Raw genomic sequence first — 52295 nt, forward strand, 5'->3', positions numbered from 1 at the left:
CGGGTCTCGACACGCTCCACGACCGTCGTGTCGGTCGTGAGCTCCATCCACGGCAAGCCGGGCGTCTTCACGAAGGACGCACCGCAGATCGAGCCCGACCTCGTGCCCGTCCGAAGCGCGACCACGATGAAGCGGGCCAGATGCCAGGCGGGGCGCCTCGGCATGGTGTAGGTCTCCCCCTTCCGGGGACCCGACGCGATGGTCTGGACCTCCCTCTTCTTCCATGCGCGCCAAAGCAGGCGGGCCGCTTCGCTCCGCGTCAGCCAGCGGTCGCGCTCCTGGCCCTTCGGCGGCAGCGTCACCGACACCGTGTCCCGCGTGAGGCTGTCCTTGATGGCCAGGTTGATGGCGGCCCGGAGATCCTCCAGCTCGCGCCGGGCGCCGCCGCCCTTTACGACACGCTTCTGCGTCGGCTTGGAGTGGCCCCGGCGGGCGGGCTTGCCGTCCTTGCCTGTGCCGAGCCGGGCGTGCGTCTTCCACGGCGTGCCGACGCGCGACGCGACATAGGCGGCGCACGTCACGCTGTCGACGTCGGCGAGCGTACGCTCCCCCCACCACTCCAGGAGGGTGAACACCCGCTGGGCGAGCTCCTCATGGCGCGCGACGCCGCCCTTGTGCTTTTTCGTGTCCGGATCGTACGTGCCCCGCTTCGCGTCGAGATACCGCGACAGCACCTCGGCCACCGAGACCTCGCGTGCAGGCCGGCCCTTCCTGACCTCGACGCTCGCCGTCGCCTGAATGGCGATGGCGTCCTTGTAGTCCTGGAGGACCGCTAGGACCTTCCGCTCGTTCTCTTTGCGTTCCGCGCCTTCGCCAAGGCCGATGCCAGTGCTAGAGACCTGCTTCCGGTTGTGCATGATGACCCAGACGCCACCCCTTTCGAGGCCGTCGGTTCCGATGCGTCCCTCCCGGTACCAGGCGTACGGCTCGCCTCGGTGCCCCACGCCGAGCTTGCGGGGGGTCTTGCGCCGCCTGACTGCTGTCCCTGGTCGTCGTGCCATCCTTCTCCCTGCCTCCACGCGGCTAGCTGGCGACGCGTCACCAGCACCAGACGACCGCGCCTCACGCATCCGAGCTCGCCCCGCCCGATGGCGCCCCGGATCTGGGGCACCGTGTAGCCGGGCCCGCCGAAATACCCCCGGCACTCCGGCGCCCACTGCGCGCTCGCCAGCGGCAACGGCATGTCCATGTCGGCGCCCTCAAGCGCCCAGGACAGCCCTCCGGACAGGTCACGCCAGACGTCTGTGGAGACGGTGATCTCGTAAGTCGCGGTCATCAAAGGATTCTCCCTGAATGTTTGCGACCAAACAACGGGGTTCGAGTGCTGTGGTTAAGGTCGTGGCCCGGGCGGTCCCGGGACGTCAGAAGGGGATGTCGTCATCCTCCGCCCCTGCCACGGCATGCAGACGGCATGGCTCCGCTGGGGGCGGCTCGTCCTGTTCGGCGAGGGCCTCCCCGACGAGGAGGATGCGCATGCTCCACGCCGTACCGTCGCCCGGATGCGCGCAGTACGCCCGGAGCGGTCGCCCAGCGTCGAGCGGGCCGGCGACCCAGCCGGCGACGTCCGCCGGGAGATGACCGAGCATCACGCCGTTGCCCAGCCAGACCTCGACCGCGTAACCGTCGAAGGCGTTGTCGGGCGCGCGGACGAGCCCGAGGCGCTGGCCGAGACGGGGTCGGATTGGCTCACCGTTGAGGCCCCTCTCGCCGTATGCGTAGAATTGCAGCCCCGCGACGGGAGCGTCGTGCCAAAGCTCGCCGGCGCGGATGCGGTCGGCCTCGACGGCGGCGTCCGTGTCGGCGAGGAGGACGGCGCTGGGAAGTTCGAAGGGGGAGTCGCTCATCGGCTTATCTCTCGCACTCCCGAGAGATCTGTGCGGCCATCTTGCGTCCGTGCAGCCTCATCCAGTCGACGTCTTTCTGCGACGGGGCACCCTGGCCCTTGAGCCACCTGCGCACGACCTGATGGTCATGCCCCAGGTCTTCGGCATCGGGTCCGATCCACCAGCGCCCGTACATCGCCTTTCCGATACGGGCGATGATGTCGACATCGCGCTCGTCCAGTGGCGGGGAGCAGTTCCCGCCGGCGGGGGGATGGGGCAAGTCGATGCTGCGCGTCATGGCGTTTCTTCCACAGCGCGGATCACGCGGGCGATGTGGTGCATGGCCGAAAGCTTGACGCACTTCAGGTCGAAGGGAGTGGGACTGCCCGTGCCCGCAAGCCACCGCCTGACCGTCTGGTGCGGTAGACCGATGTCGTAGGCCAGTTTTCCGACCCAGAGATCGCCATATCGCGCGCGGCCGATGCGCTCGATGGAGACGATGTATGGCTCGGCGGGAAGTAAGGCGTCTGACGCCGTCTCGACCGGCGCGAGGCGTGCCTCAGACATCGTAGTCCTCCATGGTGAGTTCCGGCAATTCGCGGTCGTCAGCCAGGGCCTGGAACCAAGCCTCGACCTTGGCGGGCATGCGATACGCCGAGAATCCGGCGGGGCGCGGCTTGGGAACGAAGGGCGCGACCAGGGCCCCGGCCTGATCGACGTCGGCCCTGACGTAGGCGACCGCTTCGTCCGGCGTGATCTGCGCTCGCTGCGCTAGGGCCGCCGCCCGAGCGAGGTCGTCGACGGACAGGCGCCCGGAAGGGTGCGGCGCGACCAGCGGCTCGGGGGCGACCGCTTTCAACTGAGAGGGCGCCATGGCGGCGGTGGCTCTCGCCCTGCGGGCTTCCCCGGCCGGCACGCCCAAGCGGCGCAGCGCCGCGTAGACCGTGACCTTCTCAACCTCCCAGTCGGCTGCGAGACGCGCGACGCTCTTCCCTTGTGCGCGCTCGGCGAGAAGGACGTCGTCAGTGGGCAGGCGACGCTGGCGGGGCATGGCTCGGGTCTCCGGGGTGGGTTGCGGGTCGGTGGCGATGTCGGTGACAGAAGGCTCGGGCTCGGGCTCCGGCTCCAGCGCGGCGAGGTCGGGGAAGACAGCAGCGACGGCGGCCGGGTTCTCGTCCCGGAGCGCCTCCGCCAGGGCCGCGTCGGACAGCGGGAGGACATAGCGGCCAGTGGCGGGCTGCGCCGGGACCAGGGCCAGCGCCCGACGATCACGGCACCGACGGCGCGCTCGAAGTCCAAGCTCGCCTGCCAGGCCGTGGCCGCCTCAACATCACCGCGGCGGGCGGCACCGGCTAGCGACGACGCGATGCCACGCTCGGCCGGGGAGATCATCGCAGGCGTCAGGCCGCGGCTGTACAGACCCTGGTAAGCGACGGTGACGCCGGCTGCGCGGATGCCGCGAGTTGCGCTTCCGAGAATGAAGCCCGCCTCGACGGTGAAGGCCGCGTCGACGTCCGAGCACGCCATGTGGCGACCGCCGGTGCGCCAGGGCACGATGTCGCCGGCTTGAGCGCGGCCGCGCTGGGCGAGCGTCGAGATTGCGCGCTCACTCAGCCAGTACCACCGCTCCGCGGCAGCGTCGCCGCCGTGCGAATCCACGATCCGCGCCACGAGCGCCGGCGGCGGCATATCGTGGATGGCCGCGTCGATGCTGTAGACGCCGTCGGACATCAGAGCAGGCTCTCCTGCGAGGAGCGGCGGGGATCGGCGTCGGGCATGCGGACCGGGCGCCGCGGTGAGGAGCGGGGCGCCGCGGCCGGGACGGTGCAGACCTCGGCGACGGCGCGCGCGTCGACGAGCGCGGCCGGGGGCGCCTCGGGCGGAAGGTTGACGACCGGGGCGCGGACGGCCTTCCGGTTGAAGGACGGGGTGGCGGCCAGGCGCTCGTGGGCGAGGAGCTCGCGGAGAAAATCGGGGAGCCCGACCAAATCGGCGTCGTCGAGGTGGGGGTTACGCGACATGGGCCGCGCCCGTGGTCGGTTCAACGGGGACGATGGCGAGCTCCAGACCAAGAGCCGTCAGCAAGCGCCGGCTGGCCGGGCGGCGGCCGTGGCGGACGTCCAGCATGTACGCCGCCGACAGGCTCAGTGCGGCGGCAGCGGCTCGCGCCGAGCCGGCCTCCTCAATGCGGACGCGGAGGACCTCCTGCAGGTCCTGAGGGGTGAAGACAGGTCGGGTCAAAGTTATCATCCCTTGGTATGGGGTGTTCCGGCTTCCTGCCCTCGAATCCACGACTGGCAGTTGCCTACAGCCCATCACCAGCGGCGACATAAGTCAATGAGACAGTTTTTTTTGTCTCATTGAACGCGGCATACAAGGATTGGCGATCCAATTCTTCGACTTTAGAAGCTTTGAAATACTGGTTGACGCGGGCCGACGCGAGGGAGAGCATGGCAGTTGCCAACCGCCATGCAGGATTTGCCCGTGTTCTCCCTTCTCATCCTCGTCATCGCCGCCGCAGGGGTCGTGCTCCCGGTCCTTGCGGCGGCCGTCGCCGCTTCCTGGGGCGGTCCCGATCCCGCCCCGGCGGTCCCCGATCCCCTCGGCGCAGCCATCTCTCTCGCTGGCACCAGCCTGACCTGGCGCCGCCTGCGCACGGTACGGACGGGCCAGGGCGAGCGCGATTTCTGGGTCGGCGATGGCGACCCAACCCGGTACAGCTGCGCATTCAGGCTGGCGAAGGAGCCCCTCTATGAAGCGGGCTTCTCGTGGGGGACGGCCGAGAGGACCGGCTGCCAAGTGCAGCCCGTCTGCTGGGAGGACCCCGCTCAGGGCGACGCTGTGGCGGTCGAAGCCATCGCCGCGGCCGAGGCCGCCCTCGCCGCCGACGACCGTCGCATCGCCGAGGCGGAGGCCCGCCGCGCCCAGGAAGCCGAGCTCGAAGCCCAGCTAAACGTTGCCGCGCGCCGCGCCGACATGGAGGCTTTGCAGCAGTCCCTCCGCGTGAAGGGGTGGGCCTGGTTCAAGAGGAAGCACGACGTCGCCGCGGCCCTTCTCGCCGAGAAGCCCGGCCCCGGCGGGGTGCCCCGGGCTGCGGCGGCGAAGATCGCCCGTGAGATGACCGCCGAGGTGGACGCCGCCATCGAGGCGGTTCGGGCTCGCGTCGCCAATGACCCGGCGCGCGACTGGCTCGCCCGCGCCGAGGGCCCCGACGTTCGCCGGGCGGTGCACTGCGCCGTCCAGGTCCTGACCGACCTCGACCGCGATATGGCCACGCTAGACAACGCCCAGGGATGGGGGCGCTCGCACACGCACGCCGGGCACGTCCTGGCCTCGCTGCCCCAACTCAGCATCATCGAAGCGACGAACGCGTTGGCCGCGGTATGGCGGCACCGGAAGCAGCTTCAGCCCGCGCTGCGGCAGCGTGTCGTCGGTTCGGAGAAGGCGTGATGGCTCGCAAGCGCACCAACCCCTTCCAAGGCGACCTCTTTGTGGCCGACGCCTCGGTCTACACCGTCGCCCACGACGCCATCGTCGGCGAAGTGATGGAGGCGATCAAGGACATGCTGCCGCCCGGCGTGCCGACGTACGTCAAGGAGGTTCGCTCGGCCGTGCGCGACGCCCTCGGCAGCCTCTCCGCGACGCTCGTCCTGTTCGATGGGCAGATCCAGCACCTCCGCATCAGCGGCCACAAGGGCGCCCGTCGCTATTCCTGGCCGGATCTCCAGGTGCCCTTCGGTTGGGACGATGAGCTCAAAGCCTGGCATCGGTACCCTGAGGGCGACGCAGCCGCGGTCGACGTCGTCGATCAGCCCGAGCCCGACGTCGCCCTGACGCCCGGGGAGCGCCTCGTAGCGGCGGGGATCGGCGACGCGCATTGGGTTCGGCTCGGCGGCGACCTGCGTGACCCTGATGCTCCGGAGAAGCCACGGTCCCTGGCCACGCCCCTGTTCGCCAAAGTTCTCGGGTCGGGCGAAGTGCGCCTCTTCCTGAATTTCCCATCGGCCAGCGGCTTGGCGTTTGTTCAGCGGGTCGAGGCCATAAGTGGCTTGAAGGCGGCTTGGGACACCGAGGAGATTGACAGCCCCTTCCGGTACCGCAGGCACCACGCCGAAGATCTAACGACCGACGCGGGCTGGGAGTCCCTCGCGGCAACCCTGGAGCACACCACCGCAGACTACGTCGCCATGTACGCCGCCCGGGCGGCCATCGAAGGCAGGCTCGCCATCGCGAACGCACGATCCCTCATGGACGCCGCGGGGATTCCGGAACCCAAGTTCCCCGGCCGGGAAGCTGCGATAGCGAGGCTCCAAGTGCAAGCGTCCGGGCAGGTCATGCCGGTCGTCGAGGACGCCTGGGCCGTCATCCACGCGGCGGAGGATGGCTTGATCAAGCCGGGCGGCTGGGCGAACGGGTACCAAATCCCGGCCACGCTGACGGAGGCGGGCCGGGTGCGGTTCGGGCTCGCGCCGAAGCGGCAATTGAAGGCGTTGCAAATCAGCAGCGCGTCACGGGTGCGGCCGAATGCACGTTAATCATGGAGCTAGTGCTTGATTGCCGCTCGTCCGTGCAAGCGGTAGATTCTTACACACGCTTGCCGCACCTGTTGACAAGCAAGTCGAGCCTAGCTGTGTCGCAGCTTGTTTTGAAATCTACGACAAAAATTGAGGCAGATATGAGCGATAAACTAAAGTTTTTCGTGAAAATCAATGGGACTGGCCGCATCGAGACAGTTATTGCCAACAGCCATGAGCATGCGGCCCAGCGCTTCCTTCTCAGAGTTGCTCGACGCGACTTAGGGTCGAGAGCCTATAAACCTCACGTTATTCGCGAAGGGGTTACAGATACTGGCGCGAACTGGTGGAGAGGAGAGTTGTGGCGTCGAGCGCGCGACGGTAACGGTTGGGTAACCGATGATTACCGCGCCATATTCACAACGCGAGAAGTATCTCTTGAATCGTGAGGCGCTAGGCAACCAGTGGTCTCATCATGGCGCTGAAATTGGGGCGAATCCCTCGGAAGTCGTGTACAGGCTGAGATCTCGCTAGCCTGCTTTCTCTGAGCTTCGCCCTATCGACATCCGAGCAGGCTTCGTCGCGCGTGGGAGCACAGCCGTTCCGGCATTTAAGACGCCTTAGACCGGACGCTTCGAGTTCGTCACGTAGTTCCGACCCTGAAGCGGCGAGCGGTAGTAGTCCTCGTCGAGGAACTTCAGGAGCGCCTTCAGCTCGGCCTTCGCGCCGGGCAGCGCCACCGCGTCCCGGCCATTCGCCTGGACCGTCCGGACCTCAATCCCGAATTCGCCGGCCGCCCTCTGGATCTCGGCCGAGCTGACGGCCGCGAGGATTCCGTTCCGGCCGATCAGCGTCACCTTCTTCCGGACCCAGGTATCCGCCATCGCGACGAAGGCTTCCTCGTCGGCGACGTGGATGCCGTCGGTGCGCGCGAAGGCACGCAACTCGGGTACGGTCGCCTCGGCGAAGTAGGCGCTCAGGTCGAGCACCTGTCGGATGGCGTGAAAGCTGAGAAACCTCAGACTGGTCCCGACGAGCATCGCGGCGAGCCGGTCGTCGAGGGTCAGGCCGACCTCGTCGACCCTCCGGTAGGTGTCGGCGGAATGCAGCAGGGTGAAGCCGGTAGGGGAGATGATCCGGCGCCGGTTGAAGCTCTGGATCAGCACGACCCGCTCGCCGTCGTCGGTCCGGTAGCCAGCGAACAGCGCCCTGACGGTGTCAAACGCCGCCGGGTCCGGCGGTATCTCCGGGATGCCCAGGGGGTGCTCGACGGCCGCGTGGAGGTTGTCGACGTCGGCGTAGTCGGCGATGACGAGGCACTCCCCCTCGTCCGGGGTGTAGGCGCCGTCGAACGCATGCTCCTCCCCCGTCGCGGCCGTAAAGTCGGCTTCCTGCCGCCGGAAAAGCGTCCCGACCTCGTCCTGAATGTGCCGGGATAGGGGGATGCGCAGGATGCGCCGGTTCGGCCCCTGGGTGAGCGCGAAGAGGTTCATTGCGTCAGACGACCTCCAACAGCATCGAGCCGGAGATCCGCTTGACGGTCTTCACGTGCTTCGGGTCCAGCAGGTCCCGCTGCGTGATGAGGGTGTACACCACCCCGTTGGCGGTCTCGGCCTTGTAGAAGCGGTATCCCAGCACGCGCAGCACCGGATTGGGGAGGATGGAACTCGACATCCACAAGGCTGCGCCGACGAGCGCCAGGATGGCCAGCACGACCCCGACGGTGATGTCGGCCGCCTTGCCGATGAAGGGGATGAAGTAGAGCACGACCCGCTCGCCGTCGTCGGTCCGGTAGCCAGCGAACAGCGCCCTGACGGTGTCAAACGCCGCCGGGTCCGGCGGTATCTCCGGGATGCCCAGGGGGTGCTCGACGGCCGCGTGGAGGTTGTCGACGTCGGCGTAGTCGGCGATGACGAGGCACTCCCCCTCGTCCGGGGTGTAGGCGCCGTCGAACGCATGCTCCTCCCCCGTCGCGGCCGTAAAGTCGGCTTCCTGCCGCCGGAAAAGCGTCCCGACCTCGTCCTGAATGTGCCGGGATAGGGGGATGCGCAGGATGCGCCGGTTCGGCCCCTGGGTGAGCGCGAAGAGGTTCATTGCGTCAGACGACCTCCAACAGCATCGAGCCGGAGATCCGCTTGACGGTCTTCACGTGCTTCGGGTCCAGCAGGTCCCGCTGCGTGATGAGGGTGTACACCACCCCGTTGGCGGTCTCGGCCTTGTAGAAGCGGTATCCCAGCACGCGCAGCACCGGATTGGGGAGGATGGAACTCGACATCCACAAGGCTGCGCCGACGAGCGCCAGGATGGCCAGCACGACCCCGACGGTGATGTCGGCCGCCTTGCCGATGAAGGGGATGAAGTAGGTCACGATCACGCCGAGCATAAGGGCGTCGTTCGCCTCGACCTTCTTGAGGCTGATCGGGAAGGCCTCGCCGTTCCACCGGAGCGCATCGACGGCGTACCGGATGAGGAGGATGCCGGCGCAGCCCGCCAGCGCGTACCACAACGCGTCCCATGTCGGCCCGCGTTCCCAGAGGCGCGCGAGCGCCACGCTGATCAGCGACGGCGACAGCGCGGACACGAACATGACCGTCTTGAGGGCGTTTCTCATTTCGCGCGCTTCGCCTGCAAGCCCATCGGGACCAACGTCGCGCATTCCGACGCATGAGAACAGAACGTGAATATATGTGGGCCGGCGACGGAGGGCAACACCGCGGGCGAAGCTCCGGCCGGCGGTGGACCCTTGCCGATGGCCGCCGCATCGTAGCACAGAGCAGGGGAGCGACGGCGACGGAAGGACATCGGGACGAGAACGCGGCGCCCATATCGCCGAACCGGCCGGCCGTCCCTTACATCCGCTCCTTGATGCCGGCGGAGACAAGCCACCAGTTCACCGGGTAGCTGGTCAGGAAGCCCGCGACCATGGCGAGTTGCATGGCGGCCCAGAACTCGACCGAGTTCACCGGGGCCCGCTGCCCCGCGAGGTGCGGGAACAGGTGGAACTGCGCGAAGGCCATGAAACCGTACATGCCGACCTGCCAGGCGATCAGCGAGGCGGTGTCCGCCTTCACGGCCGCCACGAGGCCCTCTTTCGGGGAGAGCCCCCGCATCGGCACGATGGCGTAATACTGGAACACGATCCCGAGCGCGTAGGCGAAGACGAAGTCCAGCACCCAGACGGCGTACATCTTCTCCTCGAACAGCGAGTGCCAGCCAAACCAGACCGCCACCGTCGGCACCAGGAAGGCGAGCCACTCGGCGGCGACGTCGCCCAGCATGCAGCCGCTGCCGCAGTGGAGCGCGCCCTTGCCGACCATCACTGGGAACGGCGTGCCGGTCATGTTCGGCGGGTCCTCGCCCCGCTCCTTGGCATGGTGGTGCGCCTCCATCGTGGCGAGGCGCCCGTATCGGAAGTAGGCCCACACCACGGCGACAGTTCCGAACAGTGCGCTGACCGGCCAGACCACGTTCATCACGGTCATGTGCTGTGGATGGCGGATGACCTGCACCGACAGCAGCAGCGAGCAAGCGGCCCCGAGCATCAGGCACGCAACGGAGAGGGCATGGAGCCAGCCCGGGGCGGCGAAGGCGGCGCTCAATGGTGCGCCACCAGCATCCAGACGGCCATGGCGACCATCATCACGTTCTCGGTCAGCGACACGAAGCCGAGCGGCACCTTGCTCGACCCGCCGACGCAGGCACATTTGATCTCGCGCTTGTCCACGTAGACGGCCTTGAACACCGAGACAGCCCCGACCGTGCCGATGAACAGAGCTACCGGGATCGAGATCCAGTTCAGGGCGCCCGCCACCATCAGGACGCCGGCGATGCCCTCCAAGAACGGGTAGGCGTAGGCGTAGCGGACCCAGCGTTGGCCGAGCAGGTCGTAGCCGAGGAACATCGACGAGAAGCTCTCGACGTCCTGCACTTTCAGGAGCGCGAGCACGCACATGCTGAAGGCGATGAACCACTCCGCTGCCCGCATGGTCAGCGGGGTGCCGTAGACGGCGTGGCTCGCCGCCAGCGCCATCAGCGCGGTCATGGCGAAGACCGCGATGACGGGGGTGTATGTGGTCGCGTTCGGATCGTTGGCGGCCTTGCCGAAGTGCCATTGCAGGTCGTCGAAGCCGCCAACGCGCTCGCCGTTGATGAAGGTCTGCGGCGTCGACTTGACCTGGTGCTCGGCCTTGAAGGCGTCGGTCTGCTCGCGGGTGGTGAGCCAATGGTCCTCGACCGAGAATCCCTGGCGTTCCAGGAGGTCCTTGGCCTTCAGGCCGTAGGGGCAGACATGCTGGGGCGTGACCATGCGGTAGAGGATGGCCTTGCGGCCGGCGGTGGCTTGCATCGGAAGCTCCGGATGTGAGGTCTGACCGGTTCGGACCTGCGCGGTCCCGGTTCGGGATGGCGGGCGGACGCCGGTCGTCGAGGGTTGCGGACGGTTGTGAACCTTCCCATCATAGGAAGGTCAACGGGAAAGCATGCCTCCATGAATATCGGCCAGGCTGCCCGGGCCTCCGGGGTTTCGGCCAAGATGATCCGCCACTACGAGAGCATCGGCCTCGTGCCTCCGGCCGGACGGCGGGACAGCGGCTATCGGGACTACGGCGTCGCCGACCTGCACCGGCTCGGCTTCATCCGGCACGCCCGCGACCTCGGCTTCTCCCTGAACCGCATCAGGGTGCTGCTCGGTCTCTGGAGCGACCCCGGCCGGAGCAACGCCGACGTGAAGGCCATTGCCAGGGCGCACGTCCGGGAACTTGAGGAGCGCGCCCGCCAACTCAACGAGATGGCCGACGCCCTGCGCATCCTGGCCGACGCCTGCGACGGGGACGGGCGGCCGGACTGCCCGATCATCGCCAGCCTGGAGACCGGAGCGGACGTCCAGGCTTGCCACCCGAACCCTGCCCCAAAGGCGCCGGAACCCCCGGTGCCGCGCAAGAGGGTCCGCGCCGGGCGTTGAGGAACGGGCGGACCGTCACCCCGACGCCCGGCCGGGAGGGGTGACGGCCTGTTCTGCTGGGTTCCGTGGCGACGCTCAGGCCGCCATCCTCCGGCAACTCTCGGCGCAGGCCCGGCACTGCCGGACGCACTCGTCCATGTCGCCAACCTGCTCGCAGCTCCTTGCGCAAGCCTCGCAGACCTCCGCGCAGGCCCGGCACGTGTGCCTGTGCTCCGGGGTGCCGATCAGCATGAGGTGCGCCGACGCCCGGCAGGTCTCCGCGCAGGCCATCATCAGCCGGAAGTGCCCCGGCTCGACGTGCTTGCCGCCGGCCGGAAGGCAGTGGTTCGAGGCCATGCCCAGGCAGGTCTGGTAGCAGCGCAGGCACTCGTCGATGCAGGATTGCATCTCTGGGCTCATGTGAGACATATTGAACTCCTTGGATTAATAGCTTTCCGCGAGTGCAGAACGCAGATTATCCGAATTGGATCTGCCTACTCACTCATCTGTTTAACTGTCAAAAACTTCCGAGGTTCGATCTTCCCGAAGAACCTCCGCTCCTTTCCTGGGCCCCCTTCCGTTACTCCGCGGCCTGCCTGAACTCGGCCTCCTCGGTTCGCGCGTCCGCCTCCGCCCGTCCCGGACCCGGCGGCAGCCCCCAGCCCTTCACGAGGCCGTAGACGGCAGGGATCACGACCAGGGTCAGGACCGTCGAGGACACCATGCCGCCGATCATGGGCACAGCGATGCGCTGCATCACCTCGGACCCCGAGCCGGTGCTCCAGAGGATGGGCAGGAGCCCCGCCATGATGGCGACCACCGTCATCATCTTCGGGCGAACCCGCTCGACCGCGCCGACCATGATGGCGCGCCGCAGGTCCGCGCGCGTGAGCGGGCGCTCCTCTCGCGCGCAATCGGCCCGGACCTCGTCGAGGGCGTGGTCGAGGTAGACCAGCATGATCACGCCGGTCTCGGCGGCGACGCCGGCGAGCGCGATGAAGCCCACCGCCACCGCGACCGACATGTTGAAGCCCATCCACCAGAGCAGCCACACCCCGCCGACCAGGGCGAAGGGCAGCGACAGCATCACGATGAGCGTCTCGGTCAGCCGCCGGAAGTTCAGGTAGAGGAGCAGGAACACGACGAGCAGCGTGAGCGGCACCACGATCTTGAGGCGCGCCTCGGCCCGCTCCAGGTACTCGTACTGCCCGCTCCACTGCAGCGTCGCGCCCTGGGGCAGCCTGACCTCGTCGGCCACGGCCCGGCGCGCCTCCGCGACGTAGCCGCCGAGGTCCCGGCCCGCGAGGTCGACGAAGACGTAGACCGCGAGCTGACCGTTCTCCGTGCGGATCGAGGTCGGTCCCCGGGCGAGTTCGACCTTGGCCACCTCGCGCAGCGGCACCGTGCCGCCGACCGGCAAGGCCACCTGCACCTCGTCGGCGATGGCCCGCGGGTCCGAGCGGAAGGCGCGGGGGTATCGCACGTTCACGGTATAGCGCTCCCGGCCCTCGACCGTGTTCGTCACGGCCTGGCCGCCGAGCGCCGTGGCGATGACGTCTTGCACGTCGCCGACCATCAGCCCGTAGCGGCCCAGCGCCTCCCGGTCGGGGGTGATGTCGAGGAAGTAGCCGCCGATGACCCGCTCGGCGTAGGCGCTCGACGTTCCGGGCACGGCCCGGACCACCGCCTCGACCTGTCGGGCGACGCCCTCCATCTGCTTCAGGTCGGTGCCCAGCACCTTGATGCCGACCGGCGTCCGGATGCCGGTGGAGAGCATGTCGATGCGGGCGCGGATCGGCTGAGTCCAGGCGTTCGATACGCCCGGGAACTGAAGCGCGGCGTCCATCTCGGCCTTGAGGCTGGCGAGGGTCACGCCCGGCCGCCACTCGGCCTTCGGCTTCAGCGTGATGACCGTCTCGAACATCTCCATGGGCGCCGGGTCGGTGGCGGTGTTGGCGCGGCCGGCCTTGCCGTAGACCGAGGCGACCTCCGGGAAGCCCTTGATGATCCTGTCCTGGGTGGACAGGAGTTCGCCGGCCTTGGTCACCGAGATCCCCGGCAGCGTGGTCGGCATGTAGAGCAGGCTGCCCTCGTCGAGGTCGGGCATGAACTCGGAGCCGAGCTGCCGCGCCGGCCAGACGGTCGCCGCCAGGACGACCACGGCGAGCAGGATGGTGAGCACCCGCGCCCGCAGGACGCCGGCGATGAGCGGCCGGTACAGCCGTATGAGCAGGCGGTTGATCGGGTTGCGATGCTCCGGGACGATCCGCCCGCGCACGAACAGCACCATCAGCGCCGGGACGAGCGTCACCGACAGGAGCGCGGCGGCCGCCATGGCGAAGGTCTTGGTGTAGGCGAGCGGGCCGAACAGCCGGCCCTCCTGGCTCTCCAGGGTGAAGATCGGCAGGAAGCTCACCGTGATGACGAGGAGCGAGAAGAACAGCGACGGCCCGACCTCGCTCGCTGCCTCGACCAGGATCTCGACACGCGGCTTGCCCGGCGGCGCCCGCTCCAGGTGCTTGTGGGCGTTCTCGATCATGACGATGGCAGCGTCGACCATGGCGCCGACCGCGATGGCGATGCCGCCGAGCGACATGATGTTGGCACCGATTCCGAGCGCCTTCATGCCGGCGAGCGCCATCAGGATGCCGACCGGCAGCATCAGGATGGCCACCAACGCGCTGCGGACATGCAGCAGGAACACCACGCAGACGAGGGAGACCACGAGGCTCTCCTCGACCAGCGTATGCCGCAGGGTGTCGATGGCCGCGTCGATGAGCTGCGAACGGTCGTAGACCGGCAGGATCTCCGTTCCGGCCGGCAGGCTCCTGGCGACCTCGGCGAGCTTCGCCTTGACCCCTTCGATGACGCTGAGGGCGTTGGCGCCGAAGCGCTGCAGGACGATGCCGCCCGCGACCTCGCCCTCGCCGTTCATCTCGGTGATGCCGCGCCGCTCGTCGGGCCCGAGCTCGACCCGGGCCACGTCCCGCACCCGCAGCGGCGTGCCGCCGGACGTCTTCAGCACGATGTTCTCGATGTCGGAGACGCCCTTCAGGTAACCCCGGCCGCGCACCATGAACTCGAATTCGGAGAGCTCGACCGTGCGGCCGCCGACGTCGGCGTTGCTCGACCGGATGGCGTCCCGGAGCTTGTTGAGCGAGATGCCCTGGGCGCGCAGGCGGTTCGGGTCGACGACGACGTTGTATTGCTTCACGAAGCCGCCGACGCCCGCGACCTCGGCCACGCCCTCGGCGCGCGAGGCCCCGAAGCGGATCACCCAGTCCTGGATCGAGCGCAGCTCCGCGAGGGTCCGCTCACGCGCCACCACCACGTACTGGTAGACCCAGCCGACCCCGGTCGCGTCGGGTCCCAGGGTCGGGGTCACCCCGGCCGGCAGCCGGCTCGCCGCCGCGTTGAGGTACTCCAGCACCCGCGAGCGGCCCCAGTACGGGTCGGTGCCGTCCTCGAAGATGACGTAGACGAAGGAGACGCCGAAGAACGAGAAGCCCCGCACCACCTTCGCCTTTGGCACCGTCAGCATGGCGGTGGTGAGCGGGTAGGTGACCTGGTCCTCGACCACCTGGGGCGCCTGCCCGGGATACTCGGTGTAGACGATGGCCTGCACGTCCGAGAGGTCGGGGATGGCGTCGAGCGGCAGGGTCCGCAGCGCTAGGACGCCGGTCGCGACCGCGAACACCGTCCCGACCAGCACCAGGACGAGGTTGCGGGCCGACCAGCCGATGAGGCGCGCGATCATCGCGTACCTCCCGCGTTCGCGGCCTGTCGACCGTCCTTCGGTTCGGCCAGGGACTGCAGCGCCGCCTTCAGGTTGCTCTCGGCGTCGATCAGGAAGTTCGCCGCCGTGACCACCCGGTCGCCGGCCGAGACACCGTCCCGGATCTCGGCATAGCCCTCGCCGCGAACGCCGACCTTCACCGGCCTCGGCTCGAAACGGCCCTCGCCGCGGTCGAGCAGCACGACCTGGCGCTCGCCCGTGTCGATGACGGCGTCGTCCGGGACCGACACCACCGGCTTGCCGTCGCCCGTCGCGATCTCGACGTCGGCGTACATGTCGGGCAGGAGCGTGCCGTCCGGGTTCGGCAGCTCGATGCGCACCCGCGTGGCCCGGGTGTCGGGGTTCACCTGCGGGTAGATCACCGACACCTTTCCGGCGAACGGGCGGCCCGGCGCCGAGCGCAGGCGCACGTTCACCGGCTGCCCGACACGCACCGCGGCGAGGTCGCGCTCGGGCACGTCGGCCAGCACCCACATCGTCGAGATGTCGCCGATGCGGAACAGGGTGTCGCCGGCCGCCGCCTTCATGCCCTCGACGGCGGTCCGCTGCAGGACGAGGCCGTCCCGGGGCGAGGACCAGGTGATGGCCATCGGCACCTTCCGGGTGCGCTCCATCTCGTCGATGACGGCCTCGGAGACGTTCAGGTTCTGGAGCCTGCGGCGCGTCCCGTCGAAGCCCGGGTTGGCGATGAGCTGGGCGGCGGCCGCGTTGATGTCGGGCGAGTAGACGTGGACCAGCGGCTGGCCCTTGCGGACCCGGTCGCCGGTCGTGACGTTCTCGACGTGGTCGACGTAGGCGTCCGAGCGGGTCGCCACCACGGTGACGCGCCGCTCGTCGAGGGTGACGGTGCCGGGCACGCGCACCGGCTGGGCCACGACCCGGCGCTCCGCGACCTCGGTCCGCACGCCCGTGCGCTGGACCTTGCCGGGCGACACCTTCACGACGCCGCCCTCGTCCTCGCCCGCGTAGACGGGGATGTAATCCATCCCCATCGAGTCCTTCTTCGGCGCCGGCGAGGTGTCGGCCAGGCCCATCGGGTTCCGGTAGTAGAGGACGCGCCGGGCATCGTCGCCGGGCTTGGCCGCCTCGCCCGGCCCCGCGCCCTGCCCGGCCATGTCCGCGGGCATGGCCTCGCCGTCCCCGTCGTCGAAGCGCACGTCCTCGCTGGCACGGACGGCCCGGAACTCCCGGCCGTCCGCGGTCACCATCGGCGACGCCGAGTAGACGGGCTTCCCGTCCGGGTCCCGGTAGTAGACCACCGGTCCGGTCGCGGGCTTCGACGGGACCGGCGCCGTCGCGCCGGGCACCAGGCTCGCGATGCCATGCCTGGCCCGCTCGACCAGCGCCGGGACGTACTCGGACCTCGCCCGCTCGACGAAGGCCGGAACCGGGCCGTCCTGCCGTCCGGCCCAAAAGCCGAGGCCCCCCGCCGCGAGCGCGGCGAGGGTTCCGGCGAACCATGCCGGGCGGGTCATTTCGCGGCCTGAAGGACCAGCTTGTCCTCGACCGTGCCGGTCTCGCCCTGCACCTTGGCGGCCAGCGACAGGCGCCAGCGGCCCTGCATCGAGAGCTTGGCCTTGAAGCGGTAGATTCCGGGCTCGGTCGAGGGGACCTGCTCGACCTTGGTGGCCATCTCCTCCATGGCGTCGGGGGCCATGTCGAGGCGCTTGGCGAAGACCACGGCGTCGGTCACCGGCTTGCCGCTCCTCCGGTCGAGAAGGCGGACGGCGATGACGGCCTCGCCGACCTTCGCCTCCTGCTGGACGAGCTCGAAGCGGTAGTTCTTGACGTCCGCCTGCGCGGGTACGGTCATCGCCGTCGCCGACAGGGTGGCGCCGAGCAGCGCGGCCGGCACGGCGCGCGCAAAGGGGTTCTTGGTCACGGGGTTCTATCTCCTGAACGCGATGGAAGGCGACGTGCGGGCACGCGTCACCGTGCCGGCGCAGGCGCCGGCGGCATCGGGTTCAGGGTCGGGGAGGCTCGGGCAGCGGTGGCCCATGCACGCTGGCGAAGGGAGCCGCGTTGGGCCAGGCCAAGCTCGCGCGCGTGCCGATGGGAGCCGGCAGTGCGACCGATGTAGGCAGGAGCGACGCGGCGGTGGCGAGGCACAGCGCCATGAGGGGACAGCCCTTGGCGCAGTCGGGCTTCTCCGCCTTCTCGTGCGGGCAGCAGGGCATGTCGTCCATGGCCATGTCCGCCATGTCGGCGTGCCCGGAACCGTCGTCGGCCATGTCCATGTCGGGCATCGCGTGCCCGTGATGGTCGTGGACGGCGGCCGACATCGTGGCGTGCATGCCCGCGGCGACCGCGGGAGCGGTCACCGGCGTCAGGGCGAGGCTGAGGACCGCCAGGAGCGGCAACAGTCGCCGGAGGGCGAGCCAGAGGTTCACAAATCCAGGATGCCAAATTCTGGGCCGGCGCGGAAGCCCGCCCGACGGGTCATGGAACGGCGGACGGGCCAAGTGGTTGCGCGAGCGCCCTAAGCCTCGGCGGGGTAGCCTGCCGCGGCGATGGCCTGGGCGGGCCGGTTGGCCGGGGCGGATGTTCGCGCACGCCGCCCGTTTCAGGTGGCATGATTGACGTGGCAGGGCCTGAGCGCGGCAGGATGGATGGCTCCAAAACCTGCCCCAACGCACTCTTGTATCGTCGCTAACCCATTGCCAGTGAACATTTTGTCATTCATTTCAGCGAATGCCGGACTTTGAATGACAAGATGCCCTCGTGGTGGTGAGGTCGCTTCGACGGCCCCGTCCTAGGTGACGGACGATGACCGGAAGGTCGAGGCGACGGACGCACCCGACGCCGCCCCTCTCGCGACCTGACATGGTCGCGGATGCGTGATCCGCCCCGACCTAAGCCAGCCTCGCCCGTAGCAGCCGCAGGGCGTTCGCCGTCACCAGGACGGTCGCGCCGGTGTCGGCGAGGATGGCGGGCCACAGCCCGGTGACGCCGGCGACGGTCGTGACCAGGAACACCGCCTTCAGGCCGAGCGCGATGGCGATGTTCGCCCGGATGTTGGCGAGCGTCCGGCGCGACAGATCCACCATCCGCGCCACGTCGGCTACGCGCCCGTGCAGGACCGCGGCGTCGGCCGTCTCCAGCGCCACGTCGGTGCCACCGCCCATCGCGATGCCGACGTCGGCGGCCGCCAGCGCCGGCGCGTCGTTGATGCCGTCGCCGACCTTCGCCACGACCGCGCCTCCGGCCTGGAGCTCGCGCACGATCCGCTGCTTGTCCTCGGGCAGGAGCTCCGCCCGCGCCTCGATACCGAGGGCTCCGGCTACGGCTTGCGCGGTGCGCGCGTTGTCGCCGGTCAGCATGACGGCACCGATCCCGGCCGAGGCGAGGCGGTCGATGCCGGCCTTCGCGTCGGCCCGAGGCTCGTCCCGCATCGCGAGCAGGCCGGCCGCCGCCCCGTTCGCGAGGAGCGCGGACACCGTCTTGCCTTCGCCCTGAAGGGCGGAGGCCCGAGCCTCCTCCCCGGGTGCGAAGGTCGCGCGGGCGGCCGCCTCGCGGGGCGAACCCAGGAACAGGTCGATGCCTCCGACCTTGCCGGCGACACCCTTGCCGCCGATTGCCTGCGCCCCGAAGGCCGGCGGGACCGGCGCCCCGGCCTCGGCGGCCTTGGCCAGCACGGCCCGGGCGAGCGGGTGCGAGGAACCGGTCTCCAGCGCGCCGGCCAGCGAGAGCACGTCCCGCTCCGACCGCCCGAACGCCACCACGTCGGTCACCACCGGCCTGCCCCCGGTCAGGGTGCCGGTCTTGTCGAAGGCCACCATCGTCACCGAGGCGAGCCGCTCCAGGACGGCCCCGCCCTTGATGAGCAGGCCCCGCCGCGCGCCGGCCGAGAGCCCGGCGGCGATGGCGGCCGGCGTGGAGATGACCAGGGCACAGGGGCAGCCGATCAGCAGGATGGCCAGCCCCTTGTAGAGCCATTCGCCCCAGGACGCCCCGGCGACGAGCGGCGGGACGACGGCGACGAGGGCGGCCACGGCGACCACGGCCGGGGTGTAGGCCTTGGCGAACCGGTCGATCAGCCGCTCGGTCGGCGCCTTGGCCTCTTGCGCCTCCTCGACGAGCCGGACGACCCGGGCGATGATGTTGTCCCGGGCCGCCGCGCTGACGCGCACCCGCAGCGCACCGTCCCCGTTGACCGTGCCGGCGAACACCGCGTCGCCCGGCGCCTTGCGCTTCGGCACGCTCTCGCCGGTGACGGGTGCCTCGTCGACCGCGCCTTCCCCCTCGATGACGGTGCCGTCGGCCGGCATGCGGTCGCCCGGGCGCACCAGCACCGTGGAGCCGACCCGGAGGCTTGCTGCGGGAACCTGTTCGGTCGCGCCGTCCCGCTCCAGCAGGGCGGTGTCCGGCACCAGGCCGGTGAGCCCGCGGATGCTGGCCCGGGCGCGGCCGGCGGCCACGCCCTCCAGAACCTCGCCGATCAGGAACAGGAATACGACGGTGGCCGCCTCCTCGGTCGCCCCGATGGCGGTGGCACCGACCGCGGCGATCGTCATCAGCGTCTCGATGGAGAACGGCGTGCCGTGGCGGGCCGCCGACACGGCCCTCCGGGCGACCGGCACCAAGCCGACCGCCATGGCGGCGAGGAAGGCCCAGCGCTCGGTCGCGGGCGCGGCATGGCCGACGGCGTAGGCCAGGGCCAGGGCCGCGCCGCAGGCGAATGCCAGCAGCGCCTTCGGCGCCCGCCACCAGGGAAGATCCGCGGCTTGTTCGGACGGCGCGGTCGCGTCCGGGTCCTCCGCTCCGTAGCCGAGCCCCCGGACCGTCGCGGCGATGGCCCCGGCGCTCGTCCCCGGGCCATGCCGGACCGTGAGGGTCTCGGTCGCCACCGACACGTCCACCGATTCGATGCCCGGCAGGCGCCGCACCGCCGTCTCGACCTTGGCCGCGCACGACGCGCAATCCATGCCCGAGACGCGCAGGCGCGTCGGGGTCACGTCGGTCCGGTCCAGGGTCGCGGCGTCGCTCATGGGAGTGCCTTCCGTATCGCTCGAAGGGACCCTACTTCCTCCAGCGACTAGAGGAGCAAGCGGCATGAGGCCCATCGCCATCGGGGAGTTGTCGCGCCGCACGGCGGTGAAGGTCCCGACGATCCGGTTCTACGAGGAGCGGGGCCTGCTCCCGACGCCCGAGCGCACGGAGGGCAACCGGCGCAGCTACGGCGAGGCCGACGTGCGGCGCCTGCGGTTCATCCGGCACGCCCGCGAGCTCGGGTTCGAGATCGAGGACATCCAGGCCTTGCTGGACCTCGCCGGGCAGCCCGACCGCCCCTGCGGCGAGGCCGACGCCATAGCCCGCAAGCACCTCGCCGACATCGACGACCGTATCGCGCGGCTCACCGGGCTCAGGCAGGAGGTCCAGGCCATGGTCGAGCAGTGCTCGGGCGGGCACGTCCGGGAGTGCCGCATCATTGAGGTCCTGGCCGACCACGGCGAGTGCCTGCACGAGCGGCACTGAATGGTAAGGGTGCGGTATTCCACCCTACGACGGCGCCTTGCTCCTCCAGCGGCTAGAGGAGTTAGGCGCCCCGGATGCATCGGGCCGGATGGGGCCCGGGGCAAGAGGGTCGGCGATGACGGGAAACCACGACCACCATGGTCACGATCATGAGCATGGCGAGCACGGGCACGGTCACGGCGGCCTCGGGCACGTCCACGCGCCCGCGAACTTCGGGAAGGCGTTCGCTATCGGCATCGGCCTGAACCTCGCGTTCGTGGTCGCCGAGGTAGTCTTCGGGTTGCTGGGCCACTCAGTCGCCCTGCTCGCCGACGCGGGGCACAACATGTCCGACGTGCTCGGCCTCGGCGTGGCCTGGGCGGCCACCGTGCTCGCGAAGCGCGCGCCGACCGCGCGGTTCACATACGGGCTCGGGGGCTCCTCCATATTGGCGGCCCTCTTCAACGCGGTGTTCCTGCTGGTGGTCGTCGGCGGCCTGTCCTGGGAGGCCATCCAGCGCCTGGTCGAGCCGGAACCGGTCGCCGGGAAGACGGTCATGGCCGTCGCCGCCATCGGCATCGTGCTCAACGGTGTCTGCGCCTGGCTGTTCGCGTCCGGCCGCAAGGGCGACCTGAACGTGCGCGGCGCGTTCCTGCACATGGCGGCCGATGCGCTGGTTTCCGCCGGCGTGGTGGTGGCCGGCCTCGTCATCCTGCTGACCGGCTGGACCTGGCTCGACCCCGCCGTGACCCTGGCCATCAACGCGGTGATCGTCTGGGGGACCTGGGGGCTGCTCACGGGCTCGCTGAGCATGTCGCTCGACGCGGTGCCGCCGGGGATCGAGCTGGCGCGGGTCCGGTCGTTCCTGGAGGGGCAGCCCGGCGTCGCCGGCCTGCACGACATCCATGTCTGGTCGGTCAGCACGACCGACGTCGCGATGACCGCCCACGTCCTGATGCCGGGCGGACACCCGGGCGACGCGTTCCTGCTCCGGATGGCCGCGGAGCTGAAGGAGCGGTTCGGGATCGGGCACGCCACCCTGCAGGTAGAAACCGACGCGGCGTCTCCCTGCGCGCTCGCGCCCGACCACGTGGTCTGAGGCCGGTCGGCTCAGTCGTCGTCGTGGTGATGGTGGTGGGGCCTGTCCCAGTAGGGCCGGCGTTCATCGTAGCGGCGCTGGTGGTGGTGCCGGACGACGACGTCGTCATGGTCGCCGTGGCGGTAGACGTCGACGTGGTCGTGGGGGCGCCGATACCCGTAGCCGCCCTCGTAGTATTGGGCGGAGGCCGCGGCCGGCGCGAGGATCAGGGCCGCCGCGAGGCCGGCGAGGATCGTCCTCATGTGTCGCTCCGAAGGTGTCTCAGGTCACGGTCACCTTGCGACGCCCCGATTGAACGCACCCTGAGATAGCCGTTCAGGGAGCGGTAACCTTCGAGGGTCCGGGAAACCGAAGGGGCCGCGAACCGGACTTCCCTGGTGCGCGGCCCTGTCGGCGGCCTTAGTGGCGATGCTCTTCGACGACCGTGTGCTCGTGGACGTCGTCGTGATGGTGCTCGTGCACGACCGGGCGTTCGTGGTGCTCCCGCACGACGGTGCCGTGGGTGTGCTCGACGTCGTGATGATGGTGGTCGCCGTGGACCGACACGCCGCCGGGACCGACGTCCACGTGCTGGGCGAACGCCCCGACCGGCGCGAGGGCCAGGGCGGCGGAGGCGGCCAGGGCGGCAATCGTGATCTTCATCGAAGTCTCCTGGTTTCGAGGTTGGGCAGAGAATGCGCGAGCCGAAAAAACCGCTCCGGGATTTTTTCGGCTCGGTATCCGTGCTGGTCCGGCCAGCAACCACTCGCGGCCTAGCCTGCCTGCCGACTGCGCGACGAGCCACGAATACCCTTGCGTCATGAGATTTACTCAGGGCGCATCGCGATGTCCCGGTCTTTCCGGCGGATGACCTTTCCGGACCTGGGAAGCTCTCGTTCAGGCCGTGTTCAACGGGCCACGGCGATGGCTTGTGTTATCGGGAGGGAATCGCACATAAGGCCGGAGATGGGTTCAGGACACGGGCATAGCCGCCGACGGGCGGCACGCGCATGGTGGGCGGTCGTCGCCCGCCTGCTCGCGCTCGTCCTCGCCCTGTCCCTGGTCGCGCCCGTCACCGGCTACGCGGACGATCTCGCGTTCCACCAAGGCCATCGCACTGCGGCCGAGGTCTCGATGGCGGACGCCGCGCCGGGCGCGGACGCGACCGATCCGGGGCTGGCTTGCCACCTTCATTGCGGCTGCCACCAGGTCGCCCCGACGGTGGCGGGCGGGCTGGTCGTGCCCTGCCCCGAAGCCGCGTCGCCGCTCTACGCCCGGGTCAGCGAGACGGTCTCCTCCATCGCCCCCGACCGCCTGCCCGAACCTCCCAGGACGTGAGGTGACGGCGCCCTCGCGGCGCATGTCCCGGCCCTGCGCCATACGCGGCGCCGGCTCCCTCACGTGAAACTCAGGTCCGACCGCAAGCGTCCCTCGGCGCCGACCGGAAGCCCGTCCGAGCATGTCCCATGCGCATCCTCCTCTCCGCGGTCATCCTGGCCGCCGGCATCGCCATCGGTGCCGCCGTGCCCGCCGTCTCCGACTTCGTCCGTGGCACCCTCGTCACCGCGGGCGTGCCGCCGACCCTGCTCGCGTTCACCGGCCTTCCCGCCAAGGCTCCCGAGGCCAGGCACGCGGATGGCGACGGCCACGATCACGACGAGGGGTCGGGTAAGGCCGGGCACGACCATGCGAGCCGCGACCCCGCCGCGGAGCCCGGGAAAGCCACGGCGGCTCCCGCGCAGGGTCATGCCCATGGCGGCCACGGGCACGAGGAGGGCGAGGGACAAGCCGACGAGGGCGTGATCAAGATGCGGCCCGAGCAGGTCGCCGGTCAGGACATCAAGGTCGCGTCCGTCGAGGGCGGGACGCTCGCCCGGCACCTGCTGGTTCCCGGCACCATCACCCCGGACACGGACCGGATCGCCCGAGTTCCGGCCAAGGTCGTCGGCACCGTGGCGGAGATGCGCAAGCGCCTCGGCGACGCCGTGCGGAAGGGCGAGGTCGTCGCCGTCCTCGACAGCCGCGAGGTCGCCGACGCCAAGAGCGAGTACCTCACCGCCGTCGTCCGCGCCGACCTGGAGAAGACCAACTTCGACCGGCAGCAGGCCCTCTGGGACAAGCGCGTCTCGGCCGAGTCCGCCTACCTGAACGCCAAGGCCGTCTACACCGAGGCCACCCTGCGGCAGGACCTCGCCCGCCAGAAGCTCTCCGCGCTCGGCCTGAACGCGGCCGAGGTCGCCAGGCTCGCCAAGCAGGACGAGGCCACGCCCAACGCCTCCACCCTGCGCCAGTACGAGCTGCGCTCGCCCCTCTCGGGCCGGGTCGTCGAGCGCAAGGTCGACGTCGGCACCGCGGTGGGCAAGGAGGGCGACCCGTCCGACGTCTACACCGTCGCCGACCTCTCCACGGTCTGGATCGAGCTCTCCGTCCCCACGGTCGAACTCGGCCAGGTGAAGGAGGGCGCCCGCGTCGTCGTCACCCCGAGCCAGGAGGGCGGCAGCCGGCGCGACGAGGGCAAGGTCATCTTCGTCAGCCCGTTCCTGAACCAGGAGACCCGCTCGGCCCGGGTCATCGTCGCCCTGCCGAACAAGGACATGGCTTGGCGGCCCGGCACGTTCGTCACCGCCGAGGTCGAGACCGCGCGGGACGAGGTGCCGGTGCGCATCCCCAAGCCGGCGCTGCAAACCGTCGAGGGCAAGCGCGTGGTCTTCGTGCGCACCGAGGACGGCTTCGAGAAGCGCGAGGTCGAGCTGGGGCGCTCGGACGACGACTCCCACGAGGTCACCGCCGGCTTGAAGGCCGGCGAGGAGATCGCGGTCGCCAATTCCTTCCTCCTCAAGGCTGAGCTCGGCAAGGCCGAAGCCGACCACGACCACTGAGGGGACAGGCCATGATCTCCCGCATCCTCGACTTTTCCGTGCACCAGCGCTGGCTGGTGCTGCTCCTGTCGCTCCTGGCGGCGGGCTTCGGCGGCTACGCCCTGACGAAGCTGCCCATCGACGCGGTCCCGGACATCACCAACAACCAGGTGCAGATTAACACCGTCGCGCCCTCCCTCTCGCCCGTCGACATCGAGAAGCAGGTGACCTACCCGGTCGAGACGGCGCTCGCCGGGATCAAGGGGCTGGAATACACCCGCTCGCTCTCGCGCAACGGCTTCTCCCAGGTCACCGCGGTCTTCGCGGAGAAACTCGACATCTACTTCGCCCGCCAGCAGGTCGCCGAGCGCCTGTCCCAGGTGAAGGAGGACCTGCCCCCCGGGGCCGAGCCGCACATGGGCCCGATCTCGACCGGCCTCGGCGAGATCTACATGTGGTCGGTGCACTACGCGAAGCCGGCCGAGCGGAAGGTCTCGGCGCCGGGCAAGCCCGGCTGGCAGCCGGACGGCAGCTATCTCACGCCCGAGGGCCAGCGGCTGCGGACCGAGCTGGAGCAGACCGCGTACCTGCGCACGGTCCAGGACTGGATCATCCGGCCGCAGGTCAAGACGGTGCCGGGCGTGGCCGGCGTCGACGTCGTTGGCGGCTTCGAGAAGCAGTACCACGTCCAGCCCGACCCCACGAAGCTCGCCTCGCTCGACCTGTCCTTCTCCGATGTCGCCCGGGCGCTCGAAGCCAACAACGCCAACCAGGGCGCACGCTATTTGGAGGACAACGGCGAGGGCTATGTCGTGCGCGCCGCCGGCCGTCTGGAGGGCATGGAGGAGATCGAGAACGTCCTCGTCACCGCGCGCGGCGGCGTCCCGGTGCGGGTCAAGGACATCGCCGAGGTCCGCATCGGGCGCGACCTGCGCACCGGCTCCGGCAGCGAGGACGGGCAGGAGGTGGTCATCGGCACCGCGCTGATGCTTATCGGCGAGAACAGCCGCACCGTCTCGGCCGCGGTAGACGCAAAGATGGACCAGATCCGGCGTTCGCTCCCCCCTGGCGTCGAGGTCCAGACGGTCCTCAACCGGACGCTGTTGGTCGAAGCGACGGTGCGCACGGTCGCCAAGAACCTGTCCGAGGGCGCGGCCCTCGTCATCGTCATCCTGTTCCTGCTGCTGGGGAACATCCGGGCCGCGGTGATCACCGCGCTGGTCATCCCGGTGGCCATGCTGATGACCATGACCGGCATGGTCGAGGCGCAGATCTCGGCCAACCTGATGAGCCTGGGCGCGCTCGACTTCGGCCTCATCGTCGACGGGGCCGTCATCATCACCGAGAACGCCCTGCGCCACCTTGCCGAGAGGCAGCACGCGCTCGGACGCACGCTCGACCTTGAGGAGCGCCTGCAGACGGTGCGGGCCTCGGCCGAGGAGATGATCAAGCCCTCGCTCTACGGGCAGGCCATCATCATCCTGGTCTACGTGCCGCTCCTCACCTTCACCGGCGTCGAGGGCAAGATGTTCGAGCCGATGGCGCTGACCGTCATCATCGCCCTCGTCTCGGCCTTCGTCCTTTCGCTGACCTTCGTTCCGGCGCTGATCGCCATCGTCATCACCGGCAAGGTCACCGAGAAGGACAACCTCATCATCCGGGCGCTCAAGGGGGCCTACCGGCCGGTGCTCGGCGCCGCGGTCCGGGCGCCGTTCGCCTTCGTCGGCGCGGCCCTACTGCTGCTCGTCGGGGCGGGCATCCTGTTCACGCGGCTTGGCACCGAGTTCATCCCGCAGCTCGACGAGAAGAGCATCGCGCTGAATGCCACCCGCATCCCCTCGACCTCGCTGACCCAGTCGCAGGCGATGCAGCTCAAGGTCGAGCAGGTGGTCTCGAAGTTTCCGGAGGTGGCCTACGTCTTCTCGAAGACGGGGACGGCGGAGGTCGCCACCGACCCGATGCCGCCGAACTCGTCGGACACCTTCGTCATCCTCAAGCCGCAGGAGGAATGGCCGGACCCGGACCAGTCGAAGGCCGAGCTCCAAGAGCGGATCGAGAAGGCGGTCGGCGAACTCGCCGGCAACGTGTACGAGTTCTCCCAGCCGATCCAGTTGCGCTTCAACGAGCTCCTGGCCGGCACCCGCGGCGACCTGGCCGTGAAGGTGTTCGGCGAGGAGTTCGAGCCGATGCTGAAGGCCGCCAACCAGGTCGCGGCAGCGCTGAAGGGCATCGACGGCGCCGAGGACGTGAAGGTCGAGCAGACGGCGGGCCTGCCGTTCCTCGACATCAAGATCAACAAGGCCGAGGCCGCGCGCCTGGGCTTGAGCACCGGGGCCATCCAGGAGGTCATAGGCGCGGCCATCGGCGGCAAGGACGCCGGCGTCGTCTTTGAGGGCGACCGCCGATTCCCCATCGTGGTGCGCCTCACCGACAAGGTGCGCGAGGACCGCGAGGCCCTGGAAAACATCCCCGTGCCGCTGCCGCCCGGGCCGAACGGGCGTGCCGCTTCCGTGCTCCTGAAGCAGGTGGCCAGCTTCTCGGTGACCGAGGGCCCGAACCAGATCAGCCGCGAGAACGGCAAGCGGCGGGTCGTCGTCACGGCCAACGTGCGCGGGCGCGACATCGGCTCGCTGGTGGCCGAGGCGCAGGCCAGGGTCGGGTCCCAGGTCCAGCTCCCCCCCGGCTACTACGTGACCTGGGGCGGACAGTTCGAGAACCTCGCCTCGGCCAAGCAGCGGCTCATGGTCGTGGTGCCGGTCTGCTTCTTCATGATCTTCCTGCTGCTCTACTCGGCCCTGGGCTCGCCCCGCGACGCGCTGCTGGTGTTCAGTGCCGTGCCCCTGGCTCTCACAGGCGGCATCGCAGCCCTGTGGCTCCGGGGGATGCCGGTCTCGGTGCCGGCCGCAGTCGGGTTCATCGCCCTCTCGGGCGTGGCGGTGCTCAACGGCCTCGTGATGCTGACCTTCATCAAGCAGCTCATCGCCGAGGGGCGGTCCCGGCGCGATGCCATCCTGGAGGGGGCGATGACCCGGCTGCGGCCGGTGGCCATGACGGCGTTGGTGGCCTCGCTCGGCTTCGTGCCGATGGCGCTCGCGACGGAGACAGGTGCCGAGATCCAGCGGCCGCTCGCGACCGTGGTCATCGGCGGCCTGATCAGCGCGACCCTCCTGACGCTTGTGGTGCTACCGGCTCTCTATGCGCGCTTCGGCGGCAAGGACGTCGGAACGCCCGCACGGAAGGCCGCCGAGGAAGCACGGCACTTGAGGCAAGCGGCCGAGTGACCAACGCCAGCGCTCCCCGCCCCGTGGCAGGCCACCCTCTTGCTGTCACTCTGCCGGTCTACTTCCACGGCCGCCCGCCCACGACGGACCGACGAGGTCGGACGTCGGGATTCGCCTACCGTGCGCCCCATAGGGCTACGGCCAGCCCGACGTTAGCCAGCGCGAGCGCCAGCAGTAGGCCGTAGGTCGCGTCCGCGCCGCCGTAGGTCAGCGCCACCGCCCCGAGCGAGGGGGCGAGCGCCTGTGCGATCAGGCCCGGCCGGGCGAGGCGACCCACCAAGACCGGGTAGCGCTCCACGCCGAAGATGGCTAGCGGCACCGTACCTCTCGCAATCGAGTAGATCCCGTTGCCGGCCCCGTAGAGGACCAGGGCGACGGCGACCGCCGGGATGCCCGTGGCGAGGATGGCGAGCCCGAGCGCCACGAGGACCATCGCGACCGTCAGCGTCCAGAGCGGGTGGTGCCGTCCCTTGTTGGCCATCTCGATGATGCGGGCCCCGACCTGGGCCGGCCCGATCAGGGCGCCGTAGGACACGGCCGCGGCGAGCGCCACGCCGCGCGCCTGGAGCAGCGCGATCAGGTGGACCGAGACCAGCGCCATCACGGTGCCCCCCAGGACCAGGACGCCCGCCATCAGGAGGAAGCCGCGCCGTTCTCGTGAGGTGAGCGGCGCCTCGTCGCGGTGTCCTGCGTCCGGGCCGGTCGGCAAAGCGGACGCCCTCGGGATAAGGCCGAGCACCAGGGGAAGCGTGACGAGGAGGTGCAGGCTGGCGTAGGCGAGGCACGCACCCCGCCAGCCGACCTGCTCGACGAGGAAGGCGGAGAGCGGCCAGCAGACGGTGCTGGCGAACCCACCCCACAAGGTCAGCGTCGTGATGGCCGGGCGTGCCTCGGCGCCGTAGAGCCGGCCGAGGGTGGCGAAGGCAGGGTCGTACAGGCCGCAGCCCATGCCGAGGCCGAGGAGAAGCCATCCGGTAAGGAACACCGCAAGGTTCGGCGCTAGGCCGAGCACGACGTGGCCGCTCGCGAGCAGCAGGGCGGCGGTCGCAAGGACCGGACGACCTCCGTGCCGATGGATGGCGATTCCGACCCGCGGCGATGCGATGGCCGCCACCAGGAGCCCGATGGACAGACCCCCGACCACCCAGGCCAGCGGCCAGCCCGTGTCGGCGGCGATGGGGCCGGCGAGAACCGCCGGCAGGTAGAAGGACGACCCCCAGGCGAGGATCTCCACCACCCCGAGGGCCGAGATGACGGTGAGGCGGCCGCGGCCGCTCATGCCAATACGCCGCAGCAGGACGCCGATGCAGGGCGTCGCGCCGGTGCCGGCGGACAGCAGGCTTCCTTCGCGGCCGGGACCGGGCCGCCGCAGCATCCGTCCGCGTCGACATCGCCCCGGGATGTCGAGCACACCCCGGTCTGCGGCAGGACAAGGTGCACGTCGTCCGCGGCGGCGAGGTCCCCCGCCAGCGCGGCGGCCACCGAGCGGACCTGCTCGTACCCCGTCAGCATCAGGAAGGTCGGTGCCCGCCCGTACGACTTGATGCCCACGGTGTAGAGGCCGGGCTCGGGGTGGGACACCTCGCGGTGCCCGTGCGGCTCGACCGAGCCGCATGAATGCGCGTTCGGGTCGATCATCGGCCCAAGCGCGCGCACGCTCTCCAGCCAGGGATCGAGGTCGACGCGCAGCTCCCGCGTCAGGGCGAGGTCGGGGCGCTGCCCGGTCGCGGCGACGATCCGGTCCACCGGGCCGAGGGTGCGTAGCCCCTCCGCGGTGACGCCGTCGACCATGAGGCGTCCGCAGCACGTCCGCACGGCGGTGACCGCGAAGCCCCGTGCCAGGGGTACCCGGCCACCCTCGACCAAGCCGCGTAGACGCGCGCCGAGGTCGCCGCGGCCGGCGAGCTCGTCGGCCTTCCCTCCGCCGTAGACGCGCGACAGGTCGGTCCCGCGGGACGCCCACAGGGCCGCCGTCCCCTCGGCCTCGTCGGCGAGGTGCGCGAGGTCGATGAGCACGTTGGCGGCGGAGTGGCCGGCGCCGACCACCAGCGTGGTCCGGCCGGCGTACCCGGCCCGGTCGCGACCCAGCACGTCCGGGATGCCCGTGGCGATCCGGTCCGAAAGGTCCGCCTCGCCGTCCGCCGGCAGGCCGCCCGCGCCGAGCGGGTTCGGTTGCCCCCAGGTTCCCGACGCATCGACGACCGCCCGCGCCAGGTCGCGGCGGGTGCTCCCGCCGGCATCGACAATCGTCAGGACGAAGGGCGCATCGGCCCGGTCGCGGCTGGTGACCTTGTCGATGCCGAGGCGCCCGAGCGCCGTCACCCGCGCGCCGGTCTCGACGGCGCCGGCCAGCCCGGGCGTGGCCGCGAGGGGCGCCAGGTAGCGGTCGACCAGTTCGTGGCCGGTCGGGAAGCCGTCCTCGGGCGGGGCGTTCCAACCCGCCGCCTCCAGGAGCGCTCGGGCCGCCGGGTCGACGTCGTACCGCCACGGCGAGAACAGCCGCAAGTGCCCCCACGCCCGCACGTGGCAGCCGACCTCTGGGCCCGCCTCGTAGACGCGCACCGGCAGGCCGCGGACGAGCAGGTGGACGGCCGCCGCCAAGCCGACCGGGCCGGCGCCGATGACCGCGACCGGCAGCTTCGTGTCTGGCATGTTCTCCTCCATAATTTCTGGAATTATCGAAATAAAGGACACGGCATCAGGCCGCCTCTCCCGTCCCGGAGCAGGTTTCGTCGGCGCAGCACTCGTCCGCGAGGAACCCGACGAGGTCGTTCATGGCGGGGTAGACGGCGCGGCAGATCAGGGTAGTGGCCTGCCGCTCCTGCGAAACCAGGCCGGTCAGGATCAGCCGGTGCAGGTGGTGCGACAGCGTCGAGGCGGCGGGGATGCCGACGCGCTCCTGCAACTGGCGCACCGGCAGCCCGGCGTGCCCAGCCCGCACCAGCGCCCGGTAGATCCGGAGCCGGGCGGGGCTGCCCAGGGCTTCGAGCTGCTTGGCGGCTTGTTCGACATTCATGGAAATAACATTGCCCACTCCGGTGCGGGAGGCAAGCGTTAATTCGACGATGTTCGAAGGAGGGTTCCATCAGCCACCAGTCGGACCGGGAGGTCCCGAGACTTGGCGGCCGGCCGGCGATTGAACGGGTGCTCCCGTGCTAAGCCTTGACAGTCGGAAGGACGGTGCGGGCAGGCGCTGTCCGCACCGTCGTGGTCACGCCTGGCGTGAAACCGGCTTCAAGGCCGCTCGCCGGTTCGCCCCGCGCTCGTACCAGCCCTGGCTCCGGTTCACGATCCACACCACCGACAGCATGACCGGCACCTCGATCAGGACGCCGACCACTGTGGCGAGCGCCGCGCCCGAGTTGAAGCCGAACAGGCTGATGGCGGCGGCCACCGCGAGCTCGAAGAAGTTCGAGGCGCCGATCAGCGCCGAGGGGCCGGCGACGCAGTGCTGTTCGCCCGCGGCGCGGTTCAGGAGATAGGCCAGCCCCGAGTTCAGGTAGACCTGGATGAGGATGGGCACCGCGAGCAGGCCGATCACCGCCGGCTGCGCCAGGATCTGCTCGCCCTGGAAGCCGAACAGCAGCACCAGGGTCGCCAGGAGTGCGACGAGCGAGGCCGGCCCGAGCCTGGCGAGGAGCCGGTCCAGCGCCGCCTGCCCACCCGAGGCGAGGAGGATCCGGCGGACGACCTGCGCGATGATCACCGGGATGACGATGTAGAGCACCACCGACAGCACAAGCGTGCCCCAGGGTACCGTGATGGCCGAGAGCCCGAGCAGCAGGCCGACGATGGGGGCGAAGGCCACCACCATGATGGTGTCGTTGAGCGCCACCTGGCTCAGGGTGAAGTGCGGCTCGCCGTGCGTCAGGTTCGACCACACGAACACCATGGCGGTGCAGGGAGCCGCCGCCAGGATGATGAGCCCAGCGATGTAGCTGTCGACTTGGTCGGTCGGCAGGTATGGCCGGAACAGGTAGCCGATGAACAGCCAGCCGAGCGCCGCCATCGAGAAGGGCTTCACCGCCCAGTTGATGAACAGCGTCACGCCGATGCCACGCCAGTGCCGCCCGACGTGGCGCAGCGAGGCGAAGTCGATCTTGAGCAGCATGGGGATGACCATGAGCCAGATCAGGACGGCGACCGGCAGGTTCACCTTGGCGACCTCGGCGGCGCCGACGGCGTGGAAGAAGCCCGGCATGACGTGGCCGAGCGCGATGCCGGCGACGATGCAGAGGGCGACCCAGAGGGTCAGGTAGCGTTCGAAGGTGCTCATGGTGTCCTCAAGCGGTGGCGACGCGGCGGCCGCGCTCGTCGACGACGCGCTCGCCGTCCTCCTTCACGAACTCCCCCTGCTGGTCCGGCAGGAGGTCGAGCACCGCCTCCGACGGCCGGCACAGGCGCACGCCCTTCGGGCTCACCACCAACGGACGGTTCAGCAGGACCGGGTGCGCCTCGACCGCGTCGAGGAGCTGCTCGTCGGTCAGCGCCGGGTCGCCGAGGCCGAGCTCGGCGTAGGGCGTGCCCTTCTCGCGCAGCGCGTCCCTGACCGAGAGGCCCGCGCGGGCGAGCATCTGCTTGAGGAGCGCCCGGCTCGGAGGCGTCTTCAGGTACTCGACCACGTGCGGCTCGACGCCAGCGTTGCGGATCATCGCCAGGGTGTTGCGGGACGTGCCGCAGGCGGGGTTGTGGTAGATGACGACGTCCATCACGCGACCTCCGGGCGGGCCGAGGTCGCGCCTGCCATCTGGCCGATCTCGCGGACCTTCGACGACAGGGCGACCTGGTCGAGGCTGCCGAGCGGCAGGGCGACGAAGGCCGCAATCCGATTCTTGAGGTAGCGCTGGGCGGTGACGAAGGCGCGCTTGCGCTCCATCTCGGAGCCCTCCGCCGCGGCGGGGTCCTCGATGCCCCAGTGGGCCGTCACCGGCTGGCCCGGCCAGTACGGGCACGCCTCGCCGGCGGCGTTGTCGCATACGGTGAAGACGAAATCCATGACGGGGGCGTCGGGCCCGGCGAACTCGTCCCATGACTTTGAGCGCAGGCCCTCGGTCGGGTAGTCGCTCTCCCGCAGGACCTGCAGCGCCATCGGGTGCGGCTCGCCCTTCGGTTGGCTGCCGGCGGAGAACGCGCGGAAGCGCCCGCCGCCGTCCTTGTTGAGCATGGCCTCGGCCAGGATCGAGCGGGCCGAGTTGCCGGTGCAGAGGAACAGGACGTTGTAGGTGGGCTCAGGCATGGAGGTTGTCCCCGGAGGTGCAGTCGCAGGCGGAGAGCGCGGCGACGGCCGGGGCGCACACCTCGGGGTGGCCCTGGCAGCAGTCGCGCATGAGGAACTGGACGAGGTCGGACAGCCCTGCGTAGGCGGCGCTGTAGATGACCGACTTGCCCTCGCGCCGGGACGTGATCAGCCCGGCGTGCGAGAGTTCCTTCAGGTGGAAGGACAGGTTGTTGCCGGCGACGTTCACCGTCTCGGCGAGGACGCCGGCGGCGAGCCCCTCCGGGCCGGCCGCGACCAGGGCGCGCACGACCCGGAGCCGATGCTCCTGTCCGAGGGCCGCGAAGGCGGCGAGGGCTTGCCGTTCGTCCATCGAATGACCTACATATCAACTATCGTTGAGACGTAGAGGATTGAAGCGCCTTGGACAAGCCCCAGCAGCCGTTCTCAGACGGAATGCCGAACCTCTCCGACGCGCATTTCCAGGTGCCGACCCAGGAGCGGATGGCGCCGCCGACGCCGCTCGACCATGCGCCTCGCTTCCTGGTCCTCTACGGGTCGCTCCGGGAGCGGTCCTTCAGCCGCTTCTTGGCCTACGAGGCGGCGCGTCTGCTGGAGGCCATGGGAGGCGAGGTGCGCATCTTCCACGCCGACGGGCTGCCGCTGCCGGACGACGCAACCGCCGACCACCCGAAGGTGCAGGAGCTCCGCCATCTCTCGATCTGGTCGGAGGGCCAGGTCTGGGTCAGCCCGGAGCGGCACGGAAACCTGACCGGCGTGATGAAGAGCCAGATCGACTGGCTGCCGCTGAGCGAAGGGTCGGTACGGCCGACGCAGGGCCGGACGCTCGCGGTGATGCAGGTCTCGGGCGGCTCGCAGAGCTTCAACGCAGTCAACAGCCTCCGCATCCTCGGGCGCTGGATGCGGATGGTCACCATCCCGAACCAGTCCTCGGTGCCGATGGCCTACAAAGAGTTCGATGACGCCGGCCGGATGAAGCCGGGGCCGCTCTACGACCGGGTCGTGGACGTCTGCGAGGAGCTGATGAAGTTCACGCTGCTGACCCGCGGGCGGGCCGATTACCTCGTCGACCGCTACTCCGAGCGCAAGGAGCGCGAACCAGAGCGCCTGAAGGCCATCGCCGCCGATATCGGCTTCGCCAAACGGTAGGCATCGCCGGTGAGGGCATCGTGGTGCTTAGCCGTGCCGCCAGACCCTCGCGGGCGAGAGGAGTAGGATCGCGGCGGTAGCCGGCGGACGTACGAGGCTCTGCACCAAGCGGAGTGACTGGCCGCCGGTGACGTCCTGGGCCAACGATCCCAGACCTGCGACCTGTCGGTGCCAGGGCGCGAGCCCGCGAACCGTGCGCCAACTCGCCTGTTACCGACAGGGCCGTGCCGGGTGTCGGTTGCTCGGAGTGCTGCTAAGCTTCCTCTTGTGCGTTCGCCCGATTCACCACCCAGAAGCAGCACCGGCACATGCCCATCCCCGCAGACAAGCAAGGCGACTGGCACGACGCCCTCGAACTGAAGCTCTACCGGACCCACGGCGAGGAATTCGAGAACTTCTTCGCGACGATGATGGAGATGCGTCACGGCGAGGAGTTCGAGCGCGTAGCCGCCTCCGGGCGCGCAGGCGACCGCAAGTGCGACGGGTTCCTGCACACCACGGCCGAGGTCTTCCAGTGCTACGGGGCGGCGAAGGGCGGCGAGAACCGCAAGGCGGTCAATAAGACCCTCACGAAGAAGATGGAGACCGACTACCGGGGGGCGGCGCGCCATTGGACGCGGATGACCCGCTGGCACATGGTCCATAACTTCGTGGACGGTCCCACCGCCGAACCCCTGGCCAAGATCGAGGAGCTGCGGTTGGCAAATCCGCAGCACCAGCTGCACCTCTTCGGGAAGATGAGCTTCAAGAAGGTGATCTTCTCGCTTGAGGAGCCGGATGTCGTCCGCCTCATCGGGCGTGCCGCGACGCTGGCCGATTTCGAGAACCTCCAGCCGCCCGAGGTCGTGGCTGTCCTGCATGCGGTCGTGAAGGCCACATCAGACGACCTGCCGGAGGACGACGAGCCTGCGCCGGTGCCACGGGACAAGCTGCGCTTCAACGCCATCACCGGGGCCGTGGCCCGCAAGATCGCGATGGGGCAGACGAACGCGGACATCGTCCGGGCGCACATCGTCAACGACCCGAACCCGCTCCTAGGCATCACCCTCGCGAACGAGTTCCGCAGCCGCTACAAGGACCTCGAACTTCAGGACCTCACCTCCAACGAGGTCATGCTCGGGCTGTACGACGGCATCGTCGGGACCGGAAACCCGACCCAGGAGCGCGACGTCGCCGCCTGGAGCCTCCTGGCCTACCTCTTCACCGCCTGCACGGTCTTCAAGGACCGGCCGCCCATCGAGGTGGCCGCGTGATCCTGCCGGCCAAGCACCTGCGCCACGACCGGGCGCTGATCGGCGTCGGGGCCGACGTCCTGGCCGTGCTCGATGGCCCGAGCAGCGTCTCCGCCGTCTGGGACGCGGTCCGCGCGGCCCGCGCCCGGCGACCGGACGCCTCGCCCCTGTCGTTCGACTGGTTCGTCCTGGCGCTCTGCTTCCTGAATGCGGTCTCCGCCATCGAGCTCGTCGAAGGAGGGCTCATCGCCCCGTGCGGTGGATCGCGATGATCCTTGGCATCGCCAGCGACCTCCCGAGCTTCAAGGCGCTCACCTTCCACGAAGGGCTCAACATCCTCGTGGCGGACCGGACCGAGGAATCGACCGAGGGGCAAACCCGCAACAGCGCGGGGAAGACCAGCGCCATCGAGGTCATCCACTTCCTGCTTGGGGCGGACGCAGGCAAGGGAACGCTGTTCCAGGTGCCGGAACTGGCGCCCTTCGCCTTCCACGCGACCGTCCGGCTCGGCGGTCACGAGGTCACCGTCTCGCGCCGGGGGGACAACGCGAACCAGATCCTGCTCGACCCGGAGGACGCCGCCCTCCTCGGCGTCGACCTGTCCCACGACAAGAAGGCCAACCGGCCGTACCTGCCGGTCAAGAGGTGGCGCGAGCTCCTCGGCCACCATTGGTTCGGGCTCCCGCACGATCCCAAGGGCACCGAGCTAGGCGCTTCGTTCAGCCCGAGCTTTCGCTCAATGGTCAGCTACTTCGTCCGGCGCAACAAGGTTGGCGGCTTCCAGTCGCCCGAGCGTCAGGGCGACAAGCAGCAGCCCAGCGACTGGCAGATCAACCTCTCGTATCTCATCGGCCTCGACTGGCGCGTGCCGCGCGACATCGAGGAGCTCCGGCTTCGCGAGGCGAGCCTGCGCGAGCTGAAGAAGGCCATCCGCGAGGGCGCTTTCGGCCGGATGTTCGGGTCCGTGGCCGAGATCCGGCCGGAGCTCAACCGGATCGAGGACAGGATGGCCCGCCTGCGCGAGCAGACGGCGAACTTCGAGGTGCTGGAGGAGTACCGCACCTTCGCCCGCGAGGCCGCCGACGCGCGCCGTCGCATCAAGGCCATCGGGCACGAACTCGTGCAGGCGCGGCAGACCATCGAGCACCTGCAGCGCGTCTCCGAGGTCGAGCGCCCGCCGGAATACGCGGTGCTGGAGCGGATCTACAAGGCGGCGGGCGTCGAGCTGCCCGGCGTCGTCCTGCGGCGGTTCGACGACGTCAAGTCGTTCCAGCTCTCGGTGGTCGAGAACCGCAAGGCGCACCTGGCCGAGCAGGTCGCGGAGACGCATGCCAGGATCGCGGCGCTAGAAGCCGAGATGGAGGCCCTCGACGGCCGGCAATCGCAGATCATGCAGGTCCTGGCTGGGAAGGGCGCGCTCGACGACTTCACCAGGATGGGCGAGGAACTCGCCACCCTGGAGATGCAGGCGACCCTGCTCCGGGAGAAGCTGCGCAATGCGGAGATCCTGGAGGGCAAGAAGAACCAGGCGCAGATCGAGCGGCTGACCCTCCACGAGCGGCTTCAGGCCGACCACCGGCAGCGCGAGGGCGTCCTCCGAACCGCCATGCGGCGCATTGATGCCGCGATCTCGGGCCTCTACGACGACCGCCGGGGGAACCTGATCGTCGACGCGACGAGCAAGGGACCGGAGTTCCGCATCACCATCCAGGGTGACGGCAACCGTGGCGGCATCGACCACATGGAGATCTTCTGCTTCGACCTGATGCTCTACCAGGCGGCGCGGGAGCGCTTCGCCGGCGGCCCCGGCTTCCTCGTCCACGACAGCCACCTCTTCGACGGCGTCGATCCGCGGCAGGTCCGCTCGGCCCTGCTCCTTGGCAAGTCCGTCATCGGCAACCTCGGCGGGCAATACATCGTCACGTTGAACTCCGAGACTCTCCCGTTGCTCGGACTGGACGGGGAGATCGCGGATGACATTCTGGACCCGCGTCTTTCTGACGACGAGGGAGGAGGCCTGTTCGGCATCCGCTTCGAGGTCAAGTGAGCTAGGTCGGCGCCGCGGACCCAACCCTCATCGACTTCGGCCTGCGACCGTTCGCAGGGCCGTGACGGCGCGTGAGCCCGGTGTCTGACCGCGCATCCACCGTGGCGATCTGCACTTCTACGGGCATTCCCACGGTACGCTGTTGGGCACTGCCGTCCCCCGGCGGCCGTAAAATGCCATACGACGAAAAAGGATATCCCTTGCATCTCGGTTTGCCGTTTCGACGGGGCGGACGGGTATGAAACCTATAGCGGGATCAGAAAAGGCGGCTGCGGTCGCCTCACGCGACCGAGTGTTCTGCGGTGTCCGACAGAGCACTGCTAAAGGGTTGCTATTACATAAATCTCTATCTTCTATATTCATGCTTGTTATTGCACAAAATTATGTAGGATATCCTATCAAATAAATTTGACATTAAGTTGCTATTTTATATAGCACATGAAAAATTACAACCAGCAAAGACACGAAGGGCCGATATGAGTTTTATCCCAGACGAACCATGCATGGGCTCTTCCACCCCTACCTTTGCTATCGTCGGAATGATTCTTGGGATACAATGTCACGCGCTTGCAAAACACGTGAACGCGAGCCGGTGGATAATTTTTAAAAAACCCACGACGTTCCTCTGCTTCTAGAAACGTAAGCGGGAGGAAAAGGGCAACTTTCCACCTCGCAACTGCCAGTGCATGACGAGCAAATTCTTCAGCAAGGTTAAAAGGCGGATTTGTGACTATGTGGTCGCAATCCCTGCTTGAAGTCAAAAAGTCTACACCCATCTCACCGTAGTCCCAAAAATACTTTTCGGTTGGTATAACCCTTTCGTGCCCGAATTTTTTCATTACCTCAACCATTGCTCCATCACCGCAGGCGGGCTCCCAAATCACCCCTGGGAATGGCTCTGCTTGAAGAATGGCCGTGGTCGCATAATCTGGCGTCGGGTAAAAATCACTGGGAGGGCGATCTGGGTTATGCTTTGGCATGTTTCCCCGGGCCTTGGATCCCGAGATTTTCGAAGGCTTGATGTGCTCATTCATGCCGCAACAATAGCCTGATCCCAGTTCCAAATTTCTTAAGCCAAAGCCGTTGGGTTGAAACATCTAGGCGCTAGAAGCTTAAAATTTTAGCCAGCCGGGTGGCAATCGACCACCCTCGTCAGCACCCCGCGGTGATGCGGCTTGCGCCTTCTAACAGGAGAGCATGGCTAGCTCTTGAGGTACTTGTGGAACTCATTCCGGATGCCGAGCACGGCGTGCTTGGCAACCTCGTCGACCGCCCAGCCGGCGGCGCGGCGGTACTTGGCCTCGCCGACGCTTGAGACGAACCAGTCACGCCATGCCTCGATGGCGGGCATGACGTCGGTGGCAATGCTGACACGGAACTTGGCGCTCATGCTCGGCAGGGTGCCCGGCCGGGCGTGTCCCGTTCCAGGCAACGAGGGGCCTGACCGGGCGGCGCGCAGGATTAGATCGCCTCTCCGCCGCCACCAGTCATCCGTTTTCGCGAAAACGGCCAGCGCCGAGGCGCAGGGAGCGTCACCTGATGCCCGAAAAAAAGTTTCGTGGCTGGCGGCCCACGCGACCCGTCGATCCAGCGTAGCCCCCATTTCCGTGCCTTCTGCGGGGCATCCCTTCCGTACCCATCCGCAGCGCCGAAACAGCCGGCCTTTTCAAATGCTTGCGACGCACGGAACATGCTGAGGTTCGCGCGTCGGGTGTGGTGCCCCGGCGATCCGCGAGGTTCGGGTCACGGGCTCAGCACATGCGTTTCTCCCAGGGCGACGACGCGCCCTTGTCCTTCGCCCATCACGTGCCGGAGGCCGCTCTCGCGCGCCTCGGCATTCCCCTCGGGCGCACGCGCGACGACCGCGCCGTCCAGCGCGCCATCATCGGCCAGGCTCTCGTCCGGCATGACGGCGGCGGCGGCCGCATCTCGTATTCGCGCAGCGGCGAGTGGTGGCGGCAGGACCGCTACGAGGACACCCCATTTGGCCGGGCCAGGGTGCTCGGCACCGTCGACACGCTGACGAAGATGGGCTTGCTCAACGGCTTTCGGGCCAAGCGCGGCGCCCATCTTGCCGAGGAAAAGGCCGACCGGCTGCAGTCGGCCTTCTGGGCGACCGAGTCCCTCGTGCAGGCCATGAGCGGCGAGGCCGTCGAGCACCGGCGCCCGCGCGTGCCCGTGCTGCTCCGGGACGAGAACGGTGACCCGGTGGCCCTGCCGAAGACGCAGAAGGTCCAGCGCATCATCCGCACCATGGAGCGCCGCAACGAGGAACGTGCCGGCATCCATGTGAGCGTCGACCCGAAGGCCGTGGCGCAGGGGCGTTGGCGGTTCTCGAACCATCACTGGTGGGCGCTCACCGACGCGGGCGAGTGGACGTGCGTCAGGGGCGAGGAGCACCCCTACATGGTTCAGATGTTCGCGCGGCGTTCATTCGACCTGCATGGGCGCATGTATGGCTTTTGGACCGGCCTGCCCGGCGTGCGTCGGTCCGAGCTCCTCCTGAACGGGGAGCGCGTCTGCGAGGAAGAGCCGGATTGGAGCTGCCTCCATCTGGACCTCGCCTATGCCATGTGCGGGCTCAGGCTCGACGGTGACGCCTACGAGGTGCCGGGGGCCGAGGGCGTCGTCAGCCGGGCCCAACTGAAGGGCGCGGTGAACACCTACATCAACGCCGCAGACCCTGTGGCAACCGCGCGGTCGCTGATGCTGAAGCGGTTCGAGCGCGACAAGAAGGGCCGCAGGAAGTGGCCGCTCAGCATGACCTGGGACGGCACGAAGGCGGTGATAGCCCGCATCGAGGAGCGGCACGAAGGCATAAGGCACATGTTCGGGTCTGATGCGGGCGTGAGGCTCATGCGTATCGACTGTGAAATGGCCGGGCAGGTCATGGACGCCTGCGCGAAGGCGTCCGTCCCGTGCTTGCCGGTGCACGATAGCTTCTCCGTCCCGGCCCAGCACAAGGGGTTCGTCGAGGGCGTGATGGATGAGGTTCTCGACCGTACCCGCGACAGACTTTCTGGTTCGGGTTCAACGGTTTACCCCGTCGCTCGCCTACACTGTGCGGGGGCGGCGTCGGGCCTCCCGGGGGCGGAGCCCCTGGGGGCCTCGTCCGTGGAACCTGAGACCGCCCCCGTGGTGGAGGTCGCCGGCCTTGCCGGAGAAGCTCCGTCCGCGCCCCCTGTCTCCTCCCCGGTCCTCGTACCCGCGACCTTAGTAGAAGGCCCTCCGGCGGTCCTCGCGGTCTCCCCTCCGGTCCTCGTACCCGAGCCCTTAATAGAAGGCCCATGGGGGGTGGCCGCCGGGTCGTACGCGGGCTCTACCACCGACCCTCGTGTCTCTACACCGTCCCTCGTAGACGCCAGCCCTGACGCCTCCTGGACCTTGCAGGATGTGGCTCCCGTACCCCGCGTTATAGTCTCCGCACCTGATCTTCAGGCGTCGTCCAGGGAGCCCCGTACAGCGCCTCCCGCCTCGTACCCCTTCCCAGACCCGCGCGGTTCCTCAATTGCCGTCCCTGACCTTGCCTGGACCTCGGAGCCTCCCGTGACGCGCACCGCCTCCGCCTTCTCCCCCGTTCGGGGGCCCCACGTCATCTACGTCGACGGTAGGCCCGTGAAGGGGTCGCCGTTCTACCTCCGGCCCCTCGCGGACGAGCTCCAGGCGCAGGGGCACGAGCCCTTCACGCCGCCATTGCGCGAGCCGATACTGGCGCCGGGCCTCGCGCGCGCGGGTTCCGATTTCCCCCTCGGTCGCGTTGTCGCCGGGCAGGCCCCCGCCTATACTGTCGGCACCTGCTGAGGGTCGTCTGCACCACAGATGTGAGCCCCCGTCCGGCCCCGCCGCGGCGGGGGCTCTGCTGTCTGGGACCGGGACCGGGGGGGCACGACATCGTCCTGGGGGCCTGCCCGAACCGGCCTGTCCGGCGCACGCTTCACGGAGCCTCAGGAGGTTCCCGTGCCGGCCGTCGCCCTCGCCCCCGCGGCCGCCCCGCCCGCCGACCCGTCACCTCCGCCGGCCTGCATGTCCCATGACCGGTCGGGCGGGTACTCGGAGCAGCTCATCGCGGCCAAGGCCGAGGTCGCCGAGACCCGCCAGGCCCTCGTCGTCACCGAGAAGCGGGTCTCCTTCGCCGAGGCGGTCATCGAGGAGGTCAAGCCGAAGGTCGACGCGTTCCACGCCTTCCTCTCGGACGACGGGCTCTGCAACCTGCGCACCGCCGCCCGGGCGTACGATGCCCCTTCCCAGCTTTTCGTCGACTGGCTCAAGGACCGCGGCTACGTCTTCCGCGAGAAAGGTGACCTACAGCCGTCGGCCGGCATGCGCCGGGATGGCTACATGAAGCTGCGGGCCGGGCCGGACGCCGTCGGCAAGCTCCGGAACCAGGCCATGGTGACCCGCTCCGGCCTGTTCTGGCTCCGCCAGCGTTGGCACGTCGGCCCCGGCCGAGTGCTCGCCCTCCAGGCCGCGCAGGCTCAACGCCAAGGCCGTCTCGACATCTGACCCCGATGCAGGGAATGCGTAGCTAAGGCGCCTTAGCTACCAGCGAGGCCCGGTTCCCCCTCGGGAGCCGGGCCTTTCAGCGTCAATCGCCGGACGAGAGGTCGCCCGGTCCGGACGCGCAGCGCGCGTCAGTGAACTGCCCCTTCTTCGCGTCAGTCCGCTCGTCGATGATGAAGCTGCCGCCCGGCTTGGGCGCGTCCCATCCTCCGCCGATGGCGACCATCCGGCCCCGGCCGGCCTCCCCCTTCGCGGCGAGCACCGTCGTCTCGCGGCCCGTGCGCGTCGAGACGACACCGCACGTGACGGTGACGCGCCAGCCGCCCCCCGGCCCGGGTACCGCATCGACGCGGCTATAACGCTGCCGGCCGGGGCCGTCGGGAACGCGCACGTCGTAGAGCCACCGGTCACTGGCTTGCGGGAAGCGGTCCGCCTCCGCCGCGACGGCCGGGACGGCGGCGAGCAGGGTGAGGCCGAGGGTCAAGGAACGCATGCTCTATCCTCCAGGGTAATCCAGGATGTGCCGTCGGCCTCGAACCAGGCGAAGGACGCGGCGGTGATGTGGTGGCCGTCGGCGAGGAAGACGCCGGCGCCGTAGACGTCGAAGCGGAGCCGGCGGGCCCAGGGCGGCCGGGGCGCGGCGGTGGGAGTCCCTCGCGCGACGGCGCAGACCTCGCGGACGCGCCGGTTCCTGACGCGGGCCAGTGCCCCGGGGCGCACGACGAGGACGATGCCGGTCAGCGCTACGGCCTCGACGTGGGCGACGACGCGGCCGCCCTCCCGCAGTGACCAGCACCGCCGCCGGGTGTGCCGGTAGACCTCACAGGGAGGCACGCCGCCGATCCTGCATCGGGCCGCGCCGCCGCCGGTAAGGCGCGCTCATGGCGTTCGCCTCGACAGCGAGCGCCTCCGCGAGGAGGAGCCCTTCCGGCTCCTCGCCGTCGTTCCGGCGGGCGAGGAGCTCGTCGACGTGCAACGCGGCGCCGACGAGCACGGGGCCGCTGGCGAGGCGGTGCTGCCAGGCCAGCCGGAGGCGGTCCCGGACGGCGCCCAGGTTGTCGTTTTCAGCCATGGCGGCCCCCTCAGTTGGGCATCGCGCGGGCGAAAACCTCGCGGGCGGCGAGGACCCCCTCGACCATCCGCCGCAGCGGGCGCAAGCTGCCCCCGCGCCAGGCCGACAGGGCGTCGAGCTCGTCGCCGTCCAAGGGCGGACACCAGGCCTCGTCGAGCCCCCGTTCGCGGCGGAGCTCGTCAAGGATGGCAGCCGCAGCGATGGGCATGTGCTCCCGGCGCGGCATCGGCCACTCAACCGGGGGTGCGCGGTCGAGCAGGGGCCCGGAGACGCCGTCCCTCGTGTTCGCCGTCAGGACGTAGGAGATGCCGGACAGATCGAGCGGCACCTCCAGCGCCGGGTCAAATACGGCCTTGGCCGTGCTCCCCCGCTCCAGGAACGGGAGCAGGGTTTCGTCAAGGCGACCCCAGCGCCTGCTCGGACCAGCCTTCTCCGCCTCGTCGACGATGACGCCCAGGGACGCCAGCCGGAACCGCAGGACACCCTGCGCGGGCACGGACAGCCGCCAGGTGGTCCAGGTCCGTGAGGCGCCGGCAAAATTCCCGCCGTCCATCACGCCGGCCGCGCTGTACAGCACCTCCGGCAGGCCGCACGCCTTGAGCAGGGCCCGGGCATATGCCGTCTTGCCCCCGCCCATGCCGCCGACCAGCGTGCGCGGGCGCAGCATCGCGAAGGGCGCGCCGACGAGATCGGACGCGTACTGCTCCGTGACCTCACCCGCCCACGGAAACGCGGCGTTCAGCGTCGCCGCGACGGCGGCCGGGTCCGGCGCCGGCGTCAGGGGCAGGGCAACCTCGGCGACGGGCTCGCAGAGCGCCCGCGGGCTGTCGCCCCGGTCCCGCGCGACCAGGCTGGGCTGCGCCAGGTGCGTGAGCGCCGGGAACACGACGAGGGAGAAGCCAGGCTCGGGCGCCACCTCGGGTTCGGTAGGCAGGATGGCCTTGGGCGCCAGCGTCGTGGGGAACGGCTTCGGCCTAGCCGGCGGGCGCCGGACGACCTCGGCGCGGTCGTCATCCGTCGGGCCACCGCCCTGTGCGTCACGGGCGTCGGCGTCCGCGTCGCGCGACCCGGCACGCTCGCCGAGGATCTCGCGACCCAGGTCCAGCGAGCGCTGGATCACGCAAAGCGGCGGTCCGCCCGGGCGCCACGTCCCGAGACCCTCCGGGTGCGCCAGCAGGCTCCGGGCGCCGACGGAGAACCGGAGGAACCCCGGCGCCCGCAGCGCGGCGCAACGCTCGGCGGCTGCCGCCGAGCGCTCCAGGGCTGCGCGGTCGCCGGTCTCGGCGAGACAGGCGTCCGAGAGCTGCGCGATACGGACGTAGTCGAGGACGACGCCCTCTTGGCTCTCTGTCGCCAGGTGGTCGTCGAGGTCCATCATGAACGGACCACCGTCGATCTCCTCGACACGCTGGGCGCAGCGGCGACCCAGGCGCTCGACGTCGTCGCGAGCCGCCTCCACCCTGGAGGGCGAGAGGGGGATCGGGAGATGCGGCAGGGACAGGCACACCGCCCAGGCCTGCGCCGCGTCGCGGGCGAGCTCGGCGTCCCAGTGCGTCTCCGCCGTCGGGACGTCGCTGAGCGGCGGGCTCTCCCAGCGCCGCTTGATGTAGCGAACCAAGGGGATGAAAGGGTGGGCGTCGGAGTGGGTCGGTGCCTTGAGCGAGCCGCGATACATCGCGAGCGCGCTGAACGGCTCCGCCCTGTCGGCGGCGTCGGACATTGGATTGCATTCTCCTCGCCAGGTAAGGCCTACGCCACCTGACTTCGAGCCCGACTCTAGTCCGGATCTCCTAACCAAACCTTAAGCTGACGCGGCCAGGCCGGTTTTCCCCTGCGTGCCGCGCGGACGATGTCGGAAGCCCGCTTCGCCGCGTGCAGAGCGATCTCGTGGCGCTCGGCGTCGTCGATGCCGGGGGCGGCGTCGGCAGAGCGCGCGACGGCCAGGATCAGGGCGCCCAGCGTCTCGGCGTCAGGCTCCGAGGCCGCTTTTGCCAGGACGAGCAGGACGCTCGGAGGCAGGCCCTGACGGGCGAGACGCTCGGCGGCCAGGTTCCGCCGCTTGACCCCGAAGACGGCCTCGAAAGCGTACGTCCACCCTCCCGGCCAGAGCTTGCTCGCCGCGCGGTCGATGGCCGGCTCCAGGGCGACGTTGACCGCCTCGCGGTCGAGCGGCACCGGCTCCCCGTCGCCGAGGAGGTACGCCTGCCTCTCGGGGTCGTACGCGAGCGCCAGATGGCCGACGCGCCCGACGATGGTCCAGCCCTCAGGGGCCGGCCAGCGCTCCGCGTCCATCTCTTCCAGGTCGATCTTCATGCCGCCCGGGATAGCACGGCCCCGGCGGAGCGCCAGCGGGGCGACGGCGTCTGTTCGAATCGACGCGCCTGCGTACCATCGGAGGTGGGCCTAGCCCGCGAGGTCACCGAGCCGTGGCCGCACCCAGGACCCCCGCCATGCGTCTTCACTGGAACCGCGTCCGCCGCGCCCGACGGCTGCCTGCACCGTTGCCGCCGACGCCGAAGCGTCCGCTCGGGCCGCCGGTGCTGTTCGGCCTCGACGGGCGCGACATCCGCCTGCGTGCCGACGTCGTGGCGGCCTACGGCTCATGGGAGGCCTTCCTCGACCATGCGGCACAGGTCGGCCTCGACGCGCTGGAAGATCGTCAAGGCGGCGCGCAGACATTCTTCCATTCGGTGACGCGATTGGTCCCCGACGCGGAGCGCCGCGATCTGTACTGGGAACTGAACCAGCGGATGCGTGGCCTCCTCCGACGCCGGCACGGAGAACGCGTCACCGTCAAGGAGACCCCGACCCGAGATGGCGGGATCATGCAGCGCCTCTTCGGGAGGGCGGCATGAAGGAGGCCATCGAGCTCGATGGCCCCGACGGCCAGCCGATGCCGATGACGCTCAGGCGGATCGGCGCCAGGGAGTGGGTCAACCACATCGTCCGGCAGGCCGAGGCTGCCCCTCGCTTCGAGGGCAACCGCAGGGAGCGCCGGAAGGCGGCCGCGCAGGCGCGCAAGGGCGTCCCGGCGAGCGAGATGGCGAGCGTCCAGGAGCCGGTGGGCCCGGACACCATCCGGTCGATGTTCGCTGAGGCTGAGGCTGAGAAGGCGGAATTCGAGGCGTCCCGCACCAGGCGGCTCGCAGAACTGGCATCGAACTACCAACATTCGATGGACTGGATGCGCGTCCAGGCGCTGCAGGGTCGCATCATCGACACGGCGACGCCCGAGCAGCGCGCCGCCCGGGAGGCCGCCGTCGCCGAGGAGTGGGAGCGCCTGCGCCTGGCGGAGGAGGCTTCCGAGGCGGTTGCCGGAAATCCGGCACGCCCCGGTTACCCCGCCGCCCAGGCTATCCGGCCAGGGAATACGTAACCCTGCCACCAACAGCCGCTTGCCGCCCCCGGCGCGAGCTGCGATCCCTGGCCCACCGAAGCCCCACGAGGCCCACCGTGAAACGCATACGCCACCCCCGAACCGCTGAGACCCATCCCGGGGCGTGACGCCGTGCGCGCAGCCCCCGCTACGGAGGCTGCCTTCATGAAGACCAAGCACGACACCTTCAATTCCTCGACGACCTGGTTCACCTCGGACTGCCATTTCGGGCACCGGGGCATCCTCCAGATGGAGGCGCGCCCGTTCGCCTCCATCGAGGAGCATGACGACGCGCTGATCCAGGCCTGGAACTCGCGCGTCCGTCCCCAGCATGACGTGTTCTTCCTGGGCGACTTCGCGATGAACTCCAGCGCCGACCGGTGCCGGGAGGTGTTCGCACGGTTGAACGGGCGGAAGCACTTGATCATCGGCAACCACGACAAGGAACGTCACCTGTCGCTGGGGTGGGCGAGCGAGCCGGCGGACCTGCGGACTATCCACGTTGACCAGGTTCGCCTCGTCCTTTGCCACTATGCCCTCCGGACCTGGAACGGGTCGTGGCGCGGCGCGCTGCACCTTTACGGGCACTCGCACGGCAAGCTGCCGGGCACGTCCCGCTCCCTCGACGTCGGCGTGGACGCCTGGGACTACCGCCCGGTCAGCTTGGCCGAGATCCGCGAGCGCATGGCGGATACGCCCGAGACCGACGAGGAGCGTCGGATCGCGGAGGAAGCCGCGAAGGCCGAACGGGAGGCCGATGGGGCCTGAAACGACGAGGGCCCCGGGACGCTCCCCGGGGCCCTTCTCTATTCCGCTTCCGCGATGGCGGCGGCCGCCCGGCGCATGGCCTGGGCCCGCCCCTCCAGCCCGGACGCCTCCCGCCCGAGCAGGCCGAGCAGCGCCGGCGCCACCGTCTCGGGGATGTTCCTCTGCCCGGCGGCCCACCTCTGCATGAGGCGGGCATCGACGCCGAGCGCGGCCGCCAGAGGCCGGCGCCATTCGGAACCGTAGAGCGCCTCACCGGCGGCCGCGAGCAGGTCGGGCGTCACGCCTCGGCTCTCCAGACGCAGGCGCCCTGCCACTCATCGCACCAGGCCATGAGCTCCAGCGGCTCGTCCGGAGTGACGCCGCAGGCCCACGCCAGGACCTCGCCGGATGGGAGGGTTCCCAGGTACCGGTCGCCGGGCCGATCCTCGCGGTACCAGGCGGGGCGCGCGGCCGTGCAGGCCGCCGCGATGGCCGCTGCGGCGCGCCTGGCGTCGGCCTCGGTGCGGGCGGACCGCAGGACCTGGATGGCCGGCAGCGCGCTCAGGGCAGCGCGGCGGGCGCCGACCGGGTAGCTGAAGAAGGGGTTGTTGTCGTTCATGACGTGCGCCCCCCTTAGATCGTCAGGCCGAGGGCGCGGTCGTCGGCGTCGAGGGCCGCGAGGTCCCGCTCCAGCAGGACCCGCGCGAGGTCGACCCGGATGGCCGTCACGCTCTCGCGCTGGCGGCGAACGCGGCCCTCGGGCAGGGCGTAGGTGTAGCGGAGCTCGACGCAGATCTCCCCCTCGATGTCGACGTCCGTCTGCAAGGCCCAGTCGATCCACGCCTGGTGGATGGACTTGGTGCGGCGCCAGTCCGCCTGGATGACGAGGTCGAGGTCGGGTCGCGGGTACTCCTCGTAAGGGGCCGCGATGCGGGCGTAGATGACCGGCGTGGCGCCGGCGGCGGCGAGGCTGTCGGCGAGGCGCTCGCGGTCAGCCTGATCGAGGGGCTTGGCCGGGCGCGAAAGGCGAATCGAGGTGTTGAGGGTCATGAGCCGAGGTCTCCCGTACGGCGTGGCGCGGGACGGCAGGGCCGACCTCGCATAAGGGGATGGTACGGGTGGCGTCGAAAGCTGCAAGGCCCCCGCGGGCAGGATGTGGCTTTCGTGGCCAGGGCGCACCCTGCCGGGGTCACCCCTCAGGAGGCCCCCATGCGTTCCGTTGTCCGTTTCGTCGCCCTCATCATGAAGGCTGCCCTCGCCGCCATGGCGGCTGCCCCCAAGCTCGTATGGGACGGGGTCCGTTGGGTCGCCCGCTCCCTGTCCGGCGCGCCCGGGCAGGCGGCCGCCGCGCAGGCCGAAGCCGTGGCCGAGATCCAGGCGGCCGCGGCGGAGGCCGAGCAGGACCTCGCCGCTCCGGCCGCGGCTGCTCCCGCCGCGCCGTCGGCGGACGCCTCGGTGGAGTGGGGCCAGGCTGCGCTACGGTTCCTTGCCGGCCAGCGCCGCGGCGTCGAGGGCACGCTCGACGAACCGGCCCTGGCGTATCTCGGGGCGCTTTCGTCCGAGCAGCAGGCCCGCCTGGCCGCGCACCCGGCTCGTCGGATCGGCGAGCACCTCCTTCGCGAGCGCCGCATCGCGAGCCTGCCCGAGCCGGAGGACATGGCCACCTGGCGCCGGGCCGAGATCGAACGGCTCTGCCGTCAGCCCCTGCCCGAGCCGGTCCTGCGCGTCGACCCGTGGGCCGGCCTGCCTCGGGAAGCCCGGTCGCGGCCGGCGCCCGCCTTCGCCTGACGCGCTACCCCGAACGAGAGAAGCCCGCCTGGGCGTCCCGGGCGGGCTTCTTTTTTGGGGAAATCGAGATCTAGCTTGCTTGAAGGTATTGACTCTTGCGCGCTGCGCACATGTGCGCCCCACGTGCGCACATCATGGCATCGGGTCATGCCACGGCGGCACGCGCCAGGATGATGCGGCGGAGCTCGTCCTCCTCCGTGGCACGGGCAGCCTCGGCGCGGGCGGCGTTCGCCTGACGGGCGCAGGCGGCGGCGACGCGGGCCGTCCGGACGCGGGCGGCTACGGCGCGGTAGGCGTCCGCGAGTTCGGCGTCCTGCTCGGCGCGGGCGGCCTGGCGGGCGAGGCGTCCGGCGACAAGGGCGGACCCGAGCGCGCCGGCGATGCCGTAGGCCGCGCTCTCGAAGCCGCCGGCGACTTGGTGGGCTGAGTGGTGCGTCATCAGGGCGGTCTCCGTCGGTGCGTGCCATCGAGAGATCGCAGCTCCCCGAATCGGTGCCAAGAGTCGCCCAACTCCTTCCTGTGCGCAGGGTAAAGGAAGCCCTGGGCGTAGCCCTCCCCGGGACATGTAGCGCCACGGCTGGGCATGTCCGTGACTTGTCCTTGTGCCTCGCTAGCCCGAGGGGGACGATGCCTCATCAGGAGGTTCACATGCGCTACTACGACGACGCTCTCGAAGACGAATTCATTGCCGACCGCCTCGAAGAGGCCCGCGCCGACGCTGACGACGCGCCGGCGCCCGGTCCGATCCCGGAGCGCCGTGCCTCGAAGACGTGGGGCTTCCGCCGCACCGACGCCCAGCGCAAGCGGGTCGAGCGAGCGAAGCGGAAGGCCGCGGGGATGGTTGAACCCTCCGTGCTCGATGCCGCCATCGTGACGGCCTACGCCCGCATGCTCGTGGAGGGCGACGCGGTGAACCTCATCGCGCGCCGGGGCACGATGGAGGGCATGAGCCTGAGCGTGCACCGGGTCTACGAGGAGGCCCGAACCATCCTGCTGGAGAAGGGCGCGACCCCCGCCGGGGCTCGGCGGATGCTCGGCGAGCGCCTCCTCGGCGTGAAGGATAAGGATTTGGATCTGGTGGACAAATCCGCTTGATTAAGCGTTACAGCCGCGAGGAGGTAACGGGGTGCCAATATACTGACCCTTTGGCACCCCTGTAGAACCGTCCGGAAATCGGGCGCTAACCCGAACCGGGCCACGGTCCCCGACATGAAGGGGGACCACGATGGCGGAGATGACGAACATCGAGACGGCGCAGCGGGCACTCCTTCTTATGCGGGCCCAACGCCGGGTAGCCGACGCCCATAATCGCCTTCAGCTACGCGAGCCCGGCACCACCGTCCGGTTCCCCGACGGATCGCTCGGCTGCCGCTCGACGCCCGAGTACGACGAGGCGTTCGACCAGTGGGAGGCGGCCAAGGCGAAGCTCATGCGCCTGTACCGTGAGACTGTCGTCGCCACGGACCTGCCCGGCGACCTGGTCCGCGAGGTCCTGCTCGCCCGCGTGGCGCATGCCGGGGCCAAGGCTTGGTGCAAGGGAATCGCCGTCATCCCAGGCGCGCCCGACCTCGACCCAGACCGGGTCAAGGCCGAAGTTTCCGCGCTGCGCGCGAGGGAGCGCGAGCGGGCCTCCGAGACCCTCCGGGTCGCCAAGATGCTGGAGGACGAGGAGGCCACCCACCAGCGTGGTCAAGGACCGGCGAACTAAACCGCGCTACTCCTAGGCGTAGCCGGAGGTACGACGCGTGGACGACATCCCCGAAACACGCCTGGAGCAGATCGCGATGATGGAGGGCATCCTCATCTCACGGGCGACCGGCGGCTCGCCCGACGGGCACACCTACGAGTACCTGCGCCGCGAGGTGCTCGCCGATGCCGAGCTCAAGTCCCTGATGCCGGAGTTCGTCCGGACCTGCCGCGACCTCGGGGCCTTCTGGTCCCACGTCAAGCCGCGGTTCGACCGGTACGAGGAGCGGCGGACCTACATCCGTAACGCCTTCGCGCCGGTGATGGATCACCTTGAAGGCCGCAACCGGGCCCCCGGCGACGCGGTGGTTGGGGACGCGCTCGCGCAGTTCGACGCCGAGGGCGTCCACGCCGTCTGGACCAAGGCCCTCGCGCGCCGGACCTCCGACCCGGAGGGCGCCATCACCGTCGCGCGCACGCTGCTGGAGGCGGTGTGCAAGCACATCCTCGACGGGCTCGGCGTCGCCTACGCGGACAAGGACGACCTGCCCAAGCTCTACGGCGCCGTCGCTCGCGGGCTGAAGCTCGCCCCGGACCAGCACCGCGAGGAGCCCATCCGCGCCATACTCGGCGGCGCGATGACCCTGGTGAATGGTCTTGGCACCCTGCGCAATCGTTTCTCGGATGCTCACGGTGACGGCCCGCCGACGGACGAGCGGCCCCGCGTCCGTCCTTCGCCGCGGCACGCCAGCCTAGCGGTCAACGCGGCTGGGGCCGTCGCCACCTTCCTCGTCGAGACCTACCAGGAGCGCGGCAAGGGTTAACGCGACCCGCCGGGGGCGTGGCCTGGAACGGGACACGGAGGCCAGCTCATAACGTGAACCGACCAAACATCGACCAAACATGATGCCGTTAGGAGAAGTGATTTGACGTGACGAGAGGTGACGACAGAAACCCCCTTGCGCTGCCGACGGCGGCGTCGTAGAGACACCGCCGTCGGCACGGTCCCACGTTCGGGACGTGGGGGTCGCAGGTTCAAATCCTGCCACTCCGACCAGCGCTCTTCACCGAGCCTGTGTCTTCCCGAGACAACCAAGCATCCGCAGGATGTTTGAGACTACGATACCCGTGCCTTCGGGCGCGTCGGAGTGTAGCGCAGTCTGGTAGCGCACCACGTTCGGGACGTGGGGGTCGCAGGTTCAAATCCTGCCACTCCGACCATTCTTCTCAGCAGGAGAATGCGTCTTCCCGGGAACCTGTCGGCAGCGGCCACGGGTCCAGTCATCGTTTCACGAAAAATCCGGTTCCCGCGGCAAGGCCGAGTGTCGCGGTCGCGATGCAGCGTGATCGCCGCGTCTACCGTTCCGCCCGGCCGAATGTCGGATCGGGGCCGGCGCGCCGTCCGCCTTGCGCTGGATCAACGCCCCCGTCGGGGACCTCGTCATCATGGGCGTGTCCAGCACGGGGAGACGACGATGACGATGGCCTTGCACGGCACGATCGGGGCCGGCCTGCGCACGAAGACCTTGCCGGGCGGCGGCGCCAGGCCGATGGCCGCGAGCGGTGCCGAGACGCGCATCGCGGACATTTCCCGGTACCGGACGATCGGAAGCGCGTCGGCGCTGGCCGCCGCCGTCGCCGCATCGCTCGTCGTGACGGCACTGCTCCAGCTCGCTCTCTGACACCGGGCGCGCGGCACCGGGCCGACGCATCCGCTCC

61 protein-coding genes and 2 tRNA genes (1 of these 63 only partly in view) are annotated in these 52295 nt (G+C 69.6%); 25 read left to right on the top strand and 38 right to left on the bottom strand.

Translation table 11 applies throughout. The features are described 5' to 3' along the window. The 7 genes from AC3AOF_RS03460 to AC3AOF_RS03490 form a co-directional block, all read right to left on the bottom strand. Positions 1-857, bottom strand: partial view of a site-specific integrase gene (locus tag AC3AOF_RS03460; protein WP_279356772.1) — the 5' portion only. It extends 463 nt beyond the left edge of the window; 857 of the gene's 1320 nt are visible here — the first part of the coding sequence; it begins with the start codon at positions 855-857; its stop codon lies beyond the left edge, outside the window. A gap of 504 nt (positions 858-1361) precedes the next feature. After that, entirely contained in the window at positions 1362-1844 is a 483-nt protein-coding gene (locus AC3AOF_RS03465) for an HIRAN domain-containing protein (RefSeq protein ID WP_279356771.1), read from the bottom strand. 4 nt (positions 1845-1848) lie between these two features. Further along, positions 1849-2121 carry a hypothetical protein gene (locus AC3AOF_RS03470; protein WP_279356770.1) on the bottom strand — a complete coding sequence of 91 codons (273 nt, stop codon included), beginning with the start codon at positions 2119-2121 and terminating at the stop codon, positions 1849-1851. After that, the gene (locus AC3AOF_RS03475; RefSeq protein WP_279356769.1) at positions 2118-2390 is read right to left on the bottom strand and encodes a hypothetical protein; all 273 of its coding nucleotides are present in this window, start codon (positions 2388-2390) and stop codon (positions 2118-2120) included. Before AC3AOF_RS03475 ends, AC3AOF_RS03470 begins: the two co-directional genes overlap by 4 nt. Next, positions 2383-2874 (bottom strand): hypothetical protein, encoded by a 492-nt coding sequence (locus tag AC3AOF_RS03480; protein ID WP_279356768.1) that lies wholly within the window; start codon positions 2872-2874, stop codon positions 2383-2385. The genes AC3AOF_RS03475 and AC3AOF_RS03480 overlap by 8 nt, the downstream gene beginning before the upstream one ends. 679 nt (positions 2875-3553) lie before the next feature. Further along, positions 3554-3844 carry a hypothetical protein gene (locus AC3AOF_RS03485; protein ID WP_279356767.1) on the bottom strand — a complete coding sequence of 97 codons (291 nt, stop codon included), beginning with the start codon at positions 3842-3844 and terminating at the stop codon, positions 3554-3556. Continuing rightward, positions 3834-4064: a hypothetical protein gene (locus tag AC3AOF_RS03490; RefSeq protein ID WP_488347714.1), complete on the bottom strand. Its 231-nt coding sequence runs from the start codon at positions 4062-4064 to the stop codon at positions 3834-3836. Before AC3AOF_RS03490 ends, AC3AOF_RS03485 begins: the two co-directional genes overlap by 11 nt. Before the next feature lie 243 nt (positions 4065-4307). On the opposite strand from AC3AOF_RS03490, the gene AC3AOF_RS03495 reads away from it, so the two are divergent. The 3 genes from AC3AOF_RS03495 to AC3AOF_RS03505 all read left to right on the top strand — a co-directional run bounded on the left by AC3AOF_RS03495 (position 4308) and on the right by AC3AOF_RS03505 (position 6786). After that, positions 4308-5273: a hypothetical protein gene (locus AC3AOF_RS03495; RefSeq protein ID WP_279356766.1), complete on the top strand. Its 966-nt coding sequence runs from the start codon at positions 4308-4310 to the stop codon at positions 5271-5273. After that, positions 5273-6358, top strand: coding sequence for a hypothetical protein (locus tag AC3AOF_RS03500; RefSeq protein ID WP_279356765.1), 1086 nt, complete (start codon positions 5273-5275; stop codon positions 6356-6358). The genes AC3AOF_RS03495 and AC3AOF_RS03500 overlap by 1 nt, the downstream gene beginning before the upstream one ends. A 95-nt stretch (positions 6359-6453) precedes the next feature. Next, positions 6454-6786 carry a hypothetical protein gene (locus AC3AOF_RS03505; RefSeq protein WP_279356764.1) on the top strand — a complete coding sequence of 111 codons (333 nt, stop codon included), beginning with the start codon at positions 6454-6456 and terminating at the stop codon, positions 6784-6786. Positions 6787-6957: 171 nt separating this feature from the next. Here the strand turns inward: AC3AOF_RS03505 and AC3AOF_RS03510 are convergent, their stop codons facing one another. From AC3AOF_RS03510 to AC3AOF_RS03530, 5 genes are all read right to left on the bottom strand, one after another. After that, complete coding sequence (locus tag AC3AOF_RS03510) at positions 6958-7830, bottom strand: hypothetical protein (protein ID WP_279356763.1); 873 nt, start codon at positions 7828-7830, stop codon at positions 6958-6960. 4 nt (positions 7831-7834) lie between these two features. Continuing rightward, on the bottom strand, positions 7835-8431 hold the full coding sequence (locus AC3AOF_RS03515; RefSeq protein WP_488347715.1) for a hypothetical protein: 597 nt from the start codon (positions 8429-8431) through the stop codon (positions 7835-7837). 4 nt (positions 8432-8435) lie between these two features. Continuing rightward, positions 8436-8948, bottom strand: coding sequence for a hypothetical protein (locus AC3AOF_RS03520; protein ID WP_279356762.1), 513 nt, complete (start codon positions 8946-8948; stop codon positions 8436-8438). A 238-nt stretch (positions 8949-9186) separates the two neighbouring features. Next, positions 9187-9936 (bottom strand): DUF4396 domain-containing protein, encoded by a 750-nt coding sequence (locus AC3AOF_RS03525; protein ID WP_488347716.1) that lies wholly within the window; start codon positions 9934-9936, stop codon positions 9187-9189. Further along, positions 9933-10682: a MauE/DoxX family redox-associated membrane protein gene (locus tag AC3AOF_RS03530; RefSeq protein ID WP_279356760.1), complete on the bottom strand. Its 750-nt coding sequence runs from the start codon at positions 10680-10682 to the stop codon at positions 9933-9935. The genes AC3AOF_RS03525 and AC3AOF_RS03530 overlap by 4 nt, the downstream gene beginning before the upstream one ends. A gap of 141 nt (positions 10683-10823) precedes the next feature. Between AC3AOF_RS03530 and cueR the strand changes: the two genes are divergently transcribed. After that, complete coding sequence (gene cueR / locus AC3AOF_RS03535) at positions 10824-11297, top strand: Cu(I)-responsive transcriptional regulator (RefSeq protein WP_279356759.1); 474 nt, start codon at positions 10824-10826, stop codon at positions 11295-11297. Positions 11298-11372: 75 nt separating this feature from the next. On the opposite strand, the gene AC3AOF_RS03540 is transcribed toward cueR, so the two are convergent. From AC3AOF_RS03540 to AC3AOF_RS03565, 6 genes are all read right to left on the bottom strand, one after another. Further along, entirely contained in the window at positions 11373-11705 is a 333-nt protein-coding gene (locus tag AC3AOF_RS03540) for a four-helix bundle copper-binding protein (protein ID WP_279356758.1), read from the bottom strand. Between the two features lie 151 nt (positions 11706-11856). Further along, complete coding sequence (locus AC3AOF_RS03545) at positions 11857-15033, bottom strand: efflux RND transporter permease subunit (RefSeq protein ID WP_279356757.1); 3177 nt, start codon at positions 15031-15033, stop codon at positions 11857-11859. Beyond that, entirely contained in the window at positions 15030-16547 is a 1518-nt protein-coding gene (locus AC3AOF_RS03550; RefSeq protein WP_279356756.1) for an efflux RND transporter periplasmic adaptor subunit, read from the bottom strand. Before AC3AOF_RS03550 ends, AC3AOF_RS03545 begins: the two co-directional genes overlap by 4 nt. Further along, positions 16544-16954, bottom strand: coding sequence for a FixH family protein (locus tag AC3AOF_RS03555; protein WP_279356755.1), 411 nt, complete (start codon positions 16952-16954; stop codon positions 16544-16546). Before AC3AOF_RS03555 ends, AC3AOF_RS03550 begins: the two co-directional genes overlap by 4 nt. Positions 16955-17036: 82 nt before the next feature. After that, positions 17037-17462, bottom strand: a complete 426-nt coding sequence (locus AC3AOF_RS03560) for a hypothetical protein (protein ID WP_279356754.1) — start codon at positions 17460-17462, stop codon at positions 17037-17039. Positions 17463-17924: 462 nt separating this feature from the next. Further along, positions 17925-20060 carry a heavy metal translocating P-type ATPase gene (locus AC3AOF_RS03565; protein WP_279356753.1) on the bottom strand — a complete coding sequence of 712 codons (2136 nt, stop codon included), beginning with the start codon at positions 20058-20060 and terminating at the stop codon, positions 17925-17927. A 64-nt stretch (positions 20061-20124) separates the two neighbouring features. Here AC3AOF_RS03565 and AC3AOF_RS03570 point away from each other — a divergent pair, with 64 nt between their 5' ends. Then, positions 20125-20547: a MerR family transcriptional regulator gene (locus AC3AOF_RS03570; RefSeq protein WP_279356752.1), complete on the top strand. Its 423-nt coding sequence runs from the start codon at positions 20125-20127 to the stop codon at positions 20545-20547. Positions 20548-20662: 115 nt separating this feature from the next. Then, on the top strand, positions 20663-21625 hold the full coding sequence (locus tag AC3AOF_RS03575; RefSeq protein WP_279356751.1) for a cation diffusion facilitator family transporter: 963 nt from the start codon (positions 20663-20665) through the stop codon (positions 21623-21625). Between the two features lie 11 nt (positions 21626-21636). On the opposite strand, the gene AC3AOF_RS03580 is transcribed toward AC3AOF_RS03575, so the two are convergent. Both AC3AOF_RS03580 and AC3AOF_RS03585 read right to left on the bottom strand, forming a co-directional pair. Continuing rightward, the gene (locus tag AC3AOF_RS03580) at positions 21637-21867 is read right to left on the bottom strand and encodes a hypothetical protein (RefSeq protein WP_279356750.1); all 231 of its coding nucleotides are present in this window, start codon (positions 21865-21867) and stop codon (positions 21637-21639) included. A 157-nt stretch (positions 21868-22024) separates the two neighbouring features. Next, positions 22025-22267 (bottom strand): hypothetical protein, encoded by a 243-nt coding sequence (locus AC3AOF_RS03585; protein WP_279356749.1) that lies wholly within the window; start codon positions 22265-22267, stop codon positions 22025-22027. A gap of 303 nt (positions 22268-22570) precedes the next feature. On the opposite strand from AC3AOF_RS03585, the gene AC3AOF_RS03590 reads away from it, so the two are divergent. From AC3AOF_RS03590 to AC3AOF_RS03600, 3 genes are all read left to right on the top strand, one after another. Continuing rightward, the gene (locus AC3AOF_RS03590) at positions 22571-22942 is read left to right on the top strand and encodes a hypothetical protein (RefSeq protein WP_279356748.1); all 372 of its coding nucleotides are present in this window, start codon (positions 22571-22573) and stop codon (positions 22940-22942) included. Positions 22943-23070: 128 nt separating this feature from the next. Continuing rightward, positions 23071-24483 carry an efflux RND transporter periplasmic adaptor subunit gene (locus AC3AOF_RS03595; RefSeq protein ID WP_279356747.1) on the top strand — a complete coding sequence of 471 codons (1413 nt, stop codon included), beginning with the start codon at positions 23071-23073 and terminating at the stop codon, positions 24481-24483. Positions 24484-24494: 11 nt separating this feature from the next. Then, positions 24495-27743: an efflux RND transporter permease subunit gene (locus tag AC3AOF_RS03600; protein ID WP_279356746.1), complete on the top strand. Its 3249-nt coding sequence runs from the start codon at positions 24495-24497 to the stop codon at positions 27741-27743. 115 nt (positions 27744-27858) lie between these two features. Here the strand turns inward: AC3AOF_RS03600 and AC3AOF_RS03605 are convergent, their stop codons facing one another. From AC3AOF_RS03605 to AC3AOF_RS03635, 7 genes are all read right to left on the bottom strand, one after another. Beyond that, complete coding sequence (locus tag AC3AOF_RS03605) at positions 27859-29022, bottom strand: MFS transporter (RefSeq protein ID WP_279356745.1); 1164 nt, start codon at positions 29020-29022, stop codon at positions 27859-27861. After that, entirely contained in the window at positions 29019-30395 is a 1377-nt protein-coding gene (locus tag AC3AOF_RS03610) for an FAD-dependent oxidoreductase (RefSeq protein WP_279356744.1), read from the bottom strand. Before AC3AOF_RS03610 ends, AC3AOF_RS03605 begins: the two co-directional genes overlap by 4 nt. 46 nt (positions 30396-30441) lie before the next feature. Continuing rightward, positions 30442-30759 carry an ArsR/SmtB family transcription factor gene (locus tag AC3AOF_RS03615; RefSeq protein WP_279356743.1) on the bottom strand — a complete coding sequence of 106 codons (318 nt, stop codon included), beginning with the start codon at positions 30757-30759 and terminating at the stop codon, positions 30442-30444. 195 nt (positions 30760-30954) lie between these two features. Continuing rightward, the gene (gene arsB / locus AC3AOF_RS03620; protein ID WP_279356742.1) at positions 30955-32019 is read right to left on the bottom strand and encodes an ACR3 family arsenite efflux transporter; all 1065 of its coding nucleotides are present in this window, start codon (positions 32017-32019) and stop codon (positions 30955-30957) included. A 7-nt stretch (positions 32020-32026) separates the two neighbouring features. Beyond that, entirely contained in the window at positions 32027-32452 is a 426-nt protein-coding gene (gene arsC / locus AC3AOF_RS03625) for an arsenate reductase (glutaredoxin) (protein ID WP_279356741.1), read from the bottom strand. Continuing rightward, positions 32452-32979 carry an arsenate reductase ArsC gene (locus AC3AOF_RS03630; RefSeq protein WP_279356740.1) on the bottom strand — a complete coding sequence of 176 codons (528 nt, stop codon included), beginning with the start codon at positions 32977-32979 and terminating at the stop codon, positions 32452-32454. Before AC3AOF_RS03630 ends, arsC begins: the two co-directional genes overlap by 1 nt. Further along, positions 32972-33331, bottom strand: coding sequence for an ArsR/SmtB family transcription factor (locus AC3AOF_RS03635; protein ID WP_279356739.1), 360 nt, complete (start codon positions 33329-33331; stop codon positions 32972-32974). The genes AC3AOF_RS03630 and AC3AOF_RS03635 overlap by 8 nt, the downstream gene beginning before the upstream one ends. A 50-nt stretch (positions 33332-33381) precedes the next feature. Here AC3AOF_RS03635 and arsH point away from each other — a divergent pair, with 50 nt between their 5' ends. The 4 genes from arsH (at position 33382) to AC3AOF_RS03655 (ending at position 37407) form a co-directional block, all read left to right on the top strand. Then, complete coding sequence (gene arsH / locus AC3AOF_RS03640; RefSeq protein WP_279356738.1) at positions 33382-34128, top strand: arsenical resistance protein ArsH; 747 nt, start codon at positions 33382-33384, stop codon at positions 34126-34128. Between the two features lie 308 nt (positions 34129-34436). Next, positions 34437-35381, top strand: a complete 945-nt coding sequence (locus tag AC3AOF_RS03645; protein WP_279356737.1) for an ABC-three component system protein — start codon at positions 34437-34439, stop codon at positions 35379-35381. Further along, on the top strand, positions 35378-35632 hold the full coding sequence (locus AC3AOF_RS03650; protein WP_279356736.1) for an ABC-three component system middle component 6: 255 nt from the start codon (positions 35378-35380) through the stop codon (positions 35630-35632). The genes AC3AOF_RS03645 and AC3AOF_RS03650 overlap by 4 nt, the downstream gene beginning before the upstream one ends. After that, positions 35614-37407, top strand: coding sequence for an ABC-three component system protein (locus AC3AOF_RS03655; RefSeq protein WP_488347717.1), 1794 nt, complete (start codon positions 35614-35616; stop codon positions 37405-37407). The genes AC3AOF_RS03650 and AC3AOF_RS03655 overlap by 19 nt, the downstream gene beginning before the upstream one ends. A 446-nt stretch (positions 37408-37853) precedes the next feature. Here AC3AOF_RS03655 and AC3AOF_RS03660 read toward each other — a convergent pair whose 3' ends face one another. Both AC3AOF_RS03660 and AC3AOF_RS03665 read right to left on the bottom strand, forming a co-directional pair. Beyond that, complete coding sequence (locus AC3AOF_RS03660) at positions 37854-38441, bottom strand: hypothetical protein (RefSeq protein WP_279356734.1); 588 nt, start codon at positions 38439-38441, stop codon at positions 37854-37856. 167 nt (positions 38442-38608) lie between these two features. Then, positions 38609-38797 carry a hypothetical protein gene (locus tag AC3AOF_RS03665; RefSeq protein WP_279356733.1) on the bottom strand — a complete coding sequence of 63 codons (189 nt, stop codon included), beginning with the start codon at positions 38795-38797 and terminating at the stop codon, positions 38609-38611. A 368-nt stretch (positions 38798-39165) separates the two neighbouring features. Here AC3AOF_RS03665 and AC3AOF_RS03670 point away from each other — a divergent pair, with 368 nt between their 5' ends. Together AC3AOF_RS03670 and AC3AOF_RS03675 are read left to right on the top strand one after the other, a co-directional pair. Further along, a complete protein-coding gene (locus AC3AOF_RS03670; RefSeq protein WP_279356732.1) occupies positions 39166-41208 on the top strand; it encodes a hypothetical protein in 2043 nt (680 codons plus the stop codon). Positions 41209-41364: 156 nt separating this feature from the next. Continuing rightward, positions 41365-41910, top strand: a complete 546-nt coding sequence (locus AC3AOF_RS03675) for a phage antirepressor KilAC domain-containing protein (protein WP_279356731.1) — start codon at positions 41365-41367, stop codon at positions 41908-41910. Between the two features lie 82 nt (positions 41911-41992). Here AC3AOF_RS03675 and AC3AOF_RS03680 read toward each other — a convergent pair whose 3' ends face one another. Genes AC3AOF_RS03680 through AC3AOF_RS03700 form a run of 5 tightly spaced genes read right to left on the bottom strand, consistent with a single transcriptional unit; the run spans position 41993 to position 45292 of the window. Beyond that, positions 41993-42400: a hypothetical protein gene (locus tag AC3AOF_RS03680; protein ID WP_279356730.1), complete on the bottom strand. Its 408-nt coding sequence runs from the start codon at positions 42398-42400 to the stop codon at positions 41993-41995. After that, on the bottom strand, positions 42388-42741 hold the full coding sequence (locus tag AC3AOF_RS03685) for a hypothetical protein (protein WP_279356729.1): 354 nt from the start codon (positions 42739-42741) through the stop codon (positions 42388-42390). Before AC3AOF_RS03685 ends, AC3AOF_RS03680 begins: the two co-directional genes overlap by 13 nt. Next, positions 42728-42979, bottom strand: a complete 252-nt coding sequence (locus AC3AOF_RS03690; RefSeq protein ID WP_279356728.1) for a hypothetical protein — start codon at positions 42977-42979, stop codon at positions 42728-42730. Before AC3AOF_RS03690 ends, AC3AOF_RS03685 begins: the two co-directional genes overlap by 14 nt. 10 nt (positions 42980-42989) lie before the next feature. After that, on the bottom strand, positions 42990-44699 hold the full coding sequence (locus tag AC3AOF_RS03695; RefSeq protein ID WP_279356727.1) for a P-loop NTPase family protein: 1710 nt from the start codon (positions 44697-44699) through the stop codon (positions 42990-42992). Between the two features lie 56 nt (positions 44700-44755). Beyond that, a complete protein-coding gene (locus tag AC3AOF_RS03700; RefSeq protein WP_279356726.1) occupies positions 44756-45292 on the bottom strand; it encodes a hypothetical protein in 537 nt (178 codons plus the stop codon). Between the two features lie 137 nt (positions 45293-45429). On the opposite strand from AC3AOF_RS03700, the gene AC3AOF_RS03705 reads away from it, so the two are divergent. From AC3AOF_RS03705 to AC3AOF_RS03715, 3 genes are all read left to right on the top strand, one after another. After that, positions 45430-45834 (top strand): hypothetical protein, encoded by a 405-nt coding sequence (locus AC3AOF_RS03705; protein ID WP_279356725.1) that lies wholly within the window; start codon positions 45430-45432, stop codon positions 45832-45834. Beyond that, positions 45831-46355 (top strand): hypothetical protein, encoded by a 525-nt coding sequence (locus AC3AOF_RS03710; RefSeq protein ID WP_279356724.1) that lies wholly within the window; start codon positions 45831-45833, stop codon positions 46353-46355. Before AC3AOF_RS03705 ends, AC3AOF_RS03710 begins: the two co-directional genes overlap by 4 nt. A 165-nt stretch (positions 46356-46520) precedes the next feature. Further along, positions 46521-47123: a metallophosphoesterase gene (locus AC3AOF_RS03715; protein WP_279356723.1), complete on the top strand. Its 603-nt coding sequence runs from the start codon at positions 46521-46523 to the stop codon at positions 47121-47123. Between the two features lie 38 nt (positions 47124-47161). Here the strand turns inward: AC3AOF_RS03715 and AC3AOF_RS03720 are convergent, their stop codons facing one another. From AC3AOF_RS03720 to AC3AOF_RS03730, 3 genes are read right to left on the bottom strand one after another with little or no spacing between them, the layout of a single operon-like run. Continuing rightward, complete coding sequence (locus tag AC3AOF_RS03720; RefSeq protein ID WP_279356722.1) at positions 47162-47404, bottom strand: hypothetical protein; 243 nt, start codon at positions 47402-47404, stop codon at positions 47162-47164. Next, positions 47401-47721: a hypothetical protein gene (locus AC3AOF_RS03725; RefSeq protein ID WP_279356721.1), complete on the bottom strand. Its 321-nt coding sequence runs from the start codon at positions 47719-47721 to the stop codon at positions 47401-47403. The genes AC3AOF_RS03720 and AC3AOF_RS03725 overlap by 4 nt, the downstream gene beginning before the upstream one ends. 14 nt (positions 47722-47735) lie before the next feature. Continuing rightward, positions 47736-48152, bottom strand: a complete 417-nt coding sequence (locus tag AC3AOF_RS03730; protein WP_279356720.1) for a hypothetical protein — start codon at positions 48150-48152, stop codon at positions 47736-47738. A 159-nt stretch (positions 48153-48311) separates the two neighbouring features. Here AC3AOF_RS03730 and AC3AOF_RS03735 point away from each other — a divergent pair, with 159 nt between their 5' ends. Further along, positions 48312-48890 (top strand): hypothetical protein, encoded by a 579-nt coding sequence (locus AC3AOF_RS03735; RefSeq protein WP_279356719.1) that lies wholly within the window; start codon positions 48312-48314, stop codon positions 48888-48890. A 145-nt stretch (positions 48891-49035) separates the two neighbouring features. Here AC3AOF_RS03735 and AC3AOF_RS03740 read toward each other — a convergent pair whose 3' ends face one another. Next, entirely contained in the window at positions 49036-49329 is a 294-nt protein-coding gene (locus tag AC3AOF_RS03740; protein ID WP_279356718.1) for a hypothetical protein, read from the bottom strand. A 209-nt stretch (positions 49330-49538) separates the two neighbouring features. On the opposite strand from AC3AOF_RS03740, the gene AC3AOF_RS03745 reads away from it, so the two are divergent. From AC3AOF_RS03745 to AC3AOF_RS03770, 6 genes are all read left to right on the top strand, one after another. Next, positions 49539-49985 (top strand): hypothetical protein, encoded by a 447-nt coding sequence (locus tag AC3AOF_RS03745; protein WP_279356717.1) that lies wholly within the window; start codon positions 49539-49541, stop codon positions 49983-49985. A gap of 139 nt (positions 49986-50124) precedes the next feature. After that, complete coding sequence (locus AC3AOF_RS03750; RefSeq protein ID WP_488347718.1) at positions 50125-50598, top strand: hypothetical protein; 474 nt, start codon at positions 50125-50127, stop codon at positions 50596-50598. 37 nt (positions 50599-50635) lie between these two features. Beyond that, complete coding sequence (locus tag AC3AOF_RS03755; protein ID WP_279356715.1) at positions 50636-51400, top strand: abortive infection family protein; 765 nt, start codon at positions 50636-50638, stop codon at positions 51398-51400. Between the two features lie 157 nt (positions 51401-51557). After that, positions 51558-51629 (top strand) — tRNA-Pro (locus AC3AOF_RS03760). 91 nt (positions 51630-51720) lie between these two features. Next, positions 51721-51797, top strand: a tRNA-Pro gene (locus tag AC3AOF_RS03765). Positions 51798-52051: 254 nt separating this feature from the next. Continuing rightward, complete coding sequence (locus AC3AOF_RS03770; RefSeq protein WP_236992027.1) at positions 52052-52258, top strand: hypothetical protein; 207 nt, start codon at positions 52052-52054, stop codon at positions 52256-52258. Positions 52259-52295: the final 37 nt, after the last annotated feature.

It is taken from the genome of Methylobacterium sp. 142-1Y, assembly GCF_057747795.1.

What these genes read in the sequence shown, in the direction of transcription:
- AC3AOF_RS03465 (WP_279356771.1), bottom strand. Translation starts at nt 1,844, where the DNA reads ATGAGCGACTCCCCCTTCGAACTTCCCAGCGCCGTCCTCCTCGCCGAC.
- AC3AOF_RS03470 (WP_279356770.1), bottom strand. Translation starts at nt 2,121, where the DNA reads ATGACGCGCAGCATCGACTTGCCCCATCCCCCCGCCGGCGGGAACTGC.
- AC3AOF_RS03475 (WP_279356769.1), bottom strand. Translation starts at nt 2,390, where the DNA reads ATGTCTGAGGCACGCCTCGCGCCGGTCGAGACGGCGTCAGACGCCTTA.
- AC3AOF_RS03480 (WP_279356768.1), bottom strand. Translation starts at nt 2,874, where the DNA reads ATGCCCCGCCAGCGTCGCCTGCCCACTGACGACGTCCTTCTCGCCGAG.
- AC3AOF_RS03485 (WP_279356767.1), bottom strand. Translation starts at nt 3,844, where the DNA reads ATGTCGCGTAACCCCCACCTCGACGACGCCGATTTGGTCGGGCTCCCC.
- AC3AOF_RS03500 (WP_279356765.1), top strand. Translation starts at nt 5,273, where the DNA reads ATGGCTCGCAAGCGCACCAACCCCTTCCAAGGCGACCTCTTTGTGGCC.
- AC3AOF_RS03510 (WP_279356763.1), bottom strand. Translation starts at nt 7,830, where the DNA reads ATGAACCTCTTCGCGCTCACCCAGGGGCCGAACCGGCGCATCCTGCGC.
- AC3AOF_RS03515 (WP_488347715.1), bottom strand. Translation starts at nt 8,431, where the DNA reads ATGAACCTCTTCGCGCTCACCCAGGGGCCGAACCGGCGCATCCTGCGC.
- AC3AOF_RS03520 (WP_279356762.1), bottom strand. Translation starts at nt 8,948, where the DNA reads ATGAGAAACGCCCTCAAGACGGTCATGTTCGTGTCCGCGCTGTCGCCG.
- AC3AOF_RS03530 (WP_279356760.1), bottom strand. Translation starts at nt 10,682, where the DNA reads ATGCAAGCCACCGCCGGCCGCAAGGCCATCCTCTACCGCATGGTCACG.
- cueR (WP_279356759.1), top strand. Translation starts at nt 10,824, where the DNA reads ATGAATATCGGCCAGGCTGCCCGGGCCTCCGGGGTTTCGGCCAAGATG.
- AC3AOF_RS03540 (WP_279356758.1), bottom strand. Translation starts at nt 11,705, where the DNA reads ATGTCTCACATGAGCCCAGAGATGCAATCCTGCATCGACGAGTGCCTG.
- AC3AOF_RS03545 (WP_279356757.1), bottom strand. Translation starts at nt 15,033, where the DNA reads ATGATCGCGCGCCTCATCGGCTGGTCGGCCCGCAACCTCGTCCTGGTG.
- AC3AOF_RS03550 (WP_279356756.1), bottom strand. Translation starts at nt 16,547, where the DNA reads ATGACCCGCCCGGCATGGTTCGCCGGAACCCTCGCCGCGCTCGCGGCG.
- AC3AOF_RS03565 (WP_279356753.1), bottom strand. Translation starts at nt 20,060, where the DNA reads ATGAGCGACGCCGCGACCCTGGACCGGACCGACGTGACCCCGACGCGC.
- AC3AOF_RS03570 (WP_279356752.1), top strand. Translation starts at nt 20,125, where the DNA reads ATGAGGCCCATCGCCATCGGGGAGTTGTCGCGCCGCACGGCGGTGAAG.
- AC3AOF_RS03575 (WP_279356751.1), top strand. Translation starts at nt 20,663, where the DNA reads ATGACGGGAAACCACGACCACCATGGTCACGATCATGAGCATGGCGAG.
- AC3AOF_RS03580 (WP_279356750.1), bottom strand. Translation starts at nt 21,867, where the DNA reads ATGAGGACGATCCTCGCCGGCCTCGCGGCGGCCCTGATCCTCGCGCCG.
- AC3AOF_RS03585 (WP_279356749.1), bottom strand. Translation starts at nt 22,267, where the DNA reads ATGAAGATCACGATTGCCGCCCTGGCCGCCTCCGCCGCCCTGGCCCTC.
- AC3AOF_RS03590 (WP_279356748.1), top strand. Translation starts at nt 22,571, where the DNA reads ATGGGTTCAGGACACGGGCATAGCCGCCGACGGGCGGCACGCGCATGG.
- AC3AOF_RS03595 (WP_279356747.1), top strand. Translation starts at nt 23,071, where the DNA reads ATGCGCATCCTCCTCTCCGCGGTCATCCTGGCCGCCGGCATCGCCATC.
- AC3AOF_RS03600 (WP_279356746.1), top strand. Translation starts at nt 24,495, where the DNA reads ATGATCTCCCGCATCCTCGACTTTTCCGTGCACCAGCGCTGGCTGGTG.
- AC3AOF_RS03605 (WP_279356745.1), bottom strand. Translation starts at nt 29,022, where the DNA reads ATGAGCGGCCGCGGCCGCCTCACCGTCATCTCGGCCCTCGGGGTGGTG.
- AC3AOF_RS03610 (WP_279356744.1), bottom strand. Translation starts at nt 30,395, where the DNA reads ATGCCAGACACGAAGCTGCCGGTCGCGGTCATCGGCGCCGGCCCGGTC.
- AC3AOF_RS03615 (WP_279356743.1), bottom strand. Translation starts at nt 30,759, where the DNA reads ATGAATGTCGAACAAGCCGCCAAGCAGCTCGAAGCCCTGGGCAGCCCC.
- arsB (WP_279356742.1), bottom strand. Translation starts at nt 32,019, where the DNA reads ATGAGCACCTTCGAACGCTACCTGACCCTCTGGGTCGCCCTCTGCATC.
- arsC (WP_279356741.1), bottom strand. Translation starts at nt 32,452, where the DNA reads ATGGACGTCGTCATCTACCACAACCCCGCCTGCGGCACGTCCCGCAAC.
- AC3AOF_RS03630 (WP_279356740.1), bottom strand. Translation starts at nt 32,979, where the DNA reads ATGCCTGAGCCCACCTACAACGTCCTGTTCCTCTGCACCGGCAACTCG.
- AC3AOF_RS03635 (WP_279356739.1), bottom strand. Translation starts at nt 33,331, where the DNA reads ATGGACGAACGGCAAGCCCTCGCCGCCTTCGCGGCCCTCGGACAGGAG.
- AC3AOF_RS03645 (WP_279356737.1), top strand. Translation starts at nt 34,437, where the DNA reads ATGCCCATCCCCGCAGACAAGCAAGGCGACTGGCACGACGCCCTCGAA.
- AC3AOF_RS03660 (WP_279356734.1), bottom strand. Translation starts at nt 38,441, where the DNA reads ATGAATGAGCACATCAAGCCTTCGAAAATCTCGGGATCCAAGGCCCGG.
- AC3AOF_RS03665 (WP_279356733.1), bottom strand. Translation starts at nt 38,797, where the DNA reads ATGAGCGCCAAGTTCCGTGTCAGCATTGCCACCGACGTCATGCCCGCC.
- AC3AOF_RS03670 (WP_279356732.1), top strand. Translation starts at nt 39,166, where the DNA reads ATGCGTTTCTCCCAGGGCGACGACGCGCCCTTGTCCTTCGCCCATCAC.
- AC3AOF_RS03680 (WP_279356730.1), bottom strand. Translation starts at nt 42,400, where the DNA reads ATGCGTTCCTTGACCCTCGGCCTCACCCTGCTCGCCGCCGTCCCGGCC.
- AC3AOF_RS03690 (WP_279356728.1), bottom strand. Translation starts at nt 42,979, where the DNA reads ATGGCTGAAAACGACAACCTGGGCGCCGTCCGGGACCGCCTCCGGCTG.
- AC3AOF_RS03695 (WP_279356727.1), bottom strand. Translation starts at nt 44,699, where the DNA reads ATGTCCGACGCCGCCGACAGGGCGGAGCCGTTCAGCGCGCTCGCGATG.
- AC3AOF_RS03700 (WP_279356726.1), bottom strand. Translation starts at nt 45,292, where the DNA reads ATGAAGATCGACCTGGAAGAGATGGACGCGGAGCGCTGGCCGGCCCCT.
- AC3AOF_RS03705 (WP_279356725.1), top strand. Translation starts at nt 45,430, where the DNA reads ATGCGTCTTCACTGGAACCGCGTCCGCCGCGCCCGACGGCTGCCTGCA.
- AC3AOF_RS03710 (WP_279356724.1), top strand. Translation starts at nt 45,831, where the DNA reads ATGAAGGAGGCCATCGAGCTCGATGGCCCCGACGGCCAGCCGATGCCG.
- AC3AOF_RS03715 (WP_279356723.1), top strand. Translation starts at nt 46,521, where the DNA reads ATGAAGACCAAGCACGACACCTTCAATTCCTCGACGACCTGGTTCACC.
- AC3AOF_RS03725 (WP_279356721.1), bottom strand. Translation starts at nt 47,721, where the DNA reads ATGAACGACAACAACCCCTTCTTCAGCTACCCGGTCGGCGCCCGCCGC.
- AC3AOF_RS03730 (WP_279356720.1), bottom strand. Translation starts at nt 48,152, where the DNA reads ATGACCCTCAACACCTCGATTCGCCTTTCGCGCCCGGCCAAGCCCCTC.
- AC3AOF_RS03735 (WP_279356719.1), top strand. Translation starts at nt 48,312, where the DNA reads ATGCGTTCCGTTGTCCGTTTCGTCGCCCTCATCATGAAGGCTGCCCTC.
- AC3AOF_RS03740 (WP_279356718.1), bottom strand. Translation starts at nt 49,329, where the DNA reads ATGACGCACCACTCAGCCCACCAAGTCGCCGGCGGCTTCGAGAGCGCG.
- AC3AOF_RS03745 (WP_279356717.1), top strand. Translation starts at nt 49,539, where the DNA reads ATGCGCTACTACGACGACGCTCTCGAAGACGAATTCATTGCCGACCGC.
- AC3AOF_RS03750 (WP_488347718.1), top strand. Translation starts at nt 50,125, where the DNA reads ATGACGAACATCGAGACGGCGCAGCGGGCACTCCTTCTTATGCGGGCC.
- AC3AOF_RS03770 (WP_236992027.1), top strand. Translation starts at nt 52,052, where the DNA reads ATGACGATGGCCTTGCACGGCACGATCGGGGCCGGCCTGCGCACGAAG.